At 62.8% G+C, this 55531-nt stretch carries 52 protein-coding genes and 1 other RNA gene (2 of these 53 cut by a window edge); 13 read left to right on the top strand and 40 right to left on the bottom strand.

What is annotated here, in order from left to right; translation table 11 throughout:
- Together ACOKS3_RS01295 and ACOKS3_RS01290 are read left to right on the top strand one after the other, a co-directional pair.
- A protein-coding gene (locus tag ACOKS3_RS01295) for a penicillin acylase family protein (RefSeq protein WP_422763391.1) crosses the window boundary here: on the top strand, positions 1-2175 show its 3' portion. Its footprint begins 195 nt before the window's first position; 2175 of the gene's 2370 nt are visible here — the last part of the coding sequence; the start codon falls outside the window, past its left edge; the stop codon is at positions 2173-2175.
- 40 nt (positions 2176-2215) lie between these two features.
- A complete protein-coding gene (locus ACOKS3_RS01290; protein ID WP_422763390.1) occupies positions 2216-3034 on the top strand; it encodes an alpha/beta fold hydrolase in 819 nt (272 codons plus the stop codon).
- A 246-nt stretch (positions 3035-3280) separates the two neighbouring features.
- On the opposite strand, the gene ACOKS3_RS01285 is transcribed toward ACOKS3_RS01290, so the two are convergent.
- The 21 genes from ACOKS3_RS01285 to ACOKS3_RS01185 form a co-directional block, all read right to left on the bottom strand.
- The gene (locus ACOKS3_RS01285) at positions 3281-4066 is read right to left on the bottom strand and encodes a MetQ/NlpA family ABC transporter substrate-binding protein (RefSeq protein WP_294335614.1); all 786 of its coding nucleotides are present in this window, start codon (positions 4064-4066) and stop codon (positions 3281-3283) included.
- A gap of 175 nt (positions 4067-4241) precedes the next feature.
- The gene (locus tag ACOKS3_RS01280; RefSeq protein WP_103446155.1) at positions 4242-5072 is read right to left on the bottom strand and encodes a sigma 54-interacting transcriptional regulator; all 831 of its coding nucleotides are present in this window, start codon (positions 5070-5072) and stop codon (positions 4242-4244) included.
- Between the two features lie 65 nt (positions 5073-5137).
- Positions 5138-5719, bottom strand: a complete 582-nt coding sequence (locus ACOKS3_RS01275) for an alpha/beta hydrolase (protein ID WP_422763389.1) — start codon at positions 5717-5719, stop codon at positions 5138-5140.
- 180 nt (positions 5720-5899) lie between these two features.
- The gene (locus tag ACOKS3_RS01270; protein WP_103446157.1) at positions 5900-6301 is read right to left on the bottom strand and encodes an ExbD/TolR family protein; all 402 of its coding nucleotides are present in this window, start codon (positions 6299-6301) and stop codon (positions 5900-5902) included.
- Position 6302: 1 nt separating this feature from the next.
- Complete coding sequence (locus tag ACOKS3_RS01265) at positions 6303-7022, bottom strand: MotA/TolQ/ExbB proton channel family protein (protein WP_103446158.1); 720 nt, start codon at positions 7020-7022, stop codon at positions 6303-6305.
- 30 nt (positions 7023-7052) lie between these two features.
- Complete coding sequence (locus ACOKS3_RS01260) at positions 7053-7838, bottom strand: energy transducer TonB (protein WP_103446159.1); 786 nt, start codon at positions 7836-7838, stop codon at positions 7053-7055.
- A gap of 296 nt (positions 7839-8134) precedes the next feature.
- Positions 8135-9124, bottom strand: coding sequence for a sulfate/molybdate ABC transporter ATP-binding protein (locus tag ACOKS3_RS01255; protein WP_054885475.1), 990 nt, complete (start codon positions 9122-9124; stop codon positions 8135-8137).
- A gap of 3 nt (positions 9125-9127) precedes the next feature.
- Entirely contained in the window at positions 9128-10000 is an 873-nt protein-coding gene (cysW, locus tag ACOKS3_RS01250; protein ID WP_422763388.1) for a sulfate ABC transporter permease subunit CysW, read from the bottom strand.
- A gap of 10 nt (positions 10001-10010) precedes the next feature.
- Entirely contained in the window at positions 10011-10829 is an 819-nt protein-coding gene (cysT, locus tag ACOKS3_RS01245; protein WP_103446160.1) for a sulfate ABC transporter permease subunit CysT, read from the bottom strand.
- 99 nt (positions 10830-10928) lie between these two features.
- Positions 10929-11936 carry a sulfate ABC transporter substrate-binding protein gene (locus ACOKS3_RS01240; RefSeq protein ID WP_103446161.1) on the bottom strand — a complete coding sequence of 336 codons (1008 nt, stop codon included), beginning with the start codon at positions 11934-11936 and terminating at the stop codon, positions 10929-10931.
- Positions 11937-11986: 50 nt separating this feature from the next.
- Entirely contained in the window at positions 11987-12169 is a 183-nt protein-coding gene (gene oscA / locus ACOKS3_RS01235) for a sulfur starvation response protein OscA (RefSeq protein WP_099814438.1), read from the bottom strand.
- Between the two features lie 184 nt (positions 12170-12353).
- A complete protein-coding gene (locus ACOKS3_RS01230) occupies positions 12354-15419 on the bottom strand; it encodes an efflux RND transporter permease subunit (RefSeq protein ID WP_422763387.1) in 3066 nt (1021 codons plus the stop codon).
- The gene (locus ACOKS3_RS01225; protein ID WP_422763386.1) at positions 15416-16480 is read right to left on the bottom strand and encodes an efflux RND transporter periplasmic adaptor subunit; all 1065 of its coding nucleotides are present in this window, start codon (positions 16478-16480) and stop codon (positions 15416-15418) included. The genes ACOKS3_RS01230 and ACOKS3_RS01225 overlap by 4 nt, the downstream gene beginning before the upstream one ends.
- Positions 16477-17565, bottom strand: coding sequence for an efflux RND transporter periplasmic adaptor subunit (locus ACOKS3_RS01220; protein WP_422763385.1), 1089 nt, complete (start codon positions 17563-17565; stop codon positions 16477-16479). Before ACOKS3_RS01220 ends, ACOKS3_RS01225 begins: the two co-directional genes overlap by 4 nt.
- 228 nt (positions 17566-17793) lie before the next feature.
- Entirely contained in the window at positions 17794-18687 is an 894-nt protein-coding gene (locus ACOKS3_RS01215) for an ABC transporter permease subunit (RefSeq protein WP_103446165.1), read from the bottom strand.
- Positions 18684-19565: an ABC transporter permease subunit gene (locus tag ACOKS3_RS01210; RefSeq protein WP_178083369.1), complete on the bottom strand. Its 882-nt coding sequence runs from the start codon at positions 19563-19565 to the stop codon at positions 18684-18686. Before ACOKS3_RS01210 ends, ACOKS3_RS01215 begins: the two co-directional genes overlap by 4 nt.
- A 35-nt stretch (positions 19566-19600) precedes the next feature.
- Positions 19601-20743, bottom strand: coding sequence for a polyamine ABC transporter ATP-binding protein (potA, locus tag ACOKS3_RS01205; RefSeq protein WP_103446167.1), 1143 nt, complete (start codon positions 20741-20743; stop codon positions 19601-19603).
- Positions 20744-20813: 70 nt separating this feature from the next.
- Positions 20814-21908, bottom strand: coding sequence for a polyamine ABC transporter substrate-binding protein (locus ACOKS3_RS01200; protein WP_103446168.1), 1095 nt, complete (start codon positions 21906-21908; stop codon positions 20814-20816).
- Positions 21909-22082: 174 nt separating this feature from the next.
- Positions 22083-23180 carry a polyamine ABC transporter substrate-binding protein gene (locus ACOKS3_RS01195; protein WP_103446169.1) on the bottom strand — a complete coding sequence of 366 codons (1098 nt, stop codon included), beginning with the start codon at positions 23178-23180 and terminating at the stop codon, positions 22083-22085.
- Between the two features lie 169 nt (positions 23181-23349).
- A complete protein-coding gene (locus ACOKS3_RS01190) occupies positions 23350-24711 on the bottom strand; it encodes an aspartate aminotransferase family protein (RefSeq protein ID WP_422763384.1) in 1362 nt (453 codons plus the stop codon).
- A 46-nt stretch (positions 24712-24757) separates the two neighbouring features.
- On the bottom strand, positions 24758-26116 hold the full coding sequence (locus ACOKS3_RS01185) for a glutamine synthetase family protein (RefSeq protein ID WP_103446171.1): 1359 nt from the start codon (positions 26114-26116) through the stop codon (positions 24758-24760).
- A 574-nt stretch (positions 26117-26690) separates the two neighbouring features.
- On the opposite strand from ACOKS3_RS01185, the gene ACOKS3_RS01180 reads away from it, so the two are divergent.
- Positions 26691-28067 carry a glutamine synthetase family protein gene (locus ACOKS3_RS01180; protein ID WP_027920891.1) on the top strand — a complete coding sequence of 459 codons (1377 nt, stop codon included), beginning with the start codon at positions 26691-26693 and terminating at the stop codon, positions 28065-28067.
- A gap of 63 nt (positions 28068-28130) precedes the next feature.
- Here ACOKS3_RS01180 and argA read toward each other — a convergent pair whose 3' ends face one another.
- On the bottom strand, positions 28131-29429 hold the full coding sequence (gene argA, locus ACOKS3_RS01175) for an amino-acid N-acetyltransferase (protein ID WP_103446173.1): 1299 nt from the start codon (positions 29427-29429) through the stop codon (positions 28131-28133).
- Between the two features lie 125 nt (positions 29430-29554).
- The gene (gene argE, locus ACOKS3_RS01170) at positions 29555-30697 is read right to left on the bottom strand and encodes an acetylornithine deacetylase (RefSeq protein ID WP_103446174.1); all 1143 of its coding nucleotides are present in this window, start codon (positions 30695-30697) and stop codon (positions 29555-29557) included.
- A 114-nt stretch (positions 30698-30811) separates the two neighbouring features.
- Here argE and ACOKS3_RS01165 point away from each other — a divergent pair, with 114 nt between their 5' ends.
- Positions 30812-32188 (top strand): CYTH domain-containing protein, encoded by a 1377-nt coding sequence (locus ACOKS3_RS01165; protein WP_103446175.1) that lies wholly within the window; start codon positions 30812-30814, stop codon positions 32186-32188.
- An 84-nt stretch (positions 32189-32272) separates the two neighbouring features.
- On the opposite strand, the gene ACOKS3_RS01160 is transcribed toward ACOKS3_RS01165, so the two are convergent.
- Positions 32273-32743, bottom strand: a complete 471-nt coding sequence (locus tag ACOKS3_RS01160; RefSeq protein WP_079230134.1) for an Lrp/AsnC family transcriptional regulator — start codon at positions 32741-32743, stop codon at positions 32273-32275.
- 127 nt (positions 32744-32870) lie between these two features.
- On the opposite strand from ACOKS3_RS01160, the gene ACOKS3_RS01155 reads away from it, so the two are divergent.
- The 3 genes from ACOKS3_RS01155 (at position 32871) to ACOKS3_RS01145 (ending at position 35368) form a co-directional block, all read left to right on the top strand.
- Entirely contained in the window at positions 32871-33188 is a 318-nt protein-coding gene (locus tag ACOKS3_RS01155; RefSeq protein ID WP_103446176.1) for a hypothetical protein, read from the top strand.
- A 99-nt stretch (positions 33189-33287) separates the two neighbouring features.
- Positions 33288-34964 carry a GspE/PulE family protein gene (locus tag ACOKS3_RS01150; protein ID WP_422763383.1) on the top strand — a complete coding sequence of 559 codons (1677 nt, stop codon included), beginning with the start codon at positions 33288-33290 and terminating at the stop codon, positions 34962-34964.
- A gap of 89 nt (positions 34965-35053) precedes the next feature.
- Positions 35054-35368 carry a DUF2388 domain-containing protein gene (locus ACOKS3_RS01145; protein WP_085676392.1) on the top strand — a complete coding sequence of 105 codons (315 nt, stop codon included), beginning with the start codon at positions 35054-35056 and terminating at the stop codon, positions 35366-35368.
- Between the two features lie 29 nt (positions 35369-35397).
- Here ACOKS3_RS01145 and gcvP read toward each other — a convergent pair whose 3' ends face one another.
- From gcvP to ACOKS3_RS01095, 10 genes are all read right to left on the bottom strand, one after another.
- Positions 35398-38271, bottom strand: coding sequence for an aminomethyl-transferring glycine dehydrogenase (gene gcvP / locus ACOKS3_RS01140; protein ID WP_103446178.1), 2874 nt, complete (start codon positions 38269-38271; stop codon positions 35398-35400).
- A gap of 197 nt (positions 38272-38468) precedes the next feature.
- Positions 38469-38852, bottom strand: a complete 384-nt coding sequence (gene gcvH, locus ACOKS3_RS01135; RefSeq protein ID WP_103446179.1) for a glycine cleavage system protein GcvH — start codon at positions 38850-38852, stop codon at positions 38469-38471.
- 48 nt (positions 38853-38900) lie between these two features.
- Positions 38901-39983 carry a glycine cleavage system aminomethyltransferase GcvT gene (gcvT, locus tag ACOKS3_RS01130; protein ID WP_422763382.1) on the bottom strand — a complete coding sequence of 361 codons (1083 nt, stop codon included), beginning with the start codon at positions 39981-39983 and terminating at the stop codon, positions 38901-38903.
- A gap of 123 nt (positions 39984-40106) precedes the next feature.
- Positions 40107-41729, bottom strand: coding sequence for an ABC transporter permease (locus tag ACOKS3_RS01125; protein ID WP_103446181.1), 1623 nt, complete (start codon positions 41727-41729; stop codon positions 40107-40109).
- 15 nt (positions 41730-41744) lie between these two features.
- Positions 41745-42746 (bottom strand): extracellular solute-binding protein, encoded by a 1002-nt coding sequence (locus tag ACOKS3_RS01120; RefSeq protein ID WP_103446182.1) that lies wholly within the window; start codon positions 42744-42746, stop codon positions 41745-41747.
- 116 nt (positions 42747-42862) lie between these two features.
- Positions 42863-44080 (bottom strand): 2-octaprenyl-3-methyl-6-methoxy-1,4-benzoquinol hydroxylase, encoded by a 1218-nt coding sequence (locus ACOKS3_RS01115; RefSeq protein ID WP_181004454.1) that lies wholly within the window; start codon positions 44078-44080, stop codon positions 42863-42865.
- A 9-nt stretch (positions 44081-44089) separates the two neighbouring features.
- Positions 44090-44572, bottom strand: coding sequence for a DUF4442 domain-containing protein (locus ACOKS3_RS01110; protein ID WP_254482553.1), 483 nt, complete (start codon positions 44570-44572; stop codon positions 44090-44092).
- Positions 44569-45768 (bottom strand): 2-octaprenyl-6-methoxyphenyl hydroxylase, encoded by a 1200-nt coding sequence (gene ubiH, locus ACOKS3_RS01105; protein WP_422763381.1) that lies wholly within the window; start codon positions 45766-45768, stop codon positions 44569-44571. The genes ACOKS3_RS01110 and ubiH overlap by 4 nt, the downstream gene beginning before the upstream one ends.
- Positions 45765-47099, bottom strand: coding sequence for a Xaa-Pro aminopeptidase (gene pepP / locus ACOKS3_RS01100; RefSeq protein WP_103446186.1), 1335 nt, complete (start codon positions 47097-47099; stop codon positions 45765-45767). Before pepP ends, ubiH begins: the two co-directional genes overlap by 4 nt.
- Positions 47100-47121: 22 nt before the next feature.
- A complete protein-coding gene (locus ACOKS3_RS01095) occupies positions 47122-47676 on the bottom strand; it encodes a YecA/YgfB family protein (protein WP_422763380.1) in 555 nt (184 codons plus the stop codon).
- A gap of 182 nt (positions 47677-47858) precedes the next feature.
- Between ACOKS3_RS01095 and ACOKS3_RS01090 the strand changes: the two genes are divergently transcribed.
- The 4 genes from ACOKS3_RS01090 to ACOKS3_RS01075 all read left to right on the top strand — a co-directional run bounded on the left by ACOKS3_RS01090 (position 47859) and on the right by ACOKS3_RS01075 (position 49220).
- Positions 47859-48041, top strand: a complete 183-nt coding sequence (locus ACOKS3_RS01090) for a TIGR02449 family protein (protein ID WP_029886233.1) — start codon at positions 47859-47861, stop codon at positions 48039-48041.
- A complete protein-coding gene (locus ACOKS3_RS01085) occupies positions 48038-48358 on the top strand; it encodes a cell division protein ZapA (RefSeq protein ID WP_103446188.1) in 321 nt (106 codons plus the stop codon). Before ACOKS3_RS01090 ends, ACOKS3_RS01085 begins: the two co-directional genes overlap by 4 nt.
- Positions 48359-48375: 17 nt before the next feature.
- Positions 48376-48555: non-coding RNA, 6S RNA (gene ssrS, locus ACOKS3_RS01080), on the top strand.
- 56 nt (positions 48556-48611) lie between these two features.
- Entirely contained in the window at positions 48612-49220 is a 609-nt protein-coding gene (locus ACOKS3_RS01075; protein WP_103446189.1) for a 5-formyltetrahydrofolate cyclo-ligase, read from the top strand.
- 20 nt (positions 49221-49240) lie between these two features.
- On the opposite strand, the gene ACOKS3_RS01070 is transcribed toward ACOKS3_RS01075, so the two are convergent.
- A complete protein-coding gene (locus tag ACOKS3_RS01070; protein ID WP_165837333.1) occupies positions 49241-49390 on the bottom strand; it encodes a hypothetical protein in 150 nt (49 codons plus the stop codon).
- A 178-nt stretch (positions 49391-49568) separates the two neighbouring features.
- Between ACOKS3_RS01070 and ACOKS3_RS01065 the strand changes: the two genes are divergently transcribed.
- Positions 49569-50021 carry an EVE domain-containing protein gene (locus ACOKS3_RS01065; RefSeq protein WP_060485681.1) on the top strand — a complete coding sequence of 151 codons (453 nt, stop codon included), beginning with the start codon at positions 49569-49571 and terminating at the stop codon, positions 50019-50021.
- Between the two features lie 91 nt (positions 50022-50112).
- On the opposite strand, the gene ACOKS3_RS01060 is transcribed toward ACOKS3_RS01065, so the two are convergent.
- Positions 50113-50517, bottom strand: coding sequence for a flagellar basal body-associated protein FliL (locus tag ACOKS3_RS01060; RefSeq protein ID WP_027920870.1), 405 nt, complete (start codon positions 50515-50517; stop codon positions 50113-50115).
- A 169-nt stretch (positions 50518-50686) separates the two neighbouring features.
- On the opposite strand from ACOKS3_RS01060, the gene ACOKS3_RS01055 reads away from it, so the two are divergent.
- Entirely contained in the window at positions 50687-51664 is a 978-nt protein-coding gene (locus ACOKS3_RS01055; protein ID WP_422763379.1) for an NADPH:quinone oxidoreductase family protein, read from the top strand.
- A 95-nt stretch (positions 51665-51759) separates the two neighbouring features.
- Here ACOKS3_RS01055 and ACOKS3_RS01050 read toward each other — a convergent pair whose 3' ends face one another.
- The 4 genes from ACOKS3_RS01050 to rho all read right to left on the bottom strand — a co-directional run.
- A complete protein-coding gene (locus ACOKS3_RS01050) occupies positions 51760-52410 on the bottom strand; it encodes a gamma-glutamylcyclotransferase (RefSeq protein WP_103446191.1) in 651 nt (216 codons plus the stop codon).
- A gap of 246 nt (positions 52411-52656) precedes the next feature.
- Entirely contained in the window at positions 52657-53625 is a 969-nt protein-coding gene (locus ACOKS3_RS01045) for a CDP-6-deoxy-delta-3,4-glucoseen reductase (RefSeq protein WP_103446192.1), read from the bottom strand.
- Positions 53625-55091, bottom strand: coding sequence for a 4-hydroxy-3-polyprenylbenzoate decarboxylase (gene ubiD, locus ACOKS3_RS01040; protein WP_027920866.1), 1467 nt, complete (start codon positions 55089-55091; stop codon positions 53625-53627). Before ubiD ends, ACOKS3_RS01045 begins: the two co-directional genes overlap by 1 nt.
- Before the next feature lie 123 nt (positions 55092-55214).
- Positions 55215-55531, bottom strand: the end of a protein-coding gene (rho, locus tag ACOKS3_RS01035) for a transcription termination factor Rho (protein WP_003253661.1). It continues 943 nt past the right edge of the window; only the last 317 of its 1260 coding nucleotides appear in the window; its start codon lies beyond the right edge, outside the window; the stop codon is at positions 55215-55217.

Below are 55531 nucleotides of genomic sequence, written 5' to 3'. Positions count from 1 at the left end.
GCCTTGGGCTACGTGCATGCCCAGGACCGATTGTTCCAGATGGAGATCATGCGCCGCCTGGCCCGTGGAGAGCTGGCCGAGGTGCTGGGCGACAAGCTGTTGCCCACCGATACCCTGTTCCGCAGCCTGCGTATCCGCGAACAGGCCGCGCTGATGGCTCAGCGCCAGGACCACCAGTCACCCGCCTGGCAGGCCTTGCAGGCCTACCTTGAGGGCGTCAATGCCTGGCAGGCCAGCCACCCCAAACCGATGGAGTTCGACCTGATCGGCATCACGCCACGGCCGTTCACTGCCGAAGACACCCTGAGCATTGCTGGCTACCTGGCCTACAGTTTCGCGGCCGCCTTCCGCACCGAACCTGCGCTGACCTACATCCGCGACCAGCTGGGTCCGCAATACCTGAAAATCTTCGATCTCGACTGGCAGCCGCAGGGCGCACTGGGCACGCCACTGGCTGCGGCCGACTGGCAAAGCCTCGAAGCGGTGGCCCGCGCCAGCCACGAGGCCTTGGTGGAAGCTGGCATCCCGCAGTTCGAGGGCAGCAACGCCTGGGCCGTTTCCGGCAGCCGCACCCGCAGCGGCAAACCCTTGCTGGCCGGCGACCCGCACATCAGTTTTGCCGTGCCCGCCGTCTGGTACGAGGCCGAGCTGTCAGCACCAGGCTTCAACCTGTATGGCTACTTCCAGGCGCTGAATCCCTTCGCGATGCTGGGGCACAACCGTGACTTCGGCTGGAGCCTGACCATGTTCCAGAACGATGACGTCGACCTGATCGCAGAAAAGACCAACCCTGCCAACGCTGACCAGGTCATGGTCGATGGCCAGTGGCGCACACTGGAGAAGACCGAACAGCAGATTGCAGTCAAAGGCGAGCAACCGGTCACCATCAGCCTGCGCCGTTCACCCCACGGGCCGATCGTCAACGACGTCCTCGGCGCAATGGCCGGAACCACGCCCATTGCCATGTGGTGGGCGTTCCTCGAAACCGAGAACCCGATTCTCGAAGGCTTCTACCAGCTCAATCGCGCCGACACCTTGGGCAAGATGCGCGAAGCGGCGGCCAAGGTGCAGGCACCGGGGCTGAACTTCGTCTGGGCCAATGCCCGTGGCGATATCGGCTGGTGGGCGGCGGCGAAGTTGCCGATTCGCCCCGACGGTGTGAACCCGGCGTTCATCCTCGACGGCGCCAGCAGCCAGGCCGACAAACCCGGTTTCTACCCGTTCAGCGTCAACCCGCAGCAGGAGAACCCGGCCAGCGGCTATATCGTCTCGGCCAACTACCAGCCACCGGCCGTGGTGCCGATACCCGGCTACTACAACCTCCCCGACCGCGGCCGCCAGCTCGATCACCAGCTGGCCAACCCGGAAGTGAAATGGGACACCCAGAACAGCCAGGCGCTGCAACTCGATACGGCGAGCGATTATGGCCCGCGCACCTTGGCGCCCTTGTTGGCGACCCTGCGCCAGATCGCCCAGGGTGACGAGGAAAAGGAACTGGTCGAACAGCTTGCCGCCTGGCGCGGCGACTATCCGCTGGACTCCACCAACGCTACGTTGTTCAACCAGTTCCTTTACGAGCTGGCCTATGCCGCCTTGCATGACGAATTGGGCGACACCTGGTTCCCGGTACTGATCAGCACCCGCGCCATCGATGCCGCACTGCCGCGCCTGGCCGCCGACGCCGATTCGCCCTGGTGGAACACCCGCGGCGCGAGCCAGCGCACTGACCGCACCGCCATCGTGCGCGTGGCTTGGCAGAAGAGCCTTGGCCACTTGCGCAACACGCTTGGCAAGGACCCGGCCAGCTGGCAATGGGGCAAGGGCCATACCCTGACCCACAACCATCCACTGGGCGCGAAAAAGCCGCTGAACCTGCTGTTCAATGTCGGTCCGTTTGCCGCCCCCGGCACCCATGAGGTACCGAACAACTTGTCGGCGAAGATCGGCCCGGCGCCATGGCCGGTGACCTATGGCCCGTCGACCCGGCGCCTGATCGACTTCGCCGATGCCGGGCAGGCGCTGACCAGCAACCCGGTCGGGCAGAGTGGCGTGCCGTTCGACCGATATTTTGCCGACCAGGCCGAAGGGTATGTTGAAGGGAAGTACCAACGAGCGCAGATGGGCGTGATCCCGGCGCAGAGCACCCTCAGGCTTGTTCCCGGCACCCGTGAGTAATCTTGAAAACCCTTGAAACTTGCCGCAGAGACTTTTCCATATGCAAAAACACTTCATCGAAATCGACGGCGCACGCATGAGCTATGTCGACCAGGGCCAGGGCTTCCCGGTGCTGCTCGGCCATAGCTACCTGTGGTCGGCCGAGATGTGGCAGCCCCAGATCGAGGCCCTGTCACAACACTTCCGGGTCATCGTCCCTGAGCTCTGGGGCCACGGCGACTCCGATGCCCCACCCGCCGCCACCACCGATATGAGCGCCCTGGCCCGCCAGCACCTGGCACTGCTGGACGCGCTGGATATCGCCAAGTGCCACCTGGTCGGCCTGTCGGTCGGTGGCATATGGGGTGCTCAGCTGGCCATCGAAAACCCCGAACGGGTCGATCGCCTGGTGCTGATGGATACGTACCTCGGCGCCGAACCGGAGGCGACCCGGCTGAAGTACTTCGCCATGCTGGATGCGGCGAGTGGGGCTGGTTTCTTCCCGGACCCGCTGCTGGACATCATCGTGCCGATCTTCTTCCATGCTGGCGGGCAGACAGTGCCCGAAATTCGTGAAAGCTTTCGGGCGGCATTGAAGGCAAGCAGCGCCGAGGTGATTCGCAACAGCCTGGACCCAATGGGACGGGTGATCTTCGGGCGGCTCGACCTGCTGGGGCGGCTGGGTGAACTGAAAGGTAACAAGACCATTGTGGTCTGTGGTGACCAGGACATTCCACGACCGCCTGAAGAGTCCAACGAGATGTCGCGGATCATTGGGTGCCTGGCGGCGCAGATTCCGTTTGCGGGACATATCTCCAGCCTGGAGAACCCCAAGGTGGTGAATGAGTTTTTGTTGAACTGGCTACCGCGCAATCCTTGAGATTGTCGACGCAGCCTGAAACTTTCCTGCAACAAGCTTCTCAAATCGCCTCAAACCATGACTTGCACGGCCATCACCAACAAGGACGATAACGATGAACAGCCCCTGCTCGCCTGATGCCAACGAACAACTGCTGTGGCTGCTGGCATTGCGCCGGGCGCTGGGCAACCCGCGCTGACCGGCTGCCAGCCACACACAAAAACGCCGACGCAAATGCGTCGGCGTTTTCATGAAGCCATCACACAATCAGAACGCAGGCAGTACCGCACCCTGGTACTTCTTGGCGATGAATTCCTTCACCTCAGGGCTGGTCAGCGCCTTGGCCAGCTTCTGGATGGCTTCGCTGTTCTTGTTGTCCGGGCGGGCTACCAGGAAGTTCACGTACGGCGAGTCGCTGCCTTCGATCACCAGCGCATCCTTGGCCGGGTTCAGGCCGGCTTCCAGGGCATAGTTGGTGTTGATCATGTCCAGGTCGACCTGGTCCAGCACGCGCGGCAGCATGGCCGACTCAAGCTCGCGGAACTTCAGTTTCTTCGGATTCTCGGCGATGTCTTTCGGGGTTGCCAGGGCGTTCTTCGGGTCCTTCAGGGTGATCAGGCCAGCCTTCTGCAGCAGGATCAGTGCGCGGCCGCTGTTGCTGCCTTCGTTCGGGATGGCAACGGTAGCGCCGTCTTTCAGCTCGCTCAGGCTCTTGACCTTCTTCGAGTAGCCACCGAACGGTTCGACGTGCACGCCGACCACGGTTTCCAGGTGAGTGCCCTTGCCTTCGTTGAAGCTCTGCAGGTAAGGCAGGGTCTGGAAGTAGTTGGCGTCCAGGCGCTTCTGGTCAACCTGCACGTTCGGCTGCACGTAGTCGGTGAAGACCTTGATCTGCAGGTCCACACCTTCCTTGGCCAGGGTCGGCTTGATCAGCTCAAGGATCTCGGCGTGCGGAACCGGGGTGGCGGCAACCACCAGTTTCTCGGCGGCAGAGGCCAGGCCAGCGAACGACAGGGCGGCGGCCAAGGCAGTGGTCAGCAGGGTCTTCTTCATGGTGTTCCTTATTCTGGATCTGAGCCATCACGGATGGCGAATTCGGGTGCCCAACCGTTTCACTGGCGGGCGTGAGGCGGACGATACCGAGATTTTTTATTCCGTAACAATATCTTTTAATTAGCTGCTTATTCCAAAAGCAATCTGCCACCATCCAGTTTGCTTATTAGCTCGTCTAGCCTGAGGGGTTGAGCAGATCGAGGTCCTCCGGCAGCAGCTCGTCCCCGTCGTTCACCAACAACGCGAAGTGGATCACGTTCTCCAGTTCGCGGGTGTTGCCCGGCCACGCATGCGCTTCCAGCACCTGCTGCGCGGCCTCGCTGATCAGTGCCAGCGGGCGCTGCAGGCGCACGCTGTAGATACCTGCGAAGTACTCGGCCAGCGGCAGGATATCGCCCGGGCGTTCGCGCAGCGGCGGTAACTCCAGCGCGCCCTCGCGCAGGTATTGGTACAGGCGCTCGTTGAAGCGCCCAGCCTTCACCACCCGAGCCAGGTCGATGCTGGTCGCAGCCACCAGGCGCACGTCCACCGGCTGCGGTTGCTGCGCGCCGACACGGGTGACCTCACGATTTTCCAACGCCGCCAGCAGCTTGCCCTGGATCGCCAGCGGCAAGTCGGCGATCTCGTCCAGGTACAAGGTGCCGCCATTGGCCGAGCCGAACCAGCCGGCGCGGCTGCTGGCCGTGCCGCCCTGGCTGCCGGCGCTGTAGCCGAACAGCTCGGCGTCGGCATAGGTCGGGCTGATGGCCGCACAGTTCACCGAGACGAACAGCCCGGGGCGGTCACTGGCCCGGTGGATCTGCCGTGCCAGCAGTTCCTTGCCGGTACCGGTCTCGCCGCGGATCAGCACCGGTACCGGTTGCGGCGCCAGCTGCTCCAGGGCCTGGCGCAACTGCTGCGAGCGCGGGTCGATGAATACCAGCGCCTTGGCACGGATGCTCAGGGGGCTCTTGTCCAGTTCAGGAAAAGTCAGCAGCGGCTGGTCGAACGGGTTTTGAATAGTCATGACGAACTCCCGCCCCTGGCCATCGGTGGCCGGGCGTCAAGCAAACGGTGAACGGTCGGGGCCGATCAGGCGCGGCGCAATGCGCGCTGCTCGACCCGGCTTTGCAGGCGATACAGGTAGGCGAAGCCTTGTTCCCAACGCTCGTGGCCGGACTTCACGTTGATGTGCCCGGCATTGCTCAGCAGGCCCGCCTCAGCGCCCCAGGCCTGGGCCAGGTACAAGGCACGCGGCACGCTCACTGCCGGATCGTTGTCGGAGCTGACCACCTGGCTGGGGAACGGCAGCGCCTGCAGCGGGATCGGCGCGAAGTTGCGCAAGGCCGGCGCGCAGGTGGGCCGCTCGACATCCGCCGGGGCCACCAGCAATGCGCCGCGCACCCGACGCAGCAGCGCCGGGCTGGCCTGTGCGGCCCAGTGAGCGACGGTGACACAGCCCAGGCTGTGAGCGATGAGGATCACCGGCGAGCGTTCGGCGACAATCGCCTGCTCCAGCGCTTGCACCCAGTCGCGGCGCTGGGGGTTGAGCCAGTCTTGCTGCTCGACCCGGGCACTGTTGGGCAGCGTGCGCTGCCAGTGACTCTGCCAATGGTTGTCTGGCGATCCTTGCCAGCCCGGCACAATCAGGTAACGAATCGACTCATTGCGCATGGGGACGCCTCCAGTAAGTTTGCGTGCTTGGGGACCAGTATAGGGACGCAGTTATATTCGTAAAGGAATAAGAAGCTATTTATTAATAACCAAAATAACATACGAATGACAGGCAAAAAAAAAGGGCCAACCCCTGCCAAGAGATGTGGCCCCTGAGCACTTGCCTGAAGAGGGTGAAGATTACCGTGCAGTTATTACCGCCAGTTTGCTGATCCCGGCGCGCTCGATCGCCGCCATGGCCCGTGCCACTTCGCCGTAGTTCACGCCATCGTCGGCCTGCAGCTGCACGCGCACGTCGGCGTCCTTGTCCTTGGCTGCCTTGAGGCGGGTTTCCAGCAGGTCCGGCTGGATCTCGTCCTTGTTGATGAACAGCTTGCCGCCACCGTCGATGCTCACCACCAGTGGGTCTTTCTGCTCCACCGGGGCCACGGCCTCGGTCTTGGGCAGGTTGATCGGGATGGCGTTGGTCAGCAGTGGCGCGGTGACGATGAACACCACCAGCAGCACCAGCATGACGTCCACCAGCGGCGTGACGTTGATTTCACTGAGGACTTCGTCGCTGTCCTGGGTCGAAAAGGCCATGTCAGGACGCCTCCTTCACCGGCTGGGTGAAACCGCCCTGGGCCTTGTGCACGGCCGGGTGCACCAGCACGCGGAAGGCACTCTTCTGCGCCAGGCTGTAGAAGTCGTGGGCGAAGTCATCGAGGTCGGCCGCAGTCAGCTTGAGGCGGCGCAGAAAGTAGTTGTAGACCAGCACCGCCGGTACCGCGACGGCGATACCCACACCGGTGGCGACCAGCGCCGCGCCGATCGGCCCGGCCACGGTTTCCAGGCTGGCGGAGCCGGCCGCGCTGATGCCCTTGAGCGCTTCCATGATGCCCCACACGGTGCCGAACAGGCCGATGAAGGGCGAGGTGCTGCCGATACTGGCGACCACAGCCAGGCCGGTTTCCAGCGAGCGGCGTTCACGCACGATCTGCTGGCGCAGGGCGCGTTCTAGGCGGTCCTGATGGTTGATGGCGTGGCTCAGGTCACTGGCGTGCGCTTCACCGACCGCAATCGCGGCATAGCCGGACTGAGCGACGCGGGCGGCCGGGCCAGGCAGCTCGTGGCTGATTTCTGCCGCCGAATCGAGGCTCGATGCGGCCCAGAATTGCTGGTGGAAGCGCTTGTCCTGGTTCTTCAGCCGTATGAACTGCGCGGCCTTGACCAGGGCCAGGCCCCAGGTGACGACGGAAAAACCGACCAGCAGCCAGATGACTGCACTTTCAACGGATTCGAGGGGGGATGCCAGCAGGCTCATGATGATGTCTTCCTGTGTTCTGCGAAAAAGTTAGCGAAGCTTGAAATCGATCGGCACGCTGACCCAGCCGGCCTGGGCCACGTCACCCTGCTTGGCGGGGACGAAGCTCCAGCGCTTGACCGCAGCCAGCGCGGCGGCGTCGAGGGCATCGCGGCCGCTGCTCTGCTGGATCTGGATCTGCCCCGGCTTGCCGCTGGGCAGCACCTCAACGCGCAGCAGCACGGTGCCTTCCCAGCCACGGCGCAGGGCCATTTGCGGGTATTCCGGCGCCGGGTTCTTCAGGTACGCGGCGTTGGCCGAGGGCGGCGTGACCGGTACCGGCGCGGGTGGCGCAGGCGGCGCCGGGGCCGCGACCGGAGCAGGCGGTGGCGCGTCGACCGGCTTGGGCTGGGGCTTGGGCGCTTGCTTGGCGATCGGTTTGGCCACTGGCTTAGGCTTGGGCTTGGGCTTGGCGGCCAGTTCGTCGATCACCGGCGGCGGCTCGGCCACCGGTTGCGCGGGCGCAGGTGGCGGCGGCTCCACAAGGGGCGGCGCTGGGGCGGCGAACTCGATGGTCATGGGTGGAATCTGTGGCGGCACCACGGGCAGCGCGGGCGTCGGCGCCTGGCTGACCCAGTAGGCGGCAGCGCCGTGCAGGGCCAGCACCAGCAGCCCCAACGCCAGCTTGTCACGGCGCTTGAGGCCGCTGACCGGGGTGCGCTGCAGGCGCAGCTGGCCCAGCGGCAGGCGAAGCGTCCGTCCCAGCTCGACCAGATCACCCGGGCTCGGGCGCGATGGCAGGTCGTAGGCCCTGACGGCCGACTGGACATTACCCATTGATCAAACTCCTGGGGTTCTTGATTCAGGTGTGTGGCTGAATCATCAGGGGCAGGGGCTTATCTCTTAAAGTAATGTTTAAAATTAAAGTTAGATCCTTTAGGAATATAAATTTCTAGAGAATGCCTCTAGACCACGGGGTTCGCGGGATGTGGCGATAGGGTGTCTGGCTGATGCTTTGTGGGCATATGAAATATTCTCGCAAGGCATCACATTGCCGCGAGGGCTGCGCCATCGATCTTGCGGGCAAAAAAAAGCCCAGGACCAGGCCCCGGGCTTTTTTCGCTCAAAGCGACTCAGATATCCGCCACCTTCTGCCACACCTTCGGCCGGAAGAACAGCGTCTCCCCTCGCGCCAGCCCGGTCAGGCTGTCGTGATCCTTGACCACCTCGGCTTCGATCAGCTCGCTCTGCCCTTCCACCTTCAGGGTCACCCGCGTAGTGGCGCCCAAAGGCCGGATATCACGCACCTCGGCCGCATGGTGGCCCTCGGTCTCATGCCGCGACAACGATACCTCGTGCGGGCGGAACAGCACATGGTGCCCCTCGCTCAAAGCCAGGCGGTTGGAATCACCAAGGAAGTGGTAGACGAAATCGTTGGCCGGCTTCTCGTACACCTCACCCGGTGAGCCGATCTGCTCGATCACACCCTTGTTCATCACCACGATGCGGTCGGCCACCTCCATCGCTTCTTCCTGGTCATGGGTAACGAAAACAGAAGTCAGGTTGATGTCCTCGTGCAGCCGCGCCAGCCAGCGGCGCAGCTCCTTGCGCACCTTGGCATCGAGCGCACCGAACGGCTCGTCCAGCAGCAGTACCTTGGGCTCCACCGCCAGGGCACGGGCCAGGGCGATACGCTGGCGCTGGCCACCGGACAGCTGCTCCGGGTAGCGGTCGGACAGCCAGTCCAGTTGCACCATGTTCAGCAGTTCGTGAACCTTCTCGGCAATCTTGCTTTCGCTAGGGCGCTCGCCCTTGGGCTTCATGCGCAGGCCAAAGGCGACGTTGTCGAACACGCTCATGTGGCGGAACAGCGCGTAGTGCTGGAACACGAAACCGACGTTGCGATCACGCACGTCATGGCCGGAAACGTCCTCGCCATGGAACACGATGTTGCCCTGGTCCGGGGTTTCCAGGCCGGCGATGATGCGCAGCAGGGTGGTCTTGCCGCAGCCGGACGGGCCAAGCAAGGCCACCAGCTCGCCGCTGTTGATGTCCAGGTTGATGGCGTTCAGGGCCTGGAAGCTGTTGAAGCGCTTGCTGACGTTACGAACTTCGATCGACATGAATCATTCCTCCGCGGCGCTGTGGCGCAGGCGGTTAATACGGTTCTCGCTCCACTGCTTGAGCAGCAGGATGAAGAGCGCCAGGATCAGCAACAAGCTGGCCACGCTGAAGGCTGCGACGTGGTTGTACTCGTTGTAGAGGATCTCCACATGCAGCGGCAAGGTGTTGGTCACGCCACGGATATGGCCCGATACCACCGACACCGCGCCAAACTCACCCATGGCCCGCGCAGTGCACAGCACCACGCCGTAGATCAGGCCCCACTTGATGTTCGGCAGGGTCACGTGCCAGAACATCTGCCAGCCATTGGCGCCGAGCAGGCGCGCGGCTTCTTCCTCCTGCGTGCCCTGCTCCTGCATCAGCGGGATCAGCTCACGGGCCACGAACGGTACGGTGACGAAGATGGTCGCCAGGACGATGCCCGGCAGGGCGAACACGATCTGGATGTCATGGTCCTGCAGCCAGGGGCCAAACAGGCCTTGGGCGCCGAACATCAGCACGTAGACCAGGCCGGCGATCACCGGCGACACCGAGAACGGCAGGTCGATCAGGGTCACCAGGATGCTCTTGCCGCGGAAGCTGTACTTGCTCACGCACCAGGCGGCGCTGACACCGAACACCAGGTTCAGCGGCACCGAGATGACCACGGCGAGCAAGGTGAGCTTGAGCGCCGACAAGGCATCCGGCTCGAAGATCGCCTCGAAGAAGGTGCCGAAGCCGTTCTTCAGCGCCTGCGACACCACGATCACCAGCGGCAGCAGCAGGAACAGCGCGAACACCAGCCAGCCAAGGCCGATCAGGACGCGCCGCGAGGTGGCGCTGCTACGCCGGGCGGCGTTGGCGGCGGCGCTTGCACTCAGGGTTGAACTGGACATGCGGCCTCCTTCAAGGGGTTTCGATGCGGCGCTGCAACAGGTTGATCAGCAGCAGCAGGATGAAGGAAACCACCAGCATCAACACGCCGATGGCAGTAGCGCCCGTATAGTCGTACTGGTCGAGCTTGACCATGATCAGCAACGGCAGGATCTCGGTCTTCATCGGCATGTTGCCGGCGATGAAGATCACCGAACCGTACTCGCCAACGCCACGGGCAAAGGCCAGGGCGAAACCGGTGAGCCAGGCAGGCAGCAGCGCTGGCGCGAGGATATGGCGGAACACCTGCAACGGTTTCGCGCCCAGGCATGCCGCAGCCTCTTCGACTTCACGCGGGATATCCGCCAGCACCGGTTGCACAGTGCGCACCACGAACGGCAGGGTGACGAAGGTCAGCGCCAGGGTGATACCCAGCGGCGTGTAGGCGATCTTGAAACCGAGGTCGGTGGCGAACTGGCCAACCCAGCCCGCAGGCGCGTACAGGGCGGTCAGGGCGATACCGGCAACGGCGGTGGGCAAGGCGAACGGCAGGTCGATCATTGCATCGATGACCTTGCGACCGGGGAAGGTGTAGCGCACCAGCACCCAGGCCAGCAGGGTACCGATCACACCATTGATGATGGCGGCGAACAGGGCGGTGCCGAAACTCAGCTTGAGCGCGGCGATCACCCGCGGCGCGCTGATGACGTTCCAGAACTGCTCGAAGGTGAGCTGCGAGGCATGGATGAACATGGCCGCCAGCGGTATCAGCACGATCAGGCTGAGGTACACCAAGGTGTAGCCCAGCGTCAGCCCGAAGCCGGGTATGACGGGGGAAATGCGACGTGACATAAATATCCCTGGTTGAACGCACGAAGCCCCGGTTGATGCCGGGGCGGTGCAAGCGTCTGAATCCTGGGGCTGCTTTGCAGCCCCGCTTTTCCTTGGCCCTTACTGTGCCTGATAGATCTGGTCGAACACACCGCCATCATTGAAGAACTTCGGTTGTGCAGTCTTCCAGCCACCGAAGTCCTTGTCGATGGTCACCAGGTCCAGTTTAGGGAATTGCTTGGCGAACTCGGCAGCCACCTTTTCATCACGCGGACGGTAGAAGTTCTCGGCGGCGATCTTCTGCCCGGCCGGGCTGTACAGGTGCTTGAGGTATTCGGTGGCGATCTCGGTAGTGCCCTTCTTCTCGGCATTCTTGTCGACCACTGCCACGGGCGGCTCGGCGAGGATCGACAGCGACGGCACGACGATGTCGAACTTGTCGGCACCACCGTCTTCCTTCAGCGCCAGGAAGGCTTCGTTTTCCCAGGCCAGCAACACGTCGCCCTGGCCGTTGTTGACGAAGGTGATGGTCGAGCCGCGAGCGCCGGTATCCAGCACGGGGACGTGCTTGAACAGCTCCTGCACGTAGGCCTTGGCCTTGTCTTCACTGCCGCCGGTCTTCAGGCCGTAGGCCCAGGCGGCGAGGAAGTTCCAGCGGGCACCACCGGAGGTTTTCGGGTTAGGAGTGATAACCGAGACATCCTTCTTGATCAGGTCGCCCCAGTCCTTGATGCCTTTCGGGTTGCCCTTGCGCACCAGGAACACGATGGTCGAGGTATACGGGGTACTGGCGTTCGGCAGGCGGGTCTGCCAGTCGTCCGGCAGGGTCTTGCCGAGCTTGGCGATTTCATCGATGTCACCGGCCAGGGCCAGGGTCACTACGTCGGCGCGCAGGCCGTCGATCACCGCCCGGCCCTGCTTGCCCGAGCCACCGTGGGATTGCTGGATCTTCACCTTGTCGCCCGGATGGGCCTGCTGCCAGTGCTTGATGAACTCGGCGTTGTACTGCTGGTACAGCTCACGGGTCGGGTCGTAGGACACGTTCAGCAGTTCGTAGTCCTTGGCGATGGCGGAACCGGCAAAAACAGCACTGGCCAGGGCGGCGAGCGCATAACGGCGGATGGACATGGTGAAGCTCCCGATTGGCATTTTTCTAGTTTTGGATGTTGTAGCGCGAATCAGCCGGCCTTGTTGGCGGGCTGTTGCAGGCGGAACTTCTCCTTGCGTTCGATCTGCACGACCTGGGCGTTGTGCACGGTGATTTCCACCGCACCGAAACGCAGATCGCGCAAAGCGCTCTGGATCTCACGCAGAATGGTGGCTTCGTCCTGACCGTCGATGCTACGCAGCGATGCACTCATGCTCGTTCTCCTTGGAGTGAGGGTGCCGGGCATGGATTTGAAGGGGGTTATTGCCTGGCTTGAAGGCAATAGTAGTGAGGCGGAGTTATTCTTAAAAATACTGTTTAAGAATGTTTATATAACCATTTTTAAAGCCGGGCACGACGCCTTTGTAGGAGCGGGCTTGCCCCGCTCCTACAGGGGATCAGTGTTGGGGCTTGGTCGTGTGCTCAGGCTCGCGGATCTTGTACCAAGCCACGTACAGCGCCGGCAGGAACAACAGCGTCAGCAGCGTTGCGCTGATGATGCCGCCAATCATTGCGTAGGCCATCGGCCCCCAGAACACCTCGCGGGCAATCGGGATCATGCCCAGGCTCGCCGCCGCCGCCGTCAGTAAGATGGGACGGCGCCGGTGGTTGGTCGCTTCCATGACCGCGTCCCAAGGGGAGTAACCCTGCGCTTCAAACTCGTCGATCTGCGTCACCAGGATGACTGAGTTACGAATGATGATGCCTGCCAGCGCCAGGATACCGAGGATCGCCACAAAGCCCATCGGCGTACCCGTTGGCACCAGCGCCAGCACCACACCAATCAGCCCCAGCGGTGCCACGCTGATCACCAGGAACAGTTTCTGCACGCTGTGCAGCTGGATCATCAGGAAGGTCGCCATGAGGAACAACATCAACGGGATGACCTTGGCGATCGGCCCTTGGGCCTTGCCGCTTTCCTCCACCGTACCGCCAGTGGCCACTTCGTAACCGACCGGCAGCTTGCTGGCGAACTCGTCGATGTTCGGTTTCAGCTGGGCCACCAGGTCGGTGGGCTGGATATCGCCGTTGACCGAGGCCTTGATGGTGATGGTCGGCTTGCGGTCACGACGCCACACCAGCGGCTGCTCCAGCTCGTAACGCACGGTGGCGAACGACAGCAGCGGAATCGAGGTGCCGTTGGGGGTGAGTATCTGCAGGTTCTGCAGGGTATCGGGCGAACCGCGCTCGCTGTCCTCGGCGCGGGCGACCACGTTGACCAGGTAGATATTGTCGTTGACCTGGGTGATATTCACGCCACTGACGATGCTGTTCATTACATTGGCCACGTCTTCCGACGACAGCCCCAGCTGGCGAGCCTTGTCCTGAGCGATTTCCACGCGCAGCACCTTACCCGGTTCGTTCCAGTCATAGATCATTTCGCCAATATGCTCGTTCTGGTTGAGCATGGTGGCCAGGTCGATGGCATGCTTGCGCACCTCATCGATACTGGCCCCGCTTACCCGGTACTGGATCGGCCGGCCCACCGGCGGCCCCATTTCCAGCGATTGCACGTTGGTACCGATGCCAACGAACTCTTCATGCAGGATCTTCTGCAAGCGCTCCATCATGCCTTGACGCTCTTCGAAGCCCTTGCTGACGATCACCAGCTGGGCGTAATACGGGTTCTGCAGCTGCTGGTCCAGAGGCAGGTAGAAGCGGATAGCGCCTTGGCCGATGTAGGTGCTCCAGTGCACCAGGTCGGGGTCGTCCTTTATGCGAGCTTCGAAGCGGTCGACCACCTTGCGCGTCTCCTCGATCGAAGCGTTTTGCGGCAAGTTCAGATCGACCAGGATCTCCGGGCGGTCCGAAGAGGGGAAAAACTGGTTCTGCACAAAGCGCATGCTGAACAGCGACAAGGCAAACAGCAGGATGGTGCCGATAATCGTCAGCCAGCGATGGCGCATGCACCACACCAGCCCCCCTTCGAACGCCCTGCCGACCCTCCCAGGCTCAGCTTCGTGGGCCTTGAGCTTGCTGCTGCTGAGAATGTGCACACCCAGCACCGGGGCGAAGAACACTGCCACGACCCACGACACCAGCAAGGCCACGGCAATGACCGCGAACAAGGTATAGGTGTACTCACCCGCGGAACTTGCATTGAGGCCAATAGGCACGAAGCCGGCCACTGTCACCAAGGTACCGGTCAGCATGGGGAACGCCGTCGAGGTATAGGCGAACGTGGCCGCCTGCTCCTTGCTCTCGCCCATTTCCAGGCGCGTGACCATCACCTCGACCGTGATCATCGCGTCATCCACCAGCAGGCCGAGGGCGATGATCAGCGCCCCCAGCGAAATCCGTTGCATGGTGATGCCGCTGTATTCCATGAACACGAACACCATCGCCAGCACCAGTGGAATCGAGCAGGCCACCACCAGGCCGGCGCGCATGCCCAGGCTGACGAAGCTCACCGCCAGCACGATCACCACCGCTTCGAACAGCGCGCTGGTGAAGCCGCCGACCGCCTGCTTGACCACCACGGCCTGGTCCGACACGGTGTGGACGCCAACGCCGACCGGCAGGTCCTGGATCACCCGGTCCATGCGCTTTTTCAGCGCCGCGCCAAATACCTGCATGTTGCCACCGGCCTTCATGCCGATGGCCAGGCCGATGGCGGTCTGGCCGTTGTAGCGGAACATCGGCGACGGCGGGTCGACATAGCCGCGCTGGATGTCGGCAATGTCGGCCAGGCGGAAGAAGCGGTCGTTGATCTTAAGGTTGACGGTCTGCAGATCCTTTTCCGAGGCAAACTGCCCGGTGGTGCGTACCGAAATGCGCTCGGGGCCTGCTTCGATCACCCCGGCCGGGGTCACCGCGTTCTGCTGCTGCAGGGCCTGCATGACCTGGCGCTGATCGATGCCCAGGGCTGCCAGCTTGCGGGTCGAGAAGTTCAGGTACAGCACTTCGTCCTGAGTACCGATGAATTCGATCTTGCCGATGTTGGGCACATCGCGCACTTCTGCCCGCGCCTGCTCCACGTAGTCTCGCAGCTGACGCAGGGTCAGGCCGTCGGCGGTGAAGGCGTAGATCGTACCGAACACGTCGCCGAATTCGTCGTTGAACCCGGGGCCCTGGATACCCTGCGGGAACTGGCCGCGGATGTCCTGGATCTTCTTGCGCACCTGGTACCAGATTTCCGGGATGTCCTTGGCCTTGGTAGTGTCGCGCAAGTACACGTACACCGTGGATTCGCCCGGGCGGGTGTAGCTCTTGGTGTAGTCGAGGGAGTCCAGCTCTTCGAGCTTCTTCTCGATACGGTCGGTGACCTGGTAGAGGGTTTCGTCCTGGGTCGCGCCCGGCCAGCGGGTCTGGATCACCATGGTCTTGATGGTGAACGACGGGTCTTCCTCACGGCCGAGGTTGAAGTACGAAAAAATGCCCATCAGCAGGCCGACGAACATCAGGTACCAGACGAACGATTGATGCTTGAGTGCCCATTCGGACAGGTTGAAGCTTCCTTTCATTGCGCATCCTCGTCGAAGGTGACCTTCTGGCCAGGCTTGAGGCTGTTCACGCCCGCCGTCACCACACGCTCGCCAGGCTGCACGCCCGAAGCCAGGACGATGCTGTCGGCAGTACGATCGATCAGGGTGACGTCACGGGTGCCCACGGTCTTCTGCTGGGTGTCGATCACCCAGACCTGGGTCTTGCCGTCACGCTCCAACAAAGCACTCAACGGCAGCTCGCTGCGCGGGGACACTTGCGAACTCAGGGTCACACTGATCGCAGTGCCCAGGTGGAAAGCGGCCGGTGTGCTCGCCAGTGTCAGCCGGGCGCGGCGGGTACGGGTGGCGGCATCGGCCTGGGGCTCCAGTTCGCGCAGGGTGGCCGTGGTGTTGATGGTCGGGTCGAGTTGCGAGGCGACGGTGAAGGTCAGGTCTTTGTTCAGCTGCTCGGCCAGGCCGATGGGCAAGTCGATCACAGCCTCTTTGACGTCCGGCCGGGCCAGGGTGACCACAGACTGGCCTGCGGTAACGGTTTGCCCGGCTTCAGCCTGCCAAGCCGTGATCACTGCGGCGTGGTCGGTGCGCAAGGTGCTGTAGTCGAGCTGGTCACGGGCCTGGCTAAGCGCAGAGCGCGCCTGTTCCAGCGCTGCGCTGGTGGTTTTCAGGTTGGTCTGGGCAATATCCAGCTGGGCCTGGGCGCCCACGCCACGGTCGTACAGCTGTTGCTGGCGGCGGGCATCGGCCTGGGCATTGATCCACTGCGCCTGCACCTTGGCCAGGTCGCCTTCGGCGGCGCGCAGCTGGTTCTGCTGGTCGGTGGGATCGAGCGTGGCCAGGGTGTCGCCCGGCTTCACCCGGGCGCCCACATCCAGCCAACGCCGGGCAATGCGCCCGCCAACCCGGAAGCCCAAGGTACTTTCGAAGCGCGCCTGGATAACGCCAGCGAAGCGGCCAAGCTGCGACTGCACCTGGGGTTCCACCTTGACCGACAGCACCGGCCGGATCGGCTCGGGCGCTTCTTCCTCGCTACCGCAGGCAGCCAGCAGCAGGCCGGCCGACAGTATCAGCAGGCGCTTCATAGCACCCCCCCCTTAGCCTTGGCATCGACCTTCTGTACCTGCATGCCGGGGTGCAGCAGCTGGCTACCGGCCACCACCACGGTCTCACCGGCCTTCAGGCCGCTGGCGACCACGATCTTGCCGGTCAGGTAGCGGCTGACTTCAACCTTGCGCAATTCGACCTTGTCGCCCTCGCCCACCACCCAGACTGCCGGCTCATGCAGCGCCTTGGTCAGCGCCGACCATGGCAGCTCGATGCTTGGCCGCCCCACCGCATTGGTACTGGCAGTGACCGGCGCGCCCAACTGCATGCCCGGTGGCACGTCCTTGAGCCCCACCTTGACCTGCACGGTGCCGCTTTGTGCCGACACGGTAGGGGTGATCTCGCGGACAAAGCCGTGAGCCTGGACCTTGGGGTCGTCCAGCAAGCTCACGATGACAGCGACGTCGCTCGGCGGCGCCACCAACAGTGACTCGTAGACGTTGAACACCGCATCGCGGTCGCCGTCGCGGGCCAGGCTGAAGATCGGCATGGTCGCCTGCACTACCTGGCCGACCTCGGCCTGGCGCTCGGTGATCACGCCATCGGCTTCGGACACCAGCGCGGTGTAGCCCAGTTGCTCCTTGGCATCGGCCAGTTCCGCCTGAGCAGCCTTGAGCGCACTCTGGTCGCTGCGCAGCGCGGCCTCGGCGGAATCGTACTCGCTCTGGCTGGTATAGCCCTTGGGCAGCAGCTTTTGCTGGCGCACGAAGGCGGCGCTGGTCTGGGTGACCCGTGCCTGGGCAGCGAACACCTCGGCCTTGGCCGAGTCGACATTGTTCTGCAGGTCTTTTGGATCGAGCCGCGCCAACACCTGGTTAGCCTTCACGTGGTCGCCGACATCGACGCTACGGGAAATGATCTTGCCGCCCACACGGAACGACAGGTCGGTCTGCACCCGTGCCTGCACGTCGCCGGTCAGGGTGACCCTGGCAGCGAAATCGGTGGGAGAAACCTGTTGTACTCCAACCCTTGGTGGTGTTTCGGTGGTTTCTTCCTTGCTACAGCCTGACAACAGAGACAACAGCCCCAGGCAAACGACCAACAGTGGACGCATCAACGTCATGCAGGCTCCTTGCTTGCGCGCAAATGAATCGTGGAATGCGAGTGTCAGCGTAGTTCAGGGTTGGATAAACGGCACTGACTAGCGTCAGGTATGGGAGGGTGTTAGTGCATACCATGGCATTTTCGGCGCCTGTGAGACCGAGCGCCGCGCGCTTTCACAGGCGCTGAAGATGTTGAGGCAGGCACCAGACACCCCACAGAGCCAAAGCCCTGCAGGGTGCCCTCAAGATCAAGCCGAAGCGGTCACTTGGGTCGGGCGCTTGACCTGTGGCTGCGAGGCGTTGGCCGCCGCACCCTCTTCGATCGCCTGCTGAACCGCCCTGCGGCGGTTTTCTTCGGCCCGGCGGCTGAAGAACCAGACGAAGAAAGTCACCAACGACACCGACAGCAGGATCAGGCTGGCCACGGCGTTGATCTCCGGCTTCACGCCCAGACGCACCGCCGAGAAGACTTCCATCGGCAAGGTGGTCGAGCCAGGGCCGGATACGAAACTGGCCAGCACCAGGTCATCCAGCGACAGGGCGAACGACATCATGCCACCCGCCGCCAGCGATGGTGCGATCATCGGGATGGTGATCAGGAAGAACACCTTCCACGGCTTGGCACCCAGGTCCATCGCCGCTTCCTCGATCGACAGGTCCAGCTCACGCAGGCGAGCCGACACTACCACCGCCACATACGCTGCGCAGAAAGTGGTGTGGGCGATCCAGATGGTGACGATGCCACGCTCCTGCGGCCAGCCAATCATCTGCGCCATGGCCACGAACAGCAGCAACAGCGACAGACCAGTGATGACCTCGGGCATGACCAGCGGTGCGGTGACCAGGCCGCCGAACAGCGTGCGGCCCTTGAAGCGGGTGACCCGGGTCAGCACGAAGGCCGCCAGGGTACCCAGCGCCACTGCAGCCACCGCCGTGTAGCAGGCGATTTCCAGCGAGCGCATCACCGAACCCATCAGCTGCGTGTTGTCGAGCAGGCCAACGTACCACTTCACCGACCAACCACCCCACACCGTCACCAGCTTGGAGGCGTTGAAAGAGTAGATGACCAGGATCAGCATCGGCAGGTAGATGAACAGCAAGCCGAGCACCAGCATCAGCTTGGAGAAACTGAAGCGTTTCATGCGCGGCCCTCCATCTCTTTGGCCTGGCTACGGTTGAACAGCAGGATCGGCACGATCAGGATCGCCAGCATCACCACCGCCAGGGCGGATGCCACCGGCCAGTCACGGTTGTTGAAGAATTCCTGCCACAGCACTTTACCGATCATCAGGGTTTCCGGGCCGCCGAGCAGTTCAGGAATCACAAACTCGCCCACCACCGGGATGAACACCAGCATGCAGCCGGCGATGATGCCGTTCTTCGACAGCGGAACAGTGATCTTCCAGAAGCTGTTGAAGGTGCTCGACCCCAGGTCCGAAGCAGCTTCGAGCAGGCTCTGATCGTGTTTCACCAGGTTGGCGAACAGCGGCAGGATCATGAACGGCAGGTACGAATAGACCACACCGATGTAAACCGCCAGGTTGGTATTGAGGATCTGCAGCGGTTGGTCGATCAACCCGGTCCACAGCAGGAAGCCGTTGAGCAGCCCGTTGTTGCTGAGGATGCCCATCCAGGCATAGACGCGGATCAGGATCGCGGTCCAGGTCGGCATCATGATCAGCAGCAGCAGGACCGTCTGGGTCTCCTTCTTGGCGTTGGCGATGGCGTAAGCCATCGGGTAGCCGATCAGCAGGCACAGCAGGGTGCTGAAGAAGGCCATCTTCAGCGAGCCCAGGTAGGCCGAGATGTACAGCTCATCCTCGGTCAACAGGCCATAGTTGGCCAGGTTGAGCACCAACTGGATCTTGTCTTCAACGTAGGTGTAGATCTCGGTATACGGCGGGATCGCCACGTCGGCTTCGGCGAAGCTGATCTTCAACACGATGAAGAACGGCAGCATGAAGAACAGGAACAGCCAGATGAACGGCACGCCGATCACCAGGTGCCGCCCCTCCGGGATAAGGCGCTGGAAGGCTCGCTTGAGCTTGCGAGCTTTCATGACCGTAGTACCACGCCGCTGTCGTCTTCCCACCACACGTACACTTCATCGCCCCAGGTCGGGCGGGTGCCTTGGCGTTCGGCGTTGGCGACGAACGACTGGACGATCTTGCCGCTCGGCAGTTCGACGTAGAACACCGAGTGGCCGCCCAGGTAGGCGATGTCGTGGACCTTGCCGCGCGACCAGTTGTGCTCGCAGGTAGGCTGCTGGGAGGTGACCAGCATCTTTTCCGGGCGCAGGGCGTAAGTGATGTGCTTGTCTTCCACCGATGTGGTGATGCCGTGGCCAACGTAGATCTTGCGCTCCAGCTCCGGGCTGGCAATGATCGCGTGGCCTTCGGCGTCGTCGACCACTTCACCGTCGAACAGGTTGACGTTACCGATGAATTCGCACACCAGGCGGCTGGTCGGGGTCTCGTAGATATCCACCGGCGAGCCGATCTGGGCGATCCAGCCCAGGTGCATGATGGCGATGCGCTGGGCCATGGTCATGGCCTCTTCCTGATCGTGGGTCACCATCACGCAGGTCACACCTACGCGCTCGATGATTTCCACCAGTTCCAGCTGCATCTGCGAACGCAGTTTCTTGTCCAGCGCGCCCATCGGCTCGTCGAGCAGCAGCAGCTTGGGGCGCTTGGCCAGGGAACGGGCCAGGGCCACCCGCTGGCGCTGGCCACCGGAGAGCTGGTGCGGCTTGCGCTTGGCGTATTGGGTCATGTGTACCAGCTTGAGCATCTCGGCCACGCGGGCGTCGATCTCGGCCTTTGGCATCTTGTCCTGCTGCAGGCCGAAGGCGATGTTCTGCGCCACGGTCATGTGCGGGAACAGCGCGTAGGACTGGAACATCATGTTGATCGGCCGCTCGTACGGCGGCATGTCGGTGATGTCGACGCCGTCGAGGAAGATCCGCCCTTCAGTCGGACGCTCGAAGCCGGCCAGCATACGCAGCAAGGTCGATTTGCCGGAACCGGAGCCACCCAGCAGGGCGAAGATCTCGCCTTTGCGGATTTCCAGGGACACATCGTCCACGGCGACCGTTTCGTCGAACTTTTTTGTAACCCGGTCGATCTTGACCAGCACCTGCTTGGGTTGCTGGCCACCCTCGAGGGCTTTTTTATAGGCACCGGAGGCAACTGCCATGAGTGAAACTCCCAACAAGATTTTTGTGCCCGCGCGGCCTGTGTTCAGGTACCGCAGCGGGTCTGGATAATTACTTGCCCGACTTGACCTTGGTCCAGCTACGGGTCATCAGACGCTGCACCTTGGGCGGCAACTCTGAGTTCACGAACATCTTGTCCAGCACTTCCTGCGGTGGGTAAACCGCAGCGTCAGTCCTCACGGCCTGGTCCATCAGGTCGCCAGCCTTGGGGTTCGGGTTGGCGTAACCGACGTAATCACTGACCTGGGCGATAACCTCAGGTTTCAGCAAATAGTTGATGAAGGCGTGGGCCTCCTTGAGGTTCTTGGCGTCCTTGGGGATCGCCAGCACGTCGAACCAGAGGTTGCCGCCTTCCTTGGGAATGGCGTAGGCCAGGTTCACGCCCTTCTTCGCTTCTTCAGCGCGGGCCTTGGCCTGGAACACATCACCCGAGAAACCTGCCGCGACGCAGATGTCGCCGTTGGCCAGGTCGGTGATGTACTTGGACGAGTGGAAGTAAGTCACGTACGGGCGCACGGCCAGCAGCTTCTGCTCGGCCTTGGCGTAATCCTTGGGGTCGGTGCTGTTGGGGTTGAGCCCCATGTAGTTGAGCACCGCCGGGAGCATTTCGTCCGCCGAGTCGAGGAAGGCCACTCCGCACTTGGAGAGCTTCTTCATGTTCTCGGGTTCGAACAGCACGGCCCAGGAGTCGATCTTGTCCACGCCCAGCGCGGCCTTGACCTTGTCGACGTTGTAACCGATGCCGTTGGTGCCCCACAGGTAAGGCACGGCGTACTGGTTGCCCGGGTCGTTCTTTTCCAGGCGTTTCATCAGCGCCGGGTCGAGATTGGAATAGTTGGGCAGCAGGCTCTTGTCGAGCTTCTGGAACGCGCCCGCCTTGATCTGCTTGCCGAGGAAATGGTTGGACGGCACCACCACGTCATAGCCGGTATTGCCGGCCAGCAGTTTGCCTTCCAGGGTTTCGTTGGAATCGAAAACGTCCTGCACGGGCTTGATGCCCGTTTCTTTCTCGAAGTCCGCGAGGGTATTCGGGCCGATATAGTCCGACCAGTTGTAGAAGTGCACCGTAGGCGCCGCTTGGACGCTGCATGCCAGCGTCAGGCCCGCTCCAGCCATCAAGGCCTTGCGTAAAACAGAAATAGACAAGTGGGTGGTCCTCACTATCAGTGCCTGGGTGACGGCGTACTTATTGGGTACAAGCGTTGCCCCGCGCACAAAACCGGCGCGCAACTTACCTGCGCAGCTTCGATGCCGCAATCAACAATTGCCATTCACTGGTTCTGGGCCGGAAAACCCCGGCCCAGAGGTCATGCATCGGGGTTATTTGCCCGATTTGATCTTGGTCCAGCTACGGGTGATGTCACGCTGAACCTTGGCATCCGGTGCGGCGATGGCATACAGCTGTTTCTTCACGTCAGCTGGCGGATAGATGCTCGGGTCGCTGGTGATGGCCTTGTCGACCAACGGGGTAGCGGCCTCGTTGCCGTTAGGGAAGCGTACGGCATTGGTGATCTCGGCCATGACTTCCGGCTGCAGCAGGAAGTTCATGAACTGGTAGGCGGCATCTTTATGCTCGGCATCTTTCGGGATGGCTACCATGTCGTAGAAGGTACCGGCACCTTCTTTCGGAATGATGTAATCCACTTTCACCTTGTCGCCAGCTTCGTGGGCACGGGCCTTGGCCTGCTCGACGTCACCCGAGTAACCGACGGCCACGCAGATGTTGCCGTTGGCCAGGTCGCCGATGTACTTGGACGAGTGGAAGTAGGTGATCGAAGGGCGGACCTTGAGGAACAGCTCCTCGGCGGCCTTCAGGTCTTCCTTGCTGGTGCTGTTGCTTGGCTTGCCCAGGTAGTGCAGCGCGGCCGGCAGCATTTCGGTCGGGGCATCCAGGAAGCTCACGCCGCAGCTCTTGAGCTTGGCGATGTTCTCAGGCTTGAACACCACGTCCCACGAGTCGATCTTGTCCACGCCCAGCGCGGCCTTGACCTTCTCCGGGTTATAGCCGATGCCTATCGAGCCCCACATGTACGGGAATGCGTGCTTGTTGTCCTTGTCGCTGGCGTCGCCAACGGCCTTGAGCAGGTCCTTGTCGAGGTTGTTCCAGTTGGTCAGCTTGGAACGGTCCAGTTCCTCGTAGACGCCGGCCTTGATCTGCTTGGCCAGGAAGTTGTTCGACGGCACGACGATGTCGTAGCCCGACTTGCCGGCCAGCAGCTTGGCTTCCAGGGTTTCGTTGCTGTCGAAGACGTCGTACTTGACCTTGATACCGGTCTGCTTTTCGAACTTGGCGATGGTGTCCGGAGCGATGTAGTCCGACCAGTTGTAAACGTTCAACACTTTGTCTTCAGCCTGAACAGCGGAGGCCATGGCACCCATCAGGGCGGCGGCCAGCAACGTTTTGCCCATTTTATTCATGCGTAATGCTCCAGAATTTTTATGTTAGCAACTGTCCAGCAGCCAGAACCCACGGTGCAGAGCGCGCGGCGACTGAAACAACCGCTAGTCTGGCAAGTTACAAGGCTCTGTTTCAAGGAAAGCAGGGCCTTGTAACGACTTAATGTCACATCGCTAGCCTAGCAAACGCTTATCGAATCGCCTCAAGGGTCAAATCGAGGCATTTGCGCGCCTTTTCCACCAGTTCATCCACTTCGGCATGGCTGATCACCAGCGGCGGGGCGATGATCATGGTGTCGCCCACCGCGCGCATGATCAGGCCGTTCTCGAAGCAGAAGTTGCGGCACACCATGCCCACACCTTTGCCCTCGTAACGGCTGCGGGTCGCCTTGTCCTTGACCAGCTCGATGGCACCGAGCATGCCCAGGCCGCGCACCTCGCCCACCAGCGGGTGGTCCTGCAGCTCACGCAGACGTTTCTGCAAGTAGGGTGCCACTTCCGTGCGCGCCTTCTCGACGATCTTCTCGTCACGCAGGATGCGCAGGTTTTCCAGGCCCACCGCAGCCGCCACCGGGTGGCCGGAATAGGTGAAGCCGTGGTTGAAGTCACCACCTTCGCTGATTACCTTGGCCACCTTGTCACGCACGATCACACCGCCCATGGGGATGTAACCGGAAGTGAGGCCCTTGGCGATGGTCATCAGGTCGGGCTTGAGGTCGTAGTAGTCGGAGCCGAACCACTCGCCGGTGCGACCGAAACCGCAGATCACTTCGTCGGCGACGAACAGGATGTCGTACTTGGCCAGGATCTCCTTGACCTTCGGCCAGTAGGTTTCTGGCGGAATGATCACCCCGCCGGCGCCCTGGATCGGCTCGGCGATGAAGGCAGCGACATTGTCTTCGCCGACTTCCAGAATCTTCTTCTCCAGCTGCTCGGCAGCCCATACCCCGAACGCGTCCTGTTCCATGTCACCGCCTTCGCCGAACCAGTACGGTTGTGGAATATGCACGATGCCCGGGATCGGCAAGCCGCCCTGCTCATGCATGCCACTCATGCCACCCAGGCAAGCACCGGCGAAGGTGGAGCCGTGGTAGCCGTTGATGCGGCCGATGATGGTCTGCTTGTGCGGCTTACCCTTAAGCGCCCAGTAGTGGCGAACCATGCGCAGCACGGTGTCGTTGCCTTCGGAGCCGGAGCCGGTGAAGAACACATGGGTCATGCCTTCCGGCGCCACCTCGGTGATCGCCTTGGCCAGCTCCAAGGCTGGCGGGTGAGCGGTCTGGAAGAACAGATTGTAGTACGGCAGCTCACGCATCTGCTTTTCTGCCGCCTGCACCAGTTCTTCACGGCCATAGCCGACCGCCACGCACCACAGGCCGGCCATGCCGTCGAGGATCTTGTGCCCCTCGCTGTCCCACAAATGCACACCCTGCGCCTTGGTGATGATGCGCGGCCCTTTCTCCTTCAACTGCTTGTAGTCAGAGAAGGGGGCAAGGTGGTGCTCGCCGCTCAGGGTCTGCCATTCACGGGTTTGCGGGTTGTTGACGCTCATGTGCCTCTCCATTTTCCGGCGGCCGCACCAGCGGCCTCAGGGTTGATCAGACAGCGAATAACAGGAATTCACGCTCCCAGGAGCTGATGACGCGCTTGAAGTTCTCGTGCTCGGCGCGCTTGGTGGCGACATAGCCGGTGATGAACTTCTTGCCCAGGTACTGCACCAGGGCACCGCTGTTTTCCATGCGTTCGAGGGCGTCTTCGATAGTCAATGGCAGGCGCAGGTTACGGCGCTCATAGCCTCGGCCCTGGACTGGCGCACTGGCGTCGATGCCCTCGACCATGCCGATATAGCCGCACAGCAGGCTGGCGGCGATGGCCAGGTAAGGGTTGGCATCGGCACCCGGAAGGCGGTTCTCGACACGACGGTTCTGCGGGCCGGCATCCGGTACGCGCAGGCCGACGGTGCGGTTCTCCTCGCCCCACTCGACGTTCACCGGTGCCGAGGTGTCGGGCAGGAAGCGGCGGAACGAGTTGACGTTGGGGGCGAACAGCGGCAGCGCTTCGGGGATGAACTTCTGCAGGCCACCGATGTGGTGCAGGAACAGCTCGCTCATGCTGCCATCTTCATTGCTGAAGATATTCTTGCCGGTGGCCACGTCGACCACGCTCTGGTGCAGGTGCATGGCGCTGCCCGGCTCGCCGGTCATCGGCTTGGCCATGAAGGTGGCGGCCACGTTGTGCTTGAGCGCGGCCTCGCGCATGGTGCGCTTGAACACCAGGATCTGGTCGGCCAGGTGCAGGGCGTCGCCATGACGGAAGTTGATCTCCATCTGCGCCGTGCCGTCTTCGTGGATCAGCGTGTCGAGGTCCAGGCGCTGCAGTTCGCACCAGTCATAGACGTCTTCGAACAGGGGATCGAATTCGTTGGCGGCTTCGATCGAGAACGACTGGCGGCCGGTTTCCGGGCGGCCAGAGCGACCGACCGGCGGCTGCAGTGGGAAGTCAGGGTCTTCGCTGCGCTTGGTCAGGTAGAACTCCATCTCCGGCGCGACGATCGGCTGCCAGCCCTTGTCGGCGTAGAGCTTGAGGACTTTCTTCAGTACGTTGCGCGGCGACAGTTCGACCGGGTTGCCCTTCTTGTCGTAGGTGTCGTGGATCACCTGGGCGGTCGGCTCGATGGCCCACGGCACCAGGAATACAGCGTCCTGGTCGGGACGGCAGATCATGTCGATGTCGGCCGGGTCGAGCAGGTCGTAATAGATGTCATCGTCGACATAGTCGCCGGTCACGGTCTGCAGCAACACGCTCTCGGGCAGGCGCATGCCTTTTTCGGCGATGAATTTGTTGGTCGGCGAGATCTTGCCGCGAGTGATGCCAGTCAGGTCGCTGATCAGGCATTCGACTTCGGTGATCTTGTGCTCTTTCAACCAATCGGTGAGCTGGTCGAGGTTGTTACTCATAAATACCTCAGGAGGTAAGGTGGTCCGCGCTCTGATTCTGGAGGGAGTAGATTGCTAAAGCAAAAACCCACGCGCAGGCGCACTGTGGATACACTGAAATCAAGCGTGTCCGTAGTGAGATCAAAGGGCAGATATACGAGAAGAGCAACGAAAAAGCGTTACGAGGTGTGGTCCATATGCGCAAAACGTCAATTATTGCGGCCATGCAGGCTACAACTCGACTGATGCGTGCGGGAACGGCAGGTATACCCGACGGCACTGCACAGGCAGCGCGCTCAGGTCGCGACAAGCGGACCATGTGACCCTCGTATTATTGTGTTTTGGGTTGAGTCCGAGCTTAGCCTTGTTAATTTTTTTACACAACACCTCCGTAAAAAATAAAACACGGCGTCTTGGAGATAGCCCTTTGTGAGGGAAATAGCGGATAATGGCACGCCCCGATATGCAGCAAATCTGCCGTCGATGTGCCATTTCGAGGCATCATGGGGTTGGCTTGACATCAGTTTGTCTTTTCGATTGACTGGTCCTGCAAGCCCCCCTTGATTGATATTTTTAACAACAAAGGTGTTGCATCATGTCGGTACCCCCGCGTGCCGTTCAGCTTAACGAAGCGAACGCGTTCCTTAAGGAACATCCTGAGGTTCTCTACGTTGACCTTCTGATTGCAGATATGAATGGTGTGGTGCGTGGTAAGCGCATTGAGCGCACCAGCCTCCACAAGGTTTACGAGAAAGGCATCAACCTGCCTGCCTCCCTCTTCGCCCTGGACATCAACGGTTCCACCGTTGAAAGCACCGGGCTGGGCCTGGACATCGGCGATGCTGACCGCATCTGCTATCCAATCCCCGACACGCTGTGTAATGAGCCATGGCAAAAGCGCCCGACCGCGCAGCTGCTGATGACCATGCACGAACTGGAAGGCGAGCCGTTCTTCGCCGACCCGCGCGAAGTACTGCGTCAGGTGGTGAGCAAATTCACCGATATGGGCCTGACCATCTGCGCCGCGTTCGAGCTGGAGTTCTACCTGATCGACCAGGAGAACGTGAACGGCCGTCCGCAGCCACCACGCTCGCCAATCTCGGGCAAGCGCCCACAGTCGACCCAGGTGTACCTGATCGACGACCTCGACGAATATGCCGATTGCCTGCAGGACATCCTGGAAGGCGCGAAAGAGCAAGGCATCCCGGCTGACGCCATCGTCAAGGAAAGCGCCCCGGCGCAGTTCGAAGTCAACCTGCACCACGTTGCCGACCCGCTCAAGGCCTGCGACTACGCGGTACTGCTCAAGCGGTTGATCAAGAACATCGCCTACGACCATGAAATGGACACCACCTTCATGGCCAAGCCCTACCCGGGCCAGGCAGGCAACGGCCTGCATGTACACATCTCCGTGCTGGACAAAGATGGCAACAACATCTTCACCAGCGAGGATCCCGAGCAGAACGCCGCGCTACGTCACGCTGTCGGCGGTGTGCTCGAGACCCTGCCTGCGTCCATGGCGTTCCTCTGCCCGAACGTCAACTCGTACCGCCGCTTTGGCGCGCAGTTCTACGTGCCGAATGCGCCGAGCTGGGGCCTGGACAACCGTACCGTGGCCCTGCGGGTGCCAACCGGTTCTGCAGATGCCGTGCGCATCGAGCACCGCGTAGCCGGCGCCGACGCCAACCCATACCTGATGATGGCTGCCGTGCTGGCAGGCGTGCACCACGGCCTGACCAACAAGATCGAGCCAGGCACGCCAATTGAAGGCAACTCGTACGAGCAGCTGGAACAGAGCCTGCCGAACAACCTGCGCGATGCCCTGCGCGAGCTGGACGACAGCGAGATCCTGAACAAGTACATCGATCCGAAGTACATCGACATCTTCGTCGCGTGCAAGGAGAGCGAGCTGGAGGAGTTCGAGCACTCGATCTCCGACCTCGAGTACAACTGGTATCTGCATACCGTGTAAGCAAAAACGCCGCCCCTAGGGGCGGCGTTTTTCATTCCAGCCCGCGAAGAGGCCGGTACAGGCTTACAACGATTTCTCGAAAATCTTCGAATTGCGCTGGTAGTTGTACAGCGAAGCCCGCGCCGCCGGCAGCCGCTCTACGCCGCTAGGCGCAAACCCGCGTTCACGGAACCAGTGCGCCGTGCGCGTGGTAAGCACGAACAAAGTAGCCAACCCCATCTGCTTCGCCCGCCCCTCGATGCGTTCGAGCAGCTCGTCCCCGCGCCCGCCATGGCGGTACTCCGGGTTCACCGCCAGGCACGCCAGTTCTCCCGCTTGGGAATCGGCAATCGGGTACAGCGCCGCACAGGCGATGATCATGCCCTCGCGCTCGACCACGCTGAACTGCTCGATCTCACGTTCAAGCACCTCACGCGAACGACGCACCAGAATGCCCTGCTCCTCCAGCGGGCTGATCAGCTCCAGCAAGCCACCGACATCATCGATGGTCGCCTCGCGCACCACTTCGAACTGCTCCTGCGACACCAGCGTACCGCCACCTTCGCGGGTGAACAGCTCGGTCAGCAGCGCACCGTCCTCGGCATAACTGACGATATGGCTACGCGCCACACCACCTTTGCAGGCCTCGGCAGCGGCATCCAGCAGCTCGCCCTGGTAATCACTGCCCAGGCGCGCCAGGTGCGGGGCGATCTGCTGCGGGCGCAGTTCCCGCACCAGCTTGCCGTTCTCGTCCAGCAGGCCCGGCTCGGCACCGAACAGCAGCAGCTTGTCGGCGCCCAGCTCGATGGCCGCGCGCGTGGCGACGTCTTCGCAGGCCAAATTGAAGATCTCGCCAGTGGGCGAGTAGCCCAGCGGCGACAGCAGCACGATGGAGCGCTCGTCGAGCAGGCGGCTGATGCCCTTGCGGTCGACCCGACGCACTTCGCCGGTGTGGTGGTAGTCCACCCCTTCAAGCACGCCAATCGGCCGTGCGGTGACCAGGTTGCCGGAGGCCACGCGCAGGCGTGAGCCCTGCATCGGCGAGGCGGCGATGTCCATCGACAGGCGCGCCTCGATGGCCAGGCGCAAGGCGCCGACGGCGTCGATCACGCAGTCAAGGGTGGCGGCATCGGTAATGCGCATGCCCCGGTGGTAGTGCGGGGTCAGGCCGCGGTCAGCCAGGCGGCTCTCGATCTGCGGGCGCGAACCATGCACCAGCACCAGGCGCACACCCAGGCTGTGCAGCAGCACCAGGTCGTGGACGATATTGCCGAAATTCGGGTGTTCAACCCCATCGCCGGGGAGCATCACCACAAAGGTGCAGTCGCGATGGGCATTGATGTACGGGGAGGCATGACGTAGCCAGTTGACGTATTCGGGCATGACAGGGCCTGTGGATAAAGTGGACGGAGAACGGTGAATCACACGGCGTTCAGGATCATCGTCGGAACAGGCTTGCGGTCACGCGCGCTCTCCTCTAGGCAAGAACGAATCAACAGGGTGAACGTTTAATTCAGGCAGTAGTGCCGGATCAGGTCACGCAATAGACGCACGGTAGGCTCGATTCGTGACATTTCAAGGTATTCGCCGGGCTGGTGGGCGCAGGCGATGTCGCCGGGGCCAAGCACGATGGTCTGGCAACCCAGCTGCTGAAGATAAGGCGCTTCGGTACCGAACGCCACCGCTTCGGCCCGATGACCGGTAAGGCGCTCCGCCACTTGCACCAGCTCGGCATTGGCGGCCTCCTCGAAGGGTGGCACCTCAGGGAACAGCGGTGCGTAGTCGATACGTACCTCATGGCGCTCGGCCACCGGCTGCAGCTTGCCGCGAATGGCGGCCCGCAGCTGTTCGACATCCATGCCTGGCAACGGGCGCAGGTCGAACTCCAGGGCGCACTGGCCGCAGATGCGGTTGGGGTTGTCACCGCCATGGATGCAGCCGAAGTTCATGGTGGGCGTAGGCACGGTGAACTGCGGGTTGCTGAAGGTTGCCTGCCACTGCCGGCGCAGGCCCATCAGCTCGCCCATCACCTCGTGCATGGCCTCCATCGCGCTGCGGCCCAGGCTCGGGTCGGACGAATGGCCGCTGCGCCCGAGGATATCGATGCGGTCCATGAGGATGCCCTTGTGCATGCGGATCGGCCGCAAGCCCGTGGGCTCGCCGATCACCGCCGCGCGGCCGAGCGGCTGGCCGGCAGCGGCCAGGGCGCGGGCGCCGGACATGGAGCTTTCTTCATCGCAGGTGGCGAGGATCAGCAGCGGTTGCTTGAAATCGTGCTCCAGCAGCGGGATCACCGCTTCGATGACCAAGGCGAAAAAGCCTTTCATGTCGCAGCTGCCCAGGCCGACCCAGCGACCGTCTGCCTCGGTGAGCTTGAGCGGGTCGCTGGACCACAGCTGTTCGTCGTAAGGCACGGTGTCGCTATGACCCGCAAGCACCAGGCCGCCAGGGCCGCTACCGCGACTGGCCAGCAGGTTGAACTTGCCGGGGCTGACCTGCTGGATGTCACAGCTGAAGCCCAGATCGCCCAGCCAGCCGGCCAGCAGGTCGATAACCTGACGGTTGGACTGGTCCAGTGCGGGTTGGGTGCAGCTGACCGAGGGCGCGGCGATCAAAGCGGCAAACTGGTCTTTCAACGTCGGCAACGGCATGCGCATACTCCTCGGAAGCGTTGCCCATCATAGGACTATCCGCCGTCTGGAATAAACCGTTGCCGGCCGACTCCTGTAGACTGCCCTGCAACGACGCCCTCTTTCGAGCCTGTGATGCACAAAGAAACCGAACTTAAGCTCCGCGCCAGCCGCGAGACCCTGGCCGCCCTGCGCGAGCACCCCCTGCTGAAAAAGCGCAACAAGTCCGGCTGGCAGACTCGCGAGCTGCTCAACCAGTACTTCGACACCCCCGAGCGCGAACTCTCCGCCGCCCGTGTCGCCCTGCGCCTGCGGCGTGACGGCGAGGAAGTCATCCAGACCCTGAAGTGCCGCGGCCAGAGCGTCGCCGGTCTGTCCGTGCGCAACGAGTACGAATGGCACCTGGACAAGGTCAAGCTCGACCTGAAAAAGCTCGACGCCACCTGCTGGCCTGAGCAACTGGCCGAGCTGGACAAAAAAACCATCAAGCCGCTGTTCACCACCGATTTCACCCGCGAATACGCCGAAATCAGCTGGGGCCGCGGCAAGAGCAAGGTCGTGATCGAGGCCGCGCTGGACCAAGGCTTCGTGATCGCTGGCAAGCGCAAGGAAGAGATCAGCGAGCTGGAGCTGGAACTGCGCGAAGGCGCCCCTGAAGCGCTGCTGGAGCTGGCCGCCGAGCTGGCCGCGAGCCTGCCACTGATGCCGTGCGACATCAGCAAGGCCGAGCGCGGCTACCGCCTGCTGGAGCCGGACAGCTACGAGCTGGGCCTGCCTTCCACCGAACTGGACGCCGAAATGGCCGTGGACGACGCGTTCACCGCGCTCGCCTGGCAGCTGCTGGGCAGCAGCCAGCGCCTGGCCGAGCAGTACCGCCACAATGGCCACTGGCGCCTGCTGCAGGACTGGGTACAGTGCCTGGCCGAACTGCGTGCACTGGTTGCCAGCCTGGGCCAGGCCGCACCACGCGCGACCACCCGCGAGTTGCGCGCCAGCCTCGATGCGCTGCTGGAAGACTGGCGCCCGCTGGTGCAGGCCGGCAACGACGACGAAGACATCCGCCGTGCCGCGCCCGAGCAGTTCATCGAAGAGCTTGAAGACGTACGCTGGGGCCAGTTCTCCCTGGAAACCTCGCGCTGGCTGCTGGCCCGTGCCTGGACCGTGGAGCGCAAGGGCCGCGGCGAGCGCCAGGGCAAGGCGCAGCTGGCCAGCTGGCTGGCGCACCTGCTGGGCGAAGAAGGCCGCTCGCTGAAGCTGCCGCTGTACACCCAGCGCCCGGAAGACCTGGCCGAACAGCTGCCGCGTATCGAACAGCTGCTGGCCTGGCTGCACCATGCCCGCCAAGTGCTCGAAGCGCCGCAGATGGACCGCCTGTACGGCGACCTGAAGAAGCTGCATGAACTGGCGGAACTGCCACTGGGTGAAGAACCTGATGAACTGCTGGAAGCGCGGATCGAGCAGGCTCGGGTAGTTGATCAGAGCCGGGGCTGGAAGCACCTGCTCAAGGCCTGATACCGCGTCGCCTGCTTCGCGGGCATGCCCGTTCCTACAGGGCTACGGATTTCCCGGTAGGAGCGGGGTTGTACCGCGAAGGCCTCACCTCGATAGCGGCAGGCTGGTGGTAGACTTGATCTCCGACAGCGCCACGATCGAGTTCACTTCCTGAATACCTGGCACGTTCGAAAGTTTTTCGAAGAAGAAGCGCTCATAAGCCTCGATATCCGAGGTGACGATGCGCAGCAAAAAGTCCACCGCCCCCATCAGCACATAGCACTCCAGCACCTCCGGAAAGCCGCGGATCGCCTCGGTGAATTCGGTGAAGTTTGAGCGGCCGTGAGCGTTGAGTTTCACCTCGGCGAAGATCTGCGTATTCAAGCCGACCTTCTTGCGGTCCAGCAGGGTCACCTGCCCACGGATCACCCCCTCCTCTTTCAAACGCTGAATCCTGCGCCAGCAGGGTGATTGCGACAGCCCCACTCGCTCGGCGATCTGCGCACTGGACAGCGATGCGTCTTCTTGCAGGAGCTCGAGAATGCGCCGGTCGTAGGCATCCAGTTCGCCTTGCATGAATAATTCTCCAAAATATCTTTATGCGAATTGATCAATCTGTAACACCCGTAATTCGATGGAATCATAGCGAAAAAATACCGGCTTCGACGTGCAAGAATTTCTCCCACATTCGCGGAGACCCAGCATGAATGCACTCGAACGCCCCCTGCCCCGCAGCGATGCCTGGGCCGCCAGCGCCAGCCACAGCACCGTACGCTATCGCCTGCAGGCCGAAGCCGAGCCGGATACCCTGTGCCGGGTGCTCAACCTGTTTGCCTTGCAGTTCCTCACGCCGCACAGCGTGCAGGTCAGCCAGCAGGAAGACTGGCTCGACATCGAGGTCGCCATCGGCGGGTTGAGCTGGCACCGGGCGCAAGTGATTGCGCAAAAACTGCGCAATCTGGTGTGTGTCGGAGAGGTGAGCCTGGAAAACCTGGCGCGATTGGAGTTGGCGGTGATCTGAAGCCAGGCGGCGCAAAATCCCGAAATCCTTTCCCGAGCCTCGCTCCGCCAGGCACGGCTAGCCTTGACCCAGGACTCCCCCAAGGCACGGACGCCGCCGATGTTCACTCTCAACGAGCAATCCCTCGATCTCAAAAGCCTGCTGGATGCCTTGCAGGCCGACCAGCGCCTGACCGCCACCGATTCATGCCAGGTTCGCGAACAAGCGTCCCGTTACAGCGCTCACCACCCGCTTGAAACCATCGCGGCCCTGGGCCTGGAAGATCGCTGCCAGCCTGGCCAGCTGCTGAACCTGGACGCCCTCTGCCAATGGCTGGCACAAAAGGTCGGCCAGCCTTACTTGCGCATTGACCCCATGCAACTCGACCTGGCCCAGGTCAATGGCCTGATCTCCCCAGCCTTCGCGCAACGCCACGGCATCCTGATCGTGGCCAACGACGCCAACGCCATCACCGTGGCCAGTGCCGAACCCTACCAACAGCTGTGGCAGGCTGACCTCGCGCGTAGCCTGGGCAAACCGATCCGCCGCGTGCTGGCCAGCCCGCTGCAGATTCGCCAACTGGGCCAGTCGCTGTTTCGCCTGGCCCACTCGGTACAAGGTGCGCAGCACCAGCAAGCAACCAGCCTGGGCGAGCTCGAGCACTTGCTTGAGCTCGGCAAACGGCAAGCAGAGGCAACGGCCGATGACGCGCACATCGTGCATATCGTCGACTGGCTGCTGCAGTACGCCATCGAGCAACGCGCCAGCGATATCCATCTGGAGCCACGCCGTGATCAAGGCCACCTGCGCTACCGCATCGATGGTCTGCTGCACACGGTCTACGCCTTCCCGGCCAGTGTCACCCTGGCCGTGGTCAGCCGCCTGAAACACCTGGGCCGCATGGATGTAGCCGAAAAGCGCCGCCCGCAGGACGGTCGGGTGAAGAGCAGCCTGCCAGGCGGCAGCGAAGTTGAGCTGCGCCTTTCGACGCTGCCGACGCCCTTTGGTGAAAAACTGGTGCTGCGCTTGTTCGACCCGCGCCAGTTGCAGGAGGACTTCGATCAATTGGGCCTGGAGGGCGAGCCACTGGCCCAATGGCAAACGCTGCTGCAGCGCCGCCAAGGCATCCTGCTGGTCACCGGGCCTACCGGTTCCGGCAAGACCAGCACGCTCTACGCCAGCCTCAAGCAGCTGGCCACCCCGCAGGTCAACTTGTGCACCATCGAAGACCCGATCGAGCGGCTGGAGCCGGCGTTCAACCAGATGCAGGTGCAGCCAGCCCTGGGCCTGGGCTTTGCCGATGGCGTACGCACCCTGCTACGCCAGGACCCGGACATCATCATGATCGGTGAAATCCGCGACCGCGAGACCGCACTGGTGGCGGTTCAGGCTGCGCTCACCGGGCACCTGGTGCTCTCGACGCTGCACACCAATGACACCTGTAGCGCCATTACCCGTCTGCTTGAGCTGGGTGTGGCCGATTACCTGATCCGGGCGACCCTGGTCGGGGTCATGGCCCAACGCCTGGTGCGCTTGCTCTGCCACGCCTGCCAGGGCCGCCCATCGAACGATCCATGCCAAGTCTGTCGAGGCACCGGCTACCTTGGCCGTACCGGCTTGTTCGAACTGCTGATCCCGAGCGAAAGCCTGCGTGCACGGATAGGCACCTGCAACGATCTGGCCGAGCTGCAACGGCAGGCTCTAGCTGAAGGGTTACAGGATTTACGCAGCTGTGGGGAGGCAAAAGTGGCCCGTGGGCTGACCCGTTCCGAGGAGGTGCTACGGGTCTGTTCGTGAGCAAAAAACCCTTGTATTCAAGGAACTTACGCCCATTTTGCGGGATCAAAACGACCATTCCCAACCCTCACCCTTCGAGGTGTTTCATCATGCGTCTCAAAACCGCCATCGCAGCTGCTGCCCTGCTTTCGCTGCCTGTTGGCTCTGCCATGGCCGATACCTTCTGGCGTAACGTAATGACTTCCGGCGCCACCACGGCGTCGAGCTACATCACTTCGCACGACCACAAGCTGGTGCTCGCGGCACAGGATGACGCCGGCAGCTTCGTCGCCAGCGAGGGCGCGATTCGCGGGCCGTTCCTGGAGCAGGCACTGCAACAGGTGCGTGCCGAGAACCCAGGGATGCAAGCCTCGGACATGGATCTGGCCAACGCCATCCTGGCCAAGAACGCGGTAGCTGAGTAAGGCCTGGGGCGCTCTGCGCCCCCAGTTTTTCAGCGGTAAGCCTCTACCGGCACGCAAGCACAGAACAGATTCCTGTCCCCATACACGTTGTCGACCCGGTTCACCGCTGGCCAGTACTTGTGCAGGCGCACATGGGCACTGGGCGCAACCGCCTGCTCCAAGCTGTAAGGCCGATTCCAGGGTGCCAGCACATCGGCCAGGGTATGCGGCGCATGCTTGAGCGGGTTGTCTTCCGCAGGCCAGTTCCCCTCCTGCACCTCGGCAATCTCTGCGCGAATCGCCAGCATCGCTTCGACGAAGCGATCCAGCTCGGCTTTCGACTCGCTTTCGGTGGGCTCGACCATCAAGGTCCCCGGCACCGGGAATGACATGGTCGGGGCATGGAAGCCATAGTCCATCAGGCGCTTGGCGACGTCCTCCTCGGTAATGCCGGTCTGCGCCTTGAGAGGGCGCAGGTCGAGGATGCATTCGTGCGCCACGCGCTGGTTGCGCCCGCGGTACAGCACCGGGAACGCACCGCCAAGCTGGCTGGCCAGGTAGTTGGCCGAGAGGATCGCCACTTCGCTGGCATCAGCAAGCTGCGGGCCCATCATGGCGATGTACATCCAGCTGATCGGCAGGATGCTCGCGCTGCCCCAGGGCGCGGCGCTGACCGCAGTGTTGTTCGGATCCAGGCCGGGAACGGGTACGACCGGGTGGCTGGCGACGAACGGCTTAAGATGAGCGCGGATGCCGATTGGCCCCATGCCTGGGCCGCCACCGCCATGGGGGATGCAGAACGTCTTGTGCAGATTCATGTGCGAAACATCGGCACCGATATCCGCAGGTCGCGCCAGGCCGACCTGAGCGTTGAGGTTGGCACCATCCATGTACACCTGGCCGCCGTGCTGGTGGACCACCTCGCAAATCTCGCGGATGCCTTCTTCGTACACACCATGGGTCGAGGGATAAGTGACCATCAGGCACGACAGCCTGGCCCCGGCGGCATGTGCCTTGGCCTTGAGGTCTTCGAGGTCGACGTTGCCAGCATCATCGCAATCGACAATCACCACCTCCATGCCCGCCATCTGCGCCGAGGCCGGGTTGGTGCCATGTGCCGACGACGGGATCAGGCACAGCGTGCGCTGAGGCTCATGACGGCTGCGGTGATAACGGGTGATGGCCATGAGCCCGGCGTATTCACCCTGGGCGCCGGAGTTGGGTTGCATGCAGATGGCATCGAAGCCGGTAATGGCGCACAACCAGCCTTCCAGTTCATCGATCATTGCCTTGTAGCCGGTGGCCTGTGCGGCGGGCGCAAAGGGGTGAAGCTGGGCGAAAGCAGGCCAGGTGATGGGGATCATTTCGCTGGTGGCGTTGAGCTTCATGGTGCAAGAGCCGAGCGGGATCATCGACTGGTTCAGTGCCAGGTCCTTGTTTTCCAGCTGCTTGAGGTAGCGCAGCATCTCGGTTTCACTGTGGTGCAGGTTGAACACCGGGTGGCTGAGGAACGGCGTGCGGCGCACCAGCGCAGCGGGGATGCCTTCGGGCAGCGCGTGCTGGTCGAGCGCGGCGATATCCAGGCCGTGATCGACACCCAGGAAAATATCGAACAGCCGCAGCACGGTGGCTTCGTTACAAGTTTCGTCCAGGCTCACGCCCAGATGGCCGCGCCCCAGAATGCGCAGGTTGATGCGGGCGGCCTCGGCACTTTCGATGATCGCCGCCTGAGCGCCGCCGACGTCCAGGGTCAAGGTGTCGAAAAAGTGCTGGTTGACGCGCTTGATGCCTTTGGCCTCAAGGCCTGCAGCCAGCACGAAGGTCAGCCGATGCACCCGCTGAGCGATGCGTTGCAGGCCTTGCGGGCCGTGATACACCGCATAGAAACTGGCGATGTTGGCCAGCAGCACCTGGGCGGTGCAGATGTTGGAGTTGGCCTTTTCCCGGCGGATATGCTGCTCGCGCGTCTGCAGGGCCATGCGCAGAGCCGTGTTGCCACGAGCATCGCGGGATACGCCAATGATGCGCCCGGGCATCGCCCGCTTGTAGTCGTCACGGCAAGCGAAGTAGGCCGCGTGCGGGCCACCGTAGCCCATCGGTACGCCGAAGCGCTGGGTCGAACCCAGCACCACATCGGCTCCGAGCTCACCGGGCGGAGTCAGCATCACCAGACTGAGCAGGTCGGCGGCCACACAGGCCACGGCCTGCTGGGTGTGCAACTGGTCAATCAATGGCCGCAGGTCGCGCACTTCGCCGTGAGTGTCCGGGTATTGCAGCAGGGCACCGAATACCTGATGTTTGGCAAGGTTGTCCACAGTGTCGATGATCAGCTGGAAACCGAAGCCTTCCGCGCGGGTTTTCAGTACCGACAAGGTCTGTGGGTGGCAGTGCTGGTCGGCAAAGAAGGCGTTGCTCTGGTTGCGCGCCACTCGCTTGGCCAGGGCCATGGCTTCGGCACCGGCCGTGGCTTCATCGAGCAACGAGGCATTGGCCAGGGCAAGCCCGGTGAGGTCGATGACCATCTGCTGGAAGTTGAGCAGCGCCTCCAGACGGCCTTGGGCGATTTCCGGCTGATAGGGCGTGTAGGCGGTGTACCAGCCGGGGTTTTCCAGCACATTGCGCAGGATGACCGTGGGCGTGACGGTGCCGTGGTAACCCATGCCGATGAGGCTGGTCCACACCTGGTTCTGCTCGGCGTAGCCGGCGAGCTTGGCCAACGCAGCCTGTTCATCCAGGGCCGGCGGCAGGTCGAGGGCGCGGTTGAAGCGGATGCCTGGCGGCACGGTCTGCTCGATCAGCTCGCTGCGGCTGTTGAGGCCGAGGGTGCTGAGCATTGCCTGCTGCTCCGAGGCATCGGGCCCCAGGTGGCGGCGCAGGAATGGGTTGAGCTCTTGCAGTTGATGCAGGGATGGCGACTGGGACATGTCGACGCTCTCTTCCTAGACCAGGTCTCATGGAGACTTATAAGTCTAGGAAGGATTGCCGATTCTGCGGGGAATCTTGCGTTTGCAGGCCCGGCCCTTTCGCGGGGCGAGCCCGCTCCTACAAGTCATAGACAGCCCCGCGAGCGGATGCTGTCCCTGTAGGAGCGGGCTTGCCCCGCGAACCAGGCGACGCGGTCTTACTCGCCGATCAGTGCCTGATAGCCAGCAGCGTCCAACAGCTTGTCCAGCTCCGACTTATCGCTTGGCTTCAGCTTGAAGATCCACGAATCGTAAGGTTCTTCGTTGAGCAGCTCCGGGCTATCCGCCAGTTCTTCGTTGACCGCGATCACTTCACCGGCAACCGGGGCGTAGATGTCGGAGGCAGCCTTGACCGACTCGACCACGCCGGCAGCGTCGCCAGCGCCGAACACCTTGCCGACTTCGGCCAGCTCGACGAACACCACGTCACCCAGTGCTTGCTGGGCGTGGTCGCTGATGCCGACGGTGACGGAGCCATCAGCTTCCAGGCGCGCCCACTCGTGGCTTTCGGCGAAACGCAGGTCGGCGGGGATATTGCTCATGTCTTGAATTCCTCGTTTGGGTCAGCGGTTCGGCCCGCCGTTGAATGTTCAGATCAAAATCTTGCCATGGCGCACGAAGGTCGGTTTGACCACCCGCACCGGGTACCATTTACCGCGGATCTCGACCTCGGCGCGGTCCCCGGTCGCCATGGGCACGCGCGCCAAGGCGATGGATTTGCTCAGCGTAGGCGAGAAACTACCACTGGTGATCTCCCCTTCGCCAATCCCGGCTACACGCACCACCTGGTGGGCACGCAAAACGCCGCGTTCTTCCAGCACCAGGCCAACCAGTTTTTCCTGCACACCCCGCTCGATTTCCGCCAACAGGCTGGTACGGCCGACGAAGTTGCGCGCAGCCGGCTCCCAGGCAATGGACCAGCCCAGGTTAGAGGTCAGCGGGGTGTGGCTTTCATCGATATCCTGGCCGTACAGGTTCATGCCCGCTTCCAGACGCAGCGTGTCGCGCGCGCCCAGGCCGCTCGGCGCGATGCCGGCGCCAACCAGGTCGTTGAAGAACCCTACGGCCTCATCACCCGGCAGGATGATTTCCAGGCCGTCTTCACCGGTGTAGCCGGTGCGGGCGATGAACCAGTCACCTTCGGCAATACCTTCGAACGGGCGCAGTTCACGGATCAGCGCGGCGCGAGCCGGGCTCAGCAGCGCTGCGACTTTCTCGCGGGCATGGGGGCCCTGGATGGCGAGGATGGCGAGGTCAGGGCGAACGTCGAACGTGACGCTGAAACCGGCACTCTGCACCTCCAGCCAAGCGATGACCTTCGCCCGAGTGGCCGCGTTGGTGACCAGTCGGTAGCCGCTTTGGGTGCGGTAGACGATCAGGTCGTCGATGACTCCGCCGTCTTCGCTGAGCAACGGGCTGTACAGCGCCTTGCCGGTGCCGTCGAGACGGGCCACGTCGTTGGCCAGCAGACGTTGCAGCCAGGGTGTGGCGTCGTCGCCGGTGATGTCGATGACCGTCATGTGGGAAACATCGAAGACACCGCAGTCGCTGCGCACCTGATGGTGCTCCTCGACCTGCGAGCCATAGTGCAGCGGCATGTCCCAGCCGCCGAAATCGACCGTCTTGGCACCGAGCGCCAGGTGCAAGTCGTACAAAAGCGTGCGCTGTCCCATGGGTTTCTCCTTCCGGGCGTGGCGAAGCGGCGGCGGTCGATGACGTTTAATCGTCAGCTCTTCTTGTAGGACCCGCCGCGCGAATGCCGCGCATTGTAGCCGCAAGGGCGCAAGCTGGCATCCTCAGTGACTGTGACCCGGACGCCGAGCGGAACGGCGAATCAGCCCGATGACCGGCAGCAGCCCTACCAGCACCAAGGTCAGCGCCGGCAACGAGGCGCGCGCCCATTCGCCTTCGCTGGTCATCTCGAACACCCTGACCGCCAGTGTGTCCCAGCCAAACGGGCGCATCAGCAAGGTGGCGGGCATTTCCTTGAGCACGTCGACGAACACCAGCAACGCAGCGCTCAAAGCCCCGGGCACCAGCAGCGGCAGATACACCTTGAAAAACAAACCCACGCCACCGACGCCAAGACTGCGCGAAGCCTCCGGCAATGAGGGCCGAATACGCTCCAGGCTGCTCTCCAATGGGCCATAGGCCACGGCGATGAAACGCACCAGATAAGCCAGCAGCAAGGCGGCCAGGCTGCCCAGCAGCAGAGGCTTGCCCGCACCGCCCAACCAGGTCGACAGCGGAATGACCAGCTGATTATCCAGATAACTGAACGCCAGCATGATCGACACTGCCAGCACCGAGCCGGGCAAGGCATAGCCCAGGTTGGCCAGGCCAACGCCGGCACGAATGCCGCCCGTCGGCGCCTGACGGCGGGCGAAGGCCAGCAGCAGGGCCACGCAAACGGTGATCAGAGCGGCCATGCCGCCCAGGTACAAGGTATGCAGCACCAGGCCGACATACCGATCGTCCAGATCATGCCGACCGCGCTGCCAGAACCACACCAGCAACTGCAGCAGCGGAATGACAAATGCGCAGGCGAACACCAGCAGGCACCAGCCGCTGGCGAGTAGCGCTTTGACCCCACGCAAGTGATAGAGCGCCTGCCCACGCGGGCGCTCGTTGCCACTGCGGGTTGCGCCGCGGGCGCGGCGCTCGCCGTACAGCACCAGCATCACCGCCAACAGCAGCAGGCTGGCCAGCTGGGCCGCGCTGGACAGGCTGAAGAAGCCGTACCAGGTCTTGTAGATGGCCGTGGTGAAAGTATCGAAGTTGAACACCGACACTGCACCGAAATCGGCCAGGGTCTCCATCAGCGCCAAGGCGATGCCCGCACCAATCGCTGGCCGCGCCATCGGCAGGGCCACCCGCCAGAAGGCTTGCAGGGGCGACAGGCCCAGTACCCGCGCGGCCTCCATCAAGCCCTTGCCCTGGGCCAGGAATGCCGTGCGCGCCAGCAGGTAGACGTAGGGGTAGAACACCAGCACCAGGACGATGATCACCCCACCGGTCGAGCGTACCCGCGGCAGGCGCATCGGCCCGAACACTTCGCGCAGGGCGCTCTGTACCGGGCCGGAAAAATCGAGCAGGCCGACGAAGACGAAGGCCAGCACGTAGGCAGGGATGGCGAACGGCAGCATCAGCGCCCAGTCGAGCCAGCGTCGGCCGGGGAACTCGCAGAGGCTGGTCAGCCAGGCCAGGCTGACGCCGAGCAGGGTGACGCCGATCCCGACGCCGACCACCAAGGTCGCGGTATTGCCCAACAGGCGACCCATCTGGGTGTCGAGCAGGTGCGACCAGATCTGCAGGTCGATGGACTGCCATGACAGCAACAGCACGCTCAGGGGCAGGAGGACCAGGGCGGCTGTCAGGGTGACCGGGAGGTACCAGCGGCGCTCGGAGGTGTGGGGCAAGATGCTGTTCTCGACTCAGTTCCAGCCGGCCCGATCCATCAGGCGAATGGCCTCGGCCTGACGCTTGCCGGCCACTTCCACTGGAATGCTGTCAGCCTTGAAGCTGCCCCAGGCTGCCACTTCTTCCGACGGTTTGACCTTCGGGTTGGCCGGGAACTCTTGGTTGATGTCGGCGAACAGCTTCTGCGCCTCCTCGCCAGTCATCCACTCGACCAGCTTCTTGGCGGCTTCCGGGTGCGGTGCATGCTTGGTCAGGCCGATGCCCGACAGATTGACGTGCACGCCACGATCACCCTGGTTGGGCCAGAAGATCTTGACCGGCAGATTCGGGTTCTGGGCATGCAGGCGGCCGTAGTAGTAAGTGTTGACCACGCCCACATCGCACTGGCCGGCTTCGATGGCCTGGATCACCGAGTTATCGTCGGAGAACACATCGGTGGCCAGGTTGCCGACCCAGCCTTTGACGATCTGCTCGCTCTTGGCCTCGCCGTGGTTCTCGATCAGCGTGGCGGTCAGCGACTGGTTGTACACCTTCTTCGCGGTGCGCAGGCACAGGCGGCCTTCCCAGTGCTTGTCGGCGAGGGCTTCATAGGTGGTCAGCTCGGCCGGCTTGACTCGCTCGGTGGAGTAGACGATGGTCCGTGCACGCAGGCTCAGGCCGGTCCAATCATGGGACGAAGCGCGGTACTGCGGGGGGATGTTCTGGTCGATGATGTCCGACTTGATCGGCTGCAGGATCCCCATCTGCTCAGCTTGCCAGAGGTTGCCGGCATCGACGGTGAGCAGCAGGTCAGCCACACCGTTTTCGCCCTCGGCCTTGATGCGCTGCATCAACGGGGCTTCCTTGTCGGTGATGAACTTGACCTTGACCCCGGTCTTGGCGGTGTAGGCATCGAATACCGGCTTGATCAGCTCGTCGATGCGCGAGGAGTACACCACCACTTCGTCGGCCGCCTGGGCAGTGCCGCCGAACAGGGTCAGGGCCAGGGCGGCTAGTAGGGGCTTGCGTGGCAACATGGAAAGCACTCCTCGGATCGTATGAGAGGTGCAAATGGTAGTGAATCCCATTTTCCAGCTCATCATCCGAGCAGTTACTGGATGTTGCAGAGGGCTGCAAAGCAGCCCCAGCAATCTCAAGCCTTGGCAAGATCAGGCAGGTCCCCGGTCAACCCCAACGCCTGGCGCACGAACAGCGCCTTGGCCTCCGGCATCTGGTCCACCAGCTTCAACCCGCTGTTACGCAACCAGCGCAGCGGCAGCGGATTGGCCTGGAACAACCGCTCAAAGCCTTCCATCGCCGCCATCAACGCCAGGTTGTGCGGCATGCGCCGGCGCTCATAACGGCTGAGCACTTTTACATCCGCCAACCGCTCACCGCGCTCGCAGGCATTCTCCAGCACCTCGGCCAGTACTGCGGCGTCGAGGAAGCCCAGGTTGACGCCCTGCCCGGCCAGCGGGTGAATGGTGTGCGCGGCATCGCCGATCAACACCAGCCCTTCGTCCACGTAGCGCTTGGCGTGGCGCTGGCGCAACGGCACGCAGACGCGCGGGTCGGCCTCCAGCACATCCCCCAGACGCCCCTCGAAGGCGCGTTCCAGGGCCTTGAGGAAGGCCTGCTCATCCAGTGCCATGATCTGCTCGGCCTGCTCCGGCGTCGTCGACCAGACGATCGAGCACCAGTCCTGCTTGCCGTCACGCGACAGCGGCAGGAACGCCAGCGGCCCCTCATCGGTGAAACGCTGCCAGGCGGTGGCTTGGTGCGCAGCACTGCAGCGCACGCTGGTGACGATTGCGTGATGCAGGTAATCCCATTCGCGGGTCTCGCAGCCGGCCAGCCGGCGCACCGCCGAGTTGGCGCCATCGGCGGCCACCACCAGCGGTGTCCGCAGCTGGCGGCCGTCGGCCAGGGTCAGCAGCCATTCGTCACCGGAGCGGCGCAGCTGCTCCAGGCGGGCATTGGGCAACAGGCCAATGTCGCTGTCGTGCAGGCGCTCCAGCAGACCGTCCTGTACCACCCGGTTCTCGACGATATGGCCGAGCACCTGGGCATGCACGCTGGCTGCCGAGAAATGAATCTGACCGGTACCGCTGCCGTCCCACACATGCATGTCGGAATACGGCGACACGCGCCGCCCGGCGATGCCTTCCCAGGCCCCCAGGCGTTCGAGGATGCGCTGGCTGGCTGCCGACAGGGCACTGACCCGTGGCTCGAACGGAGCGGCGCCATCGAACGGTTTCACCGACAGCGGGCCGCCATCGAGCAGGAGAATTTCCAGGCCGCTGTGGCGAAGCGCCAGGGCCAGGGCGCTGCCGACCATACCGGCACCGACAATCAACAGATCTGCGCGCATTTCCATGCTTTACGCCTGCCTCGCTTGCGGCTTGAGCCGCACGTATAGGGTTTTATCGACCCGTGCCACCAGCTCGCCGGCTTCGTCACGGATATCGACCTGCACACGCGGCAGGTACTTCTTGCCGGTGGCGGTCTGCTGGCGGATCTCGTCCAGCAACGCGTCATCGACGTGGAATTCGGCGTACACCGTGCCTTTGCCCGGGGCGATGAAATCGATGCTGGCAGCCTTGTCCCAGACGATGTACTCGCGGCCCAGCTGCTCGATCAACAGCAGCATGTAGAACGGGTCGACCATCGAATACAGGCTGCCGCCGAACTGGGTGCCGACGTAGTTGCGGTTCCAGCGGGTCAGTTTCATGCGCACCTTGACGCTGCGCATGTCCGGGCTGATGTGCTGGATGTGGATGCCAGCGCCAAGGTACGGCGGGTAGAAGTTCAGCAGCCAGCGCAACATGCGCGCCCGGCGCGCCAGCCTGCGCGGGTTGCTCATGCCTGACCCCGCGGATCGGGGCGGGTGCCGAGGCCCATGGCCTGGCGGGCGAACCAGCTTTTTGCCGGTGGCAGCAGGTCGAGCCCGAGCAGGCCGATATTGCGCCCCGCCGCCAGCAGCGGCTGGTTGCTGCCGAACAGGCGGGTGACCTGGTCGGAGAAGCCAATGGTCAGGGCCTGGTCGAGGCGCTGGCGCTGGTGATAGGTCTGAAGGCTGGCAAGATCACCCGGATGTTGCGGGCCAGCCAGCAGCGCATCGGCCAGCGACTGCACGTCACGCAGCGACAGGTTGAAGCCCTGCCCGGCAATCGGGTGCAGGCTGTGCGCGGCGTTGCCCAGCACTACAAGATGCGGGCGAACCTGCTCCTGGGCTTCGATCAGCGCCAACGGGTAGAGATGCCGGGCACCGACCTGGCGCAGGGCGCCGAGGCGATAGCCAAAGGCATCCTGCAGCTCACGCAGGAAGCTGCGCTCGTCGATTTCGGCCAGGCGCCGGGCATCCATCCCCTGCCGCGTCCAGACCAGCGCGCAGCGGTTTTCAGGCAAGGGCAGCAAGGCCATCGGGCCTTGCTCGGTGAAGCGTTCGAAGGCTTGGCCGCAGTGGGCCTCGCCCGGGGTGATGTTGGCGATCAGCGCGCTCTGCTCGTAGGGCGTACGGCGCACATGGATACCCAGTTGCTCGCGCAGGCCGGAGCGGCCACCGTCAGCCAGCACCGCCAGGTCGCATTCCAGGCTGGTGTCGTCGTCCAGCAGTAGGCGGTAGCCACCTTCGACGGCCTGCATCGCCTTCACTTCGGCCGGGCAGCGCCAGCTCACCACCTCGCTGTCCAGCCCTTGCCAGAGGCACTGACCGAGCCAGGCGTTCTCCACCACGTAACCCAGGGCCGGTACGCCCTGCTCCGTGGCATCCAGGCGCGTAGCACCGAAACGGCCCCGATCAGAGACCTGGATCTGTCGGATCGGCTCGGCGCGCGGGCTGATGGTTTGCCACAGGCCAAGGTGCTGGTAGATCTGCCGGGTGCCGAAAGACAATGCCGAGGAACGTGCATCGTAGCTGGGCTGGAAGCTGTCGCCGGGGGCGAACGGCTCGATCAGCAGGATCTTCCAGCCACGTGCCTTGGCGCCGGCCTGCAGGGCCAGGGCCAGGCTTGCGCCGACCAGACCGCCACCGATAATCGCCAGGTTGACCCGGTTCATGCCGCGTCCTTACGTGCAGCCTGCATCAGCGCCTCGATCTCGGCGACCGTACGAGGCACACCGGAGGTCAGAATGTCACAGCCTTGCCTGGTCACTACCACGTCGTCCTCGATCCTGATGCCAATGCCGCGCCATTTTTTTGCGACCGACTCGTTGTCGGCGGCAATGTAGATGCCGGGCTCGACAGTCAACGCCATGCCAGGCTCCAGCACCCGCCACTCGCCGCCCACCTTGTATTCGCCAACATCATGCACATCCATGCCCAGCCAGTGCCCGGCACGGTGCATGTAGAAGGCCCGGTAGGCCTCGCTGTCGATCAGCGCCTGCACCTCACCCTTGAGCAAGCCGAGTTCCACCAGGCCTTCGGTGATGACGCGCACGGTCGCCTCGTGGGCGTGGTTCCAATGCTTGCCCGGAGCGATCTCGGCAAATGCGGCGGCCTGGGCCTTGAGCACCAGCTCGTAGATGGCCTTCTGCTCGGGCGAAAAACGCCCGCTGACCGGGAAGGTACGGGTGATATCGCTGGCGTAGCAGTCGATCTCGCAGCCAGCATCGATCAGTACCAGGTCACCGTCCTTGAGCGGGGCATCGTTCTGCTGGTAGTGCAGGATGCAGCCATTGCGCCCGGCGGCGACGATCGAGCCGTAGGCCGGCATCTTCGCCCCGCCCTTGCGGAACTCGTAGTCCAGCTCGGCTTCAAGGCTGTATTCGTGCAGCCCGGCGCGGCAGGCCTGCATGGCCCGTACATGGGCGCGCGCAGAGATCTCAGCGGCGGCCCGCATCACTTTCACTTCCGCTGCCGATTTATACAGGCGCATGTCGTGCAGCAGATGATCCAGCGCAACGAACTCGTTCGGCGGCTGGGCGCCGAGGCGCGCCTTGGAGCGGATCACGTTGATCCAGTCCATCAAGCGTCGGTCGAACTCAGCGTTGCTGCCCATGGCGCTGTAGACCCGTTCGCGGCCTTCGATCAGGCCCGGCAGGATCTCGTCGATGTCGGTGATCGGGAAGGCATCGTCCGCGCCAAAGTCACGGACTGCGCCTTCCTGGCCGGCGCGCAGCCCGTCCCATTGCTCGCGCTCCGGGTTGCGCTCGCGGCAGAACAGCACGTACTCGCCATGCTCGCGGCCAGGGATCAGTGCGATCACCGCCTCTGGCTCGGGGAAGCCGCTGAGGTACTGGAAATCGCTGTCCTGGCGGTACACGTGCTCGACATCGCGGTTGCGAATGGCAACCGCGGCAGCCGGCAGGATGGCAATGCTGTTGGGGACCATCTGCGCCATCAGCGCCTTGCGCCGACGGGCATACTCGGCCTTGGGTATGTGGCTCATGGGCAGGACTACCCCCGGTTGATCAGTGCAGCGAAGGTTTTGGTGCAGGTGCGGCAGGCGCCGCCAGCTCCGTGTACAGCAGCAGCGGTGCGACGCGCAGGTACTCCATGACTTCCATGTAGTCGCTCTCGCCGTCTTCGGATTCTTCGAGGGCTTCCTGGACCTGGGAAATGGCCACCAAGTCCTGCAGCACTTCCTTGGCTTCGGTAGACAGGTCCTTGCCACCGGCGTTCAGGCCAAAGCCGGTGATGAAGCCCTGGCACCACTGGCCCAGCGCCTCTGCGCGGTCGGCCAGCGCGGCATCGTCGCTCGGCAGCAGCAGGATGATGGCCATGTCTTCGCTGTTCAGCTCGCCCTTGACCATCTCTTGCAGGCCGATCAGGGCATTGCGCACGGTGTCGCCGGGTTCGGTTTCCAGCAGTTGGGCGGCGTCGGCCAGCCACGCCTCGGCATCGAAGCCGGCACCGGCGCAGCTGCGCCCGATCAGCAGGCCGTGCAGCTCGGCAGGGGTGACAGGATGGCCATTGCTCGAGAGCAGCATGGCAAAAGCAACGTAAGGCGATTGAGTATTAGGCATGGTCGGCTAGGCGCCAGACGGCGCATTTGACTAGAATGAAGACCTTGTATCCTAGCACCGGCAGGCGCGCCAAGACCATCGGCACTGGCCGCCGCTGCGCAGGGAGAGGCATCATCGCAGGGTGATTCAACGACGGAGCGAATCGAGTGCAACCCACGCAAGAGAACGACCTGCAAGCGCTGATGAGCCGATTCGAGTTGCTGATTGAACGCGTCGAGCAACTAAAACGGCAAAATGCACTCCTAGTAGCTCAGGAAAAATCCTGGCGCGAGGAGCGCGCCCACCTCATCGAAAAGAACGAGATCGCCAAGCGCAAGGTCGAGTCGATGATTTTACGCCTGAAGGCCCTGGAGCAAGACTCATGAGTTCAAGCAATAGCGTCACCGTGCAGATCCTCGACAAGGAGTATTCGATCATCTGCCCGCCGGAAGAGCGCAACAACCTGGTCAGCGCCGCGCGCTACCTGGACGGCAAGATGCGCGAGATCCGCAGCAGCGGCAAGGTGATCGGTGCCGACCGCATTGCGGTCATGGCGGCGTTGAACATCACTCACGAGATGCTGCACCGCCAGGAGGAACGCAGTGACGCGCCGGTGAGTGGCACCAGCCGTGAACAGGTGCGTGACCTGCTGGAACGGGTCGATCAGGCTTTGTCCGACGACGCGGGTACCAAAAACGGCTGAGATTGGTATACTGGCGCCACTCCCTGGGGGATGCGCCAGTCGGTTATGTCCCTGAGCCGATACGCACAACCACGGGGGTTGCACGCTGGGGCCGGTGTGCATGTCCGCCCGACGGAAAGCCTTAACGCCCCCTGCAATCTCCACCTTGAACTTTCGGGTTCAAGGGCTACACCGATAGCGGTCTTATCGGGGAGCCTGATTCTTCCTGCCCAGCGCTCGGCTGGGCAATCCGACACCTGGGATAACCAGTGCCATGACCGAAACTGCGCCGCTCACCCGCCCCCAGCTTCGTCGCCTGCTTCGCAATGCCCGCCGCGCCCTCACACCCGCCCAACAGCACCAGGCTTCACGCGGCCTGTTCCGCCAACTGGCGCAGCACCCCTTGTTCCGCCGCGCCCGACATATCGCCTTGTACCTGCCCAATGACGGTGAAATCGACCCGCGCCTGCTGCTGCGCGAGGCCCAGCGCCGGGGCAAGCGCACCTACCTGCCGGTGCTGCATGCCTGGCCGCGTACGCGCATGGTGTTCCAGCGTTTTGAACAGGGCGAAAAGCTCAAGCGCAACCGCTTCCGTATTCCCGAACCGTTGACCGATCGTCGGCGCCAGCGCCCGATCTGGTCGCTGGACCTGATCCTGCTGCCGCTGGTCGGCTTCGATGAAGTCGGCGGGCGATTGGGCATGGGCGGGGGTTTCTACGACCGCAGCCTGGCCTACCAGGCACGGCGCAAGACCTGGAAGAAACCGTTGCTGCTGGGGCTGGCGCATGAATGCCAGAAGGTCGAACGACTGGCGCAGGCCAGTTGGGATGTACCGCTGCAGGGCACGGTCAGCGACCGTAGCTGGTACCTGGCGCCGAAGTAAGCGGCGTCAGCGAGGGGATATCAGCGTTGCTGAGGGTTGGCGTCGACTGGCGTCTGATAGGCGGTATCCAGCTTGCGCTCCCAGATGCCCTGGGCATAACCGGTGGTGACCACACCAAGGCCAAAGATGAAGACCAGGATCCACAGTAGATCCGGTTTGCGTTGATTCATCGAAGAATGCCCCCCTAGGCATACGTTCAGGCTCGGCGACCTTCTAGGTGCCGCCGGAGCGTCTAGCTTTAAAATCGGCGCATTTTCCGACAACCTGAGTCTTCACGCAAACGTTGACGCCAACCGGCTGTCGGTTTCATGCAACAGGTTATTTCAAACCTTTTCAGGAGCAGTATCCATGGCCTATTGGCTGATGAAATCCGAGCCCGACGAGCTGTCGATCGAAGGCCTGGGCCGCCTGGGCGAGGCACGCTGGGATGGCGTACGCAATTACCAGGCGCGCAACTTCATGCGGGCCATGAGCGTAGGCGACGAGTTCTTTTTCTACCATTCCAGTTGCCCGCAACCGGGCATTGCCGGCATCGCCCGCATCACTGCAGCGGCCTACCCCGACCCGACGGCACTGGACCCGGAAAGCCACTACTTCGACGCCAAGGCCAATGCCGAAAAGAACCCTTGGAGTGCGGTAGACGTGGCCCATGTGAAGACCTTCCGACAGGTGCTGGGGTTGGGGCTGCTGAAGCAGCAGAGTGCGCTGGCAGAGTTGCCACTGGTGCAGAAAGGCACGCGGTTGTCAGTGATGCCGGTGACTGAAGAGCAGTGGGCGGCGATCATCGCACTGGCGCGCTGAGTTCGGCTTGAGTGTTGCAGCGCGTATGCGATCGAGCGCCGCGCGGGCGACGCTCGATATCACAGGCGCCAGATCTCTAAAGCCAGACCAATCACTGCACAATCAAGTTATTGAACAGCAGATCCTCGACAATCGGCTTGCCCTCTTCCGATTCCATCACCTGCTGCACCTGCTTCAACGCTTCCTGGCGCAGCTTCTCCTTGGCGTCGACGTTGCTCATGCTATCCACCGTCTGCTGGGTGAACAGGGCCACCAACTGGTTGCGGATCAACGGCTCCTGGTGCTTGACCGCAGCAGCCGCGGCATCACCGGTCACGCGCAAAGCCACATCGGCCTTGTACACGCGCAGCTTGGGGCTGCCATCGAGGGCGTAGTTGCCGACGAAGGGTGGGCTCAGGGTGATGTAGGAAACTTTCGGCTCCCCTTCCTTGGCTTCTTCGGCCATGGCCGCCGCTGGCAGCATCAGCGCCAGTACCATCAAGATCCACGCTTTCACGAATTCGCTCCTCAAAACAGTTGGCGCCAGCTTACCCAGCATGCCGCGCAAACCCAAGCACGGGCTTGTGCCAGCACTTATGTCAGCACATCAGGGCGGGGCATGCTCGTTGACCCGGCAGGCGACCCTCCTACACTTATCGGCCACTCCACGCAAAGGAATAGCCCCGATGAAAGCTGTCTTGTGCAAAACCCTGGGCCCGGCTCGCGACCTGGTGCTGGAAGACGTGGCCAGCCCGGTGCCGAAGAAGAACGAGATCCTGCTCGATGTGCAGGCTGCCGGGGTCAATTTCCCCGACACGCTGATCATCGAAGGCAAATACCAGTTCCAGCCCCCGCTGCCATTCTCGCCAGGTGGCGAGGCCGCCGGCGTGGTCGCTGCGGTCGGCGAACGGGCCGGTACTTTCAAGGTGGGCGACCGGGTGATGGCCTTGACCGGCTGGGGGGCGTTCGCCGAGCAAGTGGCGGTCCCGTTCTACAACGTGATGCCGATCCCCGAGCACATGGATTTTGCCACCGCAGCGGCGTTCGGCATGACCTATGGCACCTCGATGCATGCCCTCAAGCAGCGCGGCCAGTTGCAGCCAGGCGAAACCCTGCTGGTGCTCGGCGCATCCGGTGGCGTTGGCCTGGCAGCGGTGGAAATCGGCAAAGCCATGGGCGCAAGAGTGATCGCCGCAGCCAGCAGCGCCGAGAAACTCGCCGTTGCCAAGGCTGCCGGGGCTGACGAACTGATCGACTACAGCCAGGCCAGCCTCAAGGAAGAAATCAAGCGCCTGACCGGCGGCCAGGGCGTGGACGTGATCTACGACCCGGTGGGCGGCGAGCTGTTCGACCAGGCCGTGCGCGGGCTGGCGTGGCAGGGCCGGCTGCTGGTGGTGGGATTTGCCAGCGGGACGATTGCGCAGATGGCGGCGAACCTGGTGCTGCTCAAGGGGGCGGCGGTACTTGGGGTGTTCTGGGGGGCGTTTGCCCAGCGCCAGCCAGAGGATAATGCTGCGAACTTCCGGCAATTGTTTGCCTGGCATGCCGAGGGCAAGTTGAAACCGTTGGTGTCGAAGACTTATCCACTGGCTGAAGCGGGGGCCGCAATCGAGCAGCTGGGGCAGCGCAAGGCTGTGGGTAAGTTAGTGGTTTTGGCCAGATAAGCAGGACTGGCCCCTTCGCGGGCAAGCCCACTCCTACAAGGGATAGCGTTTTCCCTGTAGGAGCGGCCTTGTCCCGCGAAAGGGCCGGCAGCCGCTCACACCTCTCGCAGGTTATGGCAGCGCCTGAACCGCGCCTCAAGGTTCCGATCTGGCATCTGATGGCTGCGCAGCGCATTCAATGTCTGCTCGACATAGTCTCGCGTGGTGCCATAGCGCCCCTTGGCACTCGCTAGAATCTGGCTGAGCAAGGTATCCGGCAGGTTGCCCGCATAGCACGGCAGATGCCGTTCCAGCACAAACCCCAACGCCTGCACCTTGCTGCCATCGCCCAACCGGCAGCTGAGCCAGTGCGGCCGATACGCCGGATAAGGCATTTCCCGCTGCCACAGGGCCATCAGCGAATCATCGAGGTTGCTGTCTTCAAGTCGGTAGGCAAAACCGCTGCAGGAGCCGCCGCGATCGAGGCCGAACACCAGGCCTGGCGTTTCCGGCGTCCCCCGGTGCTCGTGCGACCACAGGTACAACCCACGGTGATAACCATGTACTCGCGCCCGTTGGCGCTCCACCGAATTACATTCAGGCCGCCAGATCAACGAGCCATAGGCAAACAACCAGACAGGGCCACCTTCATGGCGCGACATGGTCATTTGCATGGAATTGAGCAACTGCTCACGGGTCAGTTGCTGACCGAAGTCGAGCGTCGGAGGATATGCAACTTCCCAGGACAAACTTTCAAGTGCCGACATAAGCTGCCGCCATTATTCCCTGTTTACTACGCATAAAGCGGGAGGCTCTGATGACGCGGCCTGCGCGGCCGCGCCAGCAGCGCTTGCAGTAACCATAGGATAGAAATGCGCCAATACTCAAGTCCCATGAACAGAGTTTCATGCACAGTTCCGACGACTGGGAAGTATTATTTCGATGGCCGCGAAAGTTAATGACCAAGGCGGTAACAATGACCGCCTTATACCCCTTACTTCAAACTTCGGTTATTAACCGCGCGGTGCGTAGGCAAACACATCGGCGCGCATGCGGTGCGCATCCATGCCGGCCTCGACCAGGGCGTCGAGGGTGGCGTAGACCATGTTCGGCGAGCCGCTGGCATACACATGCACGGTATTGAGGTCTTTCACGTCCTCGCACACCGCTTCGTGCAGCATGCCGCAACGCCCTTCCCAGCCACACAGGTCGCTGACCACCTTGTGCAGGAACAAGTTGGGCAAGCGCTCCCATTCAGCCCAGTGCTCGATGCTGTAGAAGTCCTCCGGGCGACGGACACCCCAGTACAGGTGCACCGGATGCTTGAAGCCCTGGGCGCGGCAATGTTCGACCAGGCTGTGCATCTGGCCCATGCCGGTGCCAGCGGCAATCAGCACCAGCGGCCCGTCAGGCAACTCGGCCAAGTGGGTATCGCCGAACGGCATTTCGATACGCGCCACGCGGTCACGCTGCAGTTGCGCCAGCAACTGCAGCGCGCTGGCTTCGCGGCCCAGCACATGCAGTTCAAGGTCCCGCCCGGAATGCGGCGCAGAGGCTAGTGAGAAGGCCGCCGGCTTGCCGCCCTCGCGCTCGATCATAAGGTATTGCCCGGCATGGTAACGCGGCGGCTTGCCGGCCGGCGCGCGCAGGCGCACGCGCCAGACGTCGCCACCGACCTCGACGCATTCGCTCACGCTGCACGCCAGCTTGCGCACTGGCAGCTCGCCCAAGGCAAGCACACCATCCCAGAGCAACACACAGTCCTCCAGCGGTTCGGCAATGCAGGTGAACAACTCGCCATGGTCACGGACTACACCGTCCTGACGCACGCTTCCTTCGACCAACAACGCGGCGCAGACATGGCAATTGCCATTGCGGCAGCTGTTTGGGCAGTCATAGCCCAGCCGCCGCGCTCCATCCAGGATCCTTTCCCCGGGTTCGAGCGCCAGCACCGCCCCGGACGGCTGCAACGTTACCTGCATCAATCTATTCCCAACTGATCCCACAGCTCATCGATACGGCGGGTGACGGCCTCGTCCTTGACGATGACCCGGCCCCATTCGCGTGTAGTCTCGCCCGGCCACTTGTGCGTGGCGTCCAGGCCCATCTTCGACCCCAGCCCCGATACCGGCGACGCAAAGTCCAGGTAGTCGATCGGCGTGTTGTCGATCATCACCGTATCACGCTTGGGGTCCATGCGCGTGGTGATGGCCCAGATCACATCGTTCCAGTCGCGGGCGTTGATATCGTCGTCGGTGACAATAACGAACTTGGTGTACATGAACTGTCGCAGGAACGACCACACACCCAGCATCACGCGCTTGGCGTGACCTGGGTACTGCTTTTTCATGGTCACCACCGCCATGCGGTACGAGCAGCCTTCCGGCGGCAGGTAGAAGTCGACGATCTCCGGGAACTGCTTCTGCAGGATCGGCACGAACACTTCGTTCAGCGCCACACCCAGGATCGCCGGTTCATCCGGCGGCCGGCCCGTGTAGGTGCTGTGGTAGATCGGCTTCTGCCGGTGAGTGATGCGCTCGACGGTGAACACCGGGAAGCTGTCCACTTCGTTGTAGTAGCCGGTGTGATCGCCATACGGGCCTTCCGGGGCCATTTCGCCCGGATGAATCACGCCTTCGAGGATGATCTCGGCGGTGGCCGGCACCTGCAGGTTGCTGCCCCGGCACTTGACCAGCTCGGTGCGGTTGCCGCGCAGCAGGCCGGCGAAAGCGTATTCGGAAAGGGTATCCGGCACTGGCGTCACGGCGCCAAGGATGGTGGCCGGGTCAGCGCCCAGGGCTACGGCAACCGGGAACGGCTGGCCCGGGTTCTTTTCGCACCACTCACGATAATCCAGGGCGCCGCCACGGTGGCTCAGCCAGCGCATGATCACCTTGTTGCGGCCGATTACCTGCTGGCGGTAGATGCCCAGGTTCTGGCGGTCCTTGTTCGGGCCACGGGTCACGGTCAGGCCCCAGGTGATCAGCGGCGCCACGTCGCCTGGCCAGCAGTGCTGGATCGGCAGTTGGCCGAGGTCGACATCGTCACCCTCGATGACCACTTCCTGGCACACCGCGTCCTTGACCACCTTCGGCGCCATCGACACGACCTTCTTGAAGATCGGCAGCTTGGACCAGGCGTCCTTCAGGCCTTTCGGCGGCTCGGGTTCCTTGAGGAAGGCCAGCAGCTTGCCGATCTCGCGCAGTTCGTCGACCGACTCGGCGCCCATGCCCATGGCCACGCGCTCTGGCGTGCCGAACAGGTTGCCCAGTACCGGGATGTCGAAGCCAGTGGGCTTTTCGAACAACAACGCCGGACCCTTGGCGCGCAGGGTGCGGTCGCAGACCTCGGTCATTTCCAGGACAGGGGAAATCGGAACCTGGATGCGCTTGAGTTCACCGCGCTGCTCCAGGCCACGGATGAAGTCGCGCAAATCGCGATACTGCATGCATGAGCCTCGTGTTGGCCGTATCGGTCGGGGTGCAGAGTGTAGCGCCGATAGGGCCGCAATAGCCAAAGTACAGATAGCAAAAAGCCGGGTTTCCCCGGCTTTTCGCGTGGTACGACGATCTTACTTGCGCTTCATCGACAGGAAGAACTCGTCGTTGGTCTTGGTCTGCTTGAGCTTGTCGACCAGGAACTCGATGGCGGCGATCTCGTCCATCGGGTGCAGCAGCTTGCGCAGGATCCACATGCGCTGCAGTTCGTCGTCGGCGGTCAGCAGCTCTTCGCGGCGGGTACCGGAACGGTTGATGTTGATGGCCGGGAACACGCGCTTTTCAGCGATGCGACGGTCCAGGGGCAGCTCCATGTTGCCGGTACCCTTGAACTCTTCGTAGATCACTTCGTCCATCTTCGAGCCGGTTTCGACCAGCGCGGTGGCGATGA

The sequence above is a fragment of the Pseudomonas sp. HS6-2 genome, from assembly GCF_049325675.2.
Taxonomy (GTDB): Bacteria; Pseudomonadota; Gammaproteobacteria; order Pseudomonadales; family Pseudomonadaceae; genus Aquipseudomonas; species Aquipseudomonas putida_N.
The sequence above is the reverse complement of the archived record's forward strand: the minus strand, read 5'-3'. Positions and strand labels throughout refer to the sequence as shown.

Excerpts from the sequence above, each read along its gene's own strand:
- ACOKS3_RS01290 (WP_422763390.1), top strand. The coding sequence starts at position 2,216 with ATGCAAAAACACTTCATCGAAATCGACGGCGCACGCATGAGCTATGTC.
- ACOKS3_RS01285 (WP_294335614.1), bottom strand. The coding sequence starts at position 4,066 with ATGAAGAAGACCCTGCTGACCACTGCCTTGGCCGCCGCCCTGTCGTTC.
- ACOKS3_RS01280 (WP_103446155.1), bottom strand. The coding sequence starts at position 5,072 with ATGACTATTCAAAACCCGTTCGACCAGCCGCTGCTGACTTTTCCTGAA.
- ACOKS3_RS01275 (WP_422763389.1), bottom strand. The coding sequence starts at position 5,719 with ATGCGCAATGAGTCGATTCGTTACCTGATTGTGCCGGGCTGGCAAGGA.
- ACOKS3_RS01270 (WP_103446157.1), bottom strand. The coding sequence starts at position 6,301 with ATGGCCTTTTCGACCCAGGACAGCGACGAAGTCCTCAGTGAAATCAAC.
- ACOKS3_RS01265 (WP_103446158.1), bottom strand. The coding sequence starts at position 7,022 with ATGAGCCTGCTGGCATCCCCCCTCGAATCCGTTGAAAGTGCAGTCATC.
- ACOKS3_RS01260 (WP_103446159.1), bottom strand. The coding sequence starts at position 7,838 with ATGGGTAATGTCCAGTCGGCCGTCAGGGCCTACGACCTGCCATCGCGC.
- ACOKS3_RS01255 (WP_054885475.1), bottom strand. The coding sequence starts at position 9,124 with ATGTCGATCGAAGTTCGTAACGTCAGCAAGCGCTTCAACAGCTTCCAG.
- cysW (WP_422763388.1), bottom strand. The coding sequence starts at position 10,000 with ATGTCCAGTTCAACCCTGAGTGCAAGCGCCGCCGCCAACGCCGCCCGG.
- cysT (WP_103446160.1), bottom strand. The coding sequence starts at position 10,829 with ATGTCACGTCGCATTTCCCCCGTCATACCCGGCTTCGGGCTGACGCTG.
- ACOKS3_RS01240 (WP_103446161.1), bottom strand. The coding sequence starts at position 11,936 with ATGTCCATCCGCCGTTATGCGCTCGCCGCCCTGGCCAGTGCTGTTTTT.
- oscA (WP_099814438.1), bottom strand. The coding sequence starts at position 12,169 with ATGAGTGCATCGCTGCGTAGCATCGACGGTCAGGACGAAGCCACCATT.
- ACOKS3_RS01230 (WP_422763387.1), bottom strand. The coding sequence starts at position 15,419 with ATGAAAGGAAGCTTCAACCTGTCCGAATGGGCACTCAAGCATCAATCG.
- ACOKS3_RS01225 (WP_422763386.1), bottom strand. The coding sequence starts at position 16,480 with ATGAAGCGCCTGCTGATACTGTCGGCCGGCCTGCTGCTGGCTGCCTGC.
- ACOKS3_RS01220 (WP_422763385.1), bottom strand. The coding sequence starts at position 17,565 with ATGACGTTGATGCGTCCACTGTTGGTCGTTTGCCTGGGGCTGTTGTCT.
- ACOKS3_RS01215 (WP_103446165.1), bottom strand. The coding sequence starts at position 18,687 with ATGAAACGCTTCAGTTTCTCCAAGCTGATGCTGGTGCTCGGCTTGCTG.
- potA (WP_103446167.1), bottom strand. The coding sequence starts at position 20,743 with ATGGCAGTTGCCTCCGGTGCCTATAAAAAAGCCCTCGAGGGTGGCCAG.
- ACOKS3_RS01195 (WP_103446169.1), bottom strand. The coding sequence starts at position 23,180 with ATGAATAAAATGGGCAAAACGTTGCTGGCCGCCGCCCTGATGGGTGCC.
- ACOKS3_RS01190 (WP_422763384.1), bottom strand. The coding sequence starts at position 24,711 with ATGAGCGTCAACAACCCGCAAACCCGTGAATGGCAGACCCTGAGCGGC.
- ACOKS3_RS01185 (WP_103446171.1), bottom strand. The coding sequence starts at position 26,116 with ATGAGTAACAACCTCGACCAGCTCACCGATTGGTTGAAAGAGCACAAG.
- ACOKS3_RS01180 (WP_027920891.1), top strand. The coding sequence starts at position 26,691 with ATGTCGGTACCCCCGCGTGCCGTTCAGCTTAACGAAGCGAACGCGTTC.
- argA (WP_103446173.1), bottom strand. The coding sequence starts at position 29,429 with ATGCCCGAATACGTCAACTGGCTACGTCATGCCTCCCCGTACATCAAT.
- argE (WP_103446174.1), bottom strand. The coding sequence starts at position 30,697 with ATGCCGTTGCCGACGTTGAAAGACCAGTTTGCCGCTTTGATCGCCGCG.
- ACOKS3_RS01165 (WP_103446175.1), top strand. The coding sequence starts at position 30,812 with ATGCACAAAGAAACCGAACTTAAGCTCCGCGCCAGCCGCGAGACCCTG.
- ACOKS3_RS01160 (WP_079230134.1), bottom strand. The coding sequence starts at position 32,743 with ATGCAAGGCGAACTGGATGCCTACGACCGGCGCATTCTCGAGCTCCTG.
- ACOKS3_RS01155 (WP_103446176.1), top strand. The coding sequence starts at position 32,871 with ATGAATGCACTCGAACGCCCCCTGCCCCGCAGCGATGCCTGGGCCGCC.
- ACOKS3_RS01150 (WP_422763383.1), top strand. The coding sequence starts at position 33,288 with ATGTTCACTCTCAACGAGCAATCCCTCGATCTCAAAAGCCTGCTGGAT.
- ACOKS3_RS01145 (WP_085676392.1), top strand. The coding sequence starts at position 35,054 with ATGCGTCTCAAAACCGCCATCGCAGCTGCTGCCCTGCTTTCGCTGCCT.
- gcvP (WP_103446178.1), bottom strand. The coding sequence starts at position 38,271 with ATGTCCCAGTCGCCATCCCTGCATCAACTGCAAGAGCTCAACCCATTC.
- gcvH (WP_103446179.1), bottom strand. The coding sequence starts at position 38,852 with ATGAGCAATATCCCCGCCGACCTGCGTTTCGCCGAAAGCCACGAGTGG.
- gcvT (WP_422763382.1), bottom strand. The coding sequence starts at position 39,983 with ATGGGACAGCGCACGCTTTTGTACGACTTGCACCTGGCGCTCGGTGCC.
- ACOKS3_RS01120 (WP_103446182.1), bottom strand. The coding sequence starts at position 42,746 with ATGTTGCCACGCAAGCCCCTACTAGCCGCCCTGGCCCTGACCCTGTTC.
- ACOKS3_RS01115 (WP_181004454.1), bottom strand. The coding sequence starts at position 44,080 with ATGCGCGCAGATCTGTTGATTGTCGGTGCCGGTATGGTCGGCAGCGCC.
- ACOKS3_RS01110 (WP_254482553.1), bottom strand. The coding sequence starts at position 44,572 with ATGAGCAACCCGCGCAGGCTGGCGCGCCGGGCGCGCATGTTGCGCTGG.
- ubiH (WP_422763381.1), bottom strand. The coding sequence starts at position 45,768 with ATGAACCGGGTCAACCTGGCGATTATCGGTGGCGGTCTGGTCGGCGCA.
- pepP (WP_103446186.1), bottom strand. The coding sequence starts at position 47,099 with ATGAGCCACATACCCAAGGCCGAGTATGCCCGTCGGCGCAAGGCGCTG.
- ACOKS3_RS01095 (WP_422763380.1), bottom strand. The coding sequence starts at position 47,676 with ATGCCTAATACTCAATCGCCTTACGTTGCTTTTGCCATGCTGCTCTCG.
- ACOKS3_RS01090 (WP_029886233.1), top strand. The coding sequence starts at position 47,859 with ATGAGCCGATTCGAGTTGCTGATTGAACGCGTCGAGCAACTAAAACGG.
- ACOKS3_RS01085 (WP_103446188.1), top strand. The coding sequence starts at position 48,038 with ATGAGTTCAAGCAATAGCGTCACCGTGCAGATCCTCGACAAGGAGTAT.
- ACOKS3_RS01075 (WP_103446189.1), top strand. The coding sequence starts at position 48,612 with ATGACCGAAACTGCGCCGCTCACCCGCCCCCAGCTTCGTCGCCTGCTT.
- ACOKS3_RS01070 (WP_165837333.1), bottom strand. The coding sequence starts at position 49,390 with ATGAATCAACGCAAACCGGATCTACTGTGGATCCTGGTCTTCATCTTT.
- ACOKS3_RS01065 (WP_060485681.1), top strand. The coding sequence starts at position 49,569 with ATGGCCTATTGGCTGATGAAATCCGAGCCCGACGAGCTGTCGATCGAA.
- ACOKS3_RS01055 (WP_422763379.1), top strand. The coding sequence starts at position 50,687 with ATGAAAGCTGTCTTGTGCAAAACCCTGGGCCCGGCTCGCGACCTGGTG.
- ACOKS3_RS01050 (WP_103446191.1), bottom strand. The coding sequence starts at position 52,410 with ATGTCGGCACTTGAAAGTTTGTCCTGGGAAGTTGCATATCCTCCGACG.
- ACOKS3_RS01045 (WP_103446192.1), bottom strand. The coding sequence starts at position 53,625 with ATGCAGGTAACGTTGCAGCCGTCCGGGGCGGTGCTGGCGCTCGAACCC.
- ubiD (WP_027920866.1), bottom strand. The coding sequence starts at position 55,091 with ATGCAGTATCGCGATTTGCGCGACTTCATCCGTGGCCTGGAGCAGCGC.